A 57671-nucleotide genomic window follows, 5' to 3' on the forward strand; every position below is an offset into this window, starting at 1 on the left:
GGCGTAAGCGGATTCCAAAGAGACATTAGCAGTGCCGTGACCACAAGTGCCGTGCCGGCATCATATGTCCTGCCTTCTTTTTGCGCGAGCAAAAGTATCACAGACATCACTGCCGCACGCACAGCCGAGGCAGAAAGCCCGGTCATAATGACGAACAAAACAATCATTACCCCGCTTAGGCCGAGGCCGATAGCCGTGGGTATACCGAAATATAAAATGACTGCTCCGATAGCATTCGCAATTATCGTAATGTTGTAACCCGATATGGCGACCACATGCGAGACGCCTGTCTGATTGAATTCGGCAAGTACCTCTTTGCCTATCGTCGTACGCGCACCGATCAAGATGCCGGCGACGAGCGACGACTCCGGCTCCGGCAGAAGTTCTGATATTTTATTTAGGAATGTATGCTTGATTCCGTAAAGAAAAGAAAATGCAGAATTGCCTGCACCGCTCTTTATTTTCGATACGCTCGCATATTTAAACTCATACTGAATACCGCGGAGTTTTAAGTATTCCTTCCAATAATCCGTCACGTTGGTCGCCTCAACTGCAGTTAAATTACCTTTTATGGAGATCAGATCACCGTAAGTAAATTCCTGCGGGCCGTTTAATGTCACCACGGCCTCTTTATTTTTAAACATAGAGTCGTCAGTAAACTTAAGCGTTAGCCGCATACCGGTGTCTTGCTCTACCGGTTCGTCATTAACTACTGCCTGTATATTCACACTTTGCGCCGGTAGAAGTGCGGGTTGATTCACCTGCCAGAATTCATAACGAAAGATACCGAGACTTGTGGCGATTAGAAATACTGCGGTAATAAGCACTGCTCGTTCGCGCGATACGAACGGTAATATGAGCGCAAGCAGAAGCAAGAAAATCCCCACAGACCAGCCGAGCGCGAGAAAATAGGCAACAAAAATACCTGCGACGAATCCGACGCAGGCAGTGTAAACGTAAACACGCATAGCCTACGCCTTATGATTATCAATAGCCTCGTTCGAGAGCCGGTCGGCTTCTTTATTCTTTTCGCGCGGGACGTGGGTAAAGGTAATGTGCGGAAAGTGGCTGGCAATCGTCATCACGCGGTCGAACTGTTCACGCAAGACCGGATGCTTCACGCGATAGAGCCCATTCAACTGCCGCACAGCGAGCTCGGAGTCCATCCGCACATCCAGGTGCGTATCCTTCGCCGCAGCGCCTACGATCTTCTTAGCTTCAGTCAGCCCCAGAATAATAGCCTGATATTCGGCAAAATTATTCGTCTGGTTACCAAGATATTCTGTGCATTCTTTAAGTACCTTCCCGTCAGCATCAGTAATATAAGCCCCCGCCCCGGCAACGGCTTTATCTTTCACTTGATTATTCCGCGAAGCCCCGTCGGTATAGATAATTAACTTTTGCACGACCATCAAACTTATTGTATCCTCGAAGAATCGTAGGCCGTGCGTACCTCAGTGCGGAGCCATGTTTTAGCATCTGTGTAACTAGCGAAAACCGCCTCCTTTTGTGCGGTGCGCAACAGTTCACCGACTGGGCCATCAGGAAGTTCACCCTTAAAATCAACCACACAGTTATAGCCAGAAGTATGATCGGCACCCTTAACAATACGATATTCAACGTTTACTCCTTTAAGGATTGGATGAATTTCTGCGGCAGCATCATCAACGAACTCAGGCGCCACTCCGCCTTCCTTCGCCTTTTGTCGAGTAAGTTCTGCAAATCGCTCCGAAGAACCCGTGGGCAGTCTGTTTGCCTGCAAGGAATCCTGAATCTCAATGTCTTGCGCTTTTTCCTCTTCGTGGGTACCTGGTACTGATTCGCTCATTTTATTGTTGTTTACTAAATAATGTTGTCATTATATCCTTCACGCGACATTTTGCAATCCACGCCCCTTATTCCACAAGACCGCCTTGTGCATAGGCCCAATCTACAATTCTAAGCCGTAACTCGTGCGGGTATTTGAAGGTGGATTTTTCTAGCGTTACTTGTAGATCAAGCTTCGTATCTAGTTTGATATTTTTGAACTCGTCATAGGTGAAGAACTTAATAGCGCCTATACTACTGCGTGACTTTTTGAGAATTAATTCTGTATGTATCCCTTCTTTGCCGAAGAATCTTACTTCGCTCACCTCGACATTCTTTAAACTGAATACCGGCTTCTCGTTACCAACACCGAACGGCGCGAATTGATCTACCTCTCTGTACATTTCCCAGGTTATGTCATTAACGTCAATCTCTATATATTCTGATTTTTCTATTTGAGCCTTATTATAGAGAGTTGAACTCTCTAAGTTAAGCTTCTTGTAAGCAGATATCAGTGCCGGTGCAAACAATTCTATTTTATCTTCGTAGATTGAGAAGCCGCCGGCGAGTTCGTGCCCGCCGAAGTCTAAGAATATTTCATTGGAAATTTCTTTCGTTTCTGTCATCAGCTCTACTATATTTACCGAACCGTCGGAACGGCACGAGCCTTTCAGATGTGTTGAAGTGTGTTTGCCCCAGACGAACGCTGGCTTCTCATATTTCTCTGCGAGCATATTGGCGGCGAGGCCTACTATCCCCGGCTTCCAGTCTCTATGGCCTATCACTATAACGGGTAAATCGGTGTGTAAATGCATGAGCGCCTCGGCTTCTTGGATGATAATTTGCACTTCACTCTTCCTGTCTGCATTGTGATCCAGTAATTTTTGCACGAGCTCCGCCGCCTCGCCGCCATCTTCGGTCGTGAGCAATTTGAAGGCATCATAGGGGTCGCCCATCCTACTCGCCGCGTTTATGTGCGGGCCGATGGTGAAGCCGACGTCATCTTCTGTTAGATTTTCCGGCCTAACATTTTTCTTTTTTAACAATTGCAAAATACCGACCCTAGGAGTTTTACGTAATACTTTGAGCCCGTAATAAGCCAAGACTCTATTCTCGCCGGTCAGAGAAACCATATCGGCAATAGTTGCAAGACCGGCCAGATCAAGCAACCATTTCTCCCAGCCTTTCGGTAGCTCGAACTTCCCCTCTTTCATCAAAGCCTGCACTAACTTAAACGCCGTGCCCGCACCGCAAATATTTTTATTTTTATACTTGTCACCTTTCTTTTGTGCGTTTATTATTGCGTAAGCTTTCGGTAGTTTATCCTGAACAATATGGTGATCTGTAATTATTACATCAATGCCAAATTTACTCGCCTCGTCAACCGCTTCTGTATCTGTGATACCGCAATCTACCGTGATAATTAATGAAGCGTGTTGTTTCTGGAGTTTGCGCACCGCTTCTACTGTCATGCCGTACCCCTCTGTATATCTATGCGGAATATAGGCGCTGATTTTCTTGTACCCGATTTTTTTGAAAAATTCGTAAAGTAATGCCGTGCCCGGAATGCCATCGCAATCATAGTCGCCGAAGATGACTATCTGTTCTTGATTCGAAATTGCATGGAGAATTATTGCGACCGCTTTCTTCATCCCCGAAAACAGGAATGGATCGTGCAAGTCGCGCACATAGTCCGGATGCAAGAATATTTCTGCCGCCTTTTTTGTTGTTATGCCGCGTGCTTTGAGCAGCTGTTGCGTAAGGCTGGCCATATGAGCTATGATTGTAGCATATGGATTGTATCTTCTGTAAAATCATCCGGGGCGAGATACCGTGCGAGAAAGTCTATGAAGATGAGTTCGTTTTATCGTTCTTGGATATCAACCCGGTAATGCCTGGACATACGTTGGTAATTACCAAAGAACATCATGCCAATATTTTGGAAGTAGCCGAAGGCACGCTCGAGCGCCTCGCAACCCGCGTGCAGAAAGTGGCGCGCGGAGTTAAAGACGGCACATTAGCGGACGGCATCTTCGTCTCAACCTTATCCGGCGAAGCCGCCGGCCAAAGCGTCTTCCACATCCACTTCCACATAATCCCCCGTTATGAAAATGACGGCCTGGTAAACTGGCCGTACAAACCGTACGCCCCGGGCGAGAGAGAAGAAGTTGCCAAGAAAATTAAGACTGCTTTGAGTTCTTAAGGGCTTCGATGGCCGGCAGGGTGCCTTTGGCCAAGAAGTCTATCATGGCGCCGCCGCCTATTGAGACGAAGGTGAATTTGTCTAAGAGGCCGAGCTTTTTTATCGAGGCAATGGTGTCGCCACCGCCGACTATCGTTCCCGCCTTTGACTCCGCCAAGATTTTCGCCATGCTTTCCGTGCCTTCTTTATAGCCTTTTTCATAGACCCCTAACGGCCCGTTCCATAGCACAAACCTCGCTTTCGCGATTTCTTTACCGAGCATTTGTATCGTGTCTAGTCCGACATCGAGCATATTCTCGTTCGTTTGTACCAAATCCGGATTTTTGGTTAAAGACTGTCCATCGCGATCTACAACAACATCTGCCGGCAACAAAACATTTTTATATCCCAAAATTTTCTTGGCTTCTTTAAGATCGCCGTCGACCAATGAAAGCCCTGTTTCATAGCCTTTTACTCTAAATAAAGTGTTGGCAAGCGAACCGCCGACGAACACCGTGTCGGCCTTACCGGCGAACTGGTGCACTAAAGGAATTTTCGTATCTGCCTTGGCCCCGCCGAAGATGCAGAGGAATGGATGCGTCGGTTCGAAGGCGCCGGAGAGCTGGACGACCTCTTCGGCAAATTCAAGCCCGGCATAACTTGGTAAATATTCCGTAACGCCGACAACGGAGGCGTATGAACGATGAGCGTCCGGAAATGATTCGTTAACAAAAAAATCTGCGCAAGATGCAAGTTCTTTTGCAAAGATAGGATCGTTCTGCTCCTCGCGCGGATCGGTACGGATATTCTTGAGCACAACCCCTTCTCCGGGCAGAAGTGCGTCAACTTTTTCGTTAACAATCTTCGGATCAAGTGAGTCAACATATAAGAATCCGAAATATCGCGCGATAGGTTCTGTACTCTCTTCCCCGTCGTGCCCGATGTGGCCGACCAGAATTATCTTCACCTTGTTCTCTTTAAGATATTCGATGGTCGGCTTAATGCGGTTGAGCCGAAAGTCTTCTGTTACTTCTCCATCGGTTATGGGCACGTCCATGCCGGCGACAACCAAGGCTCTTTTGCCCTCCAGGCTCGGTATGCTCCCAATTTGTGGCAGATTGTTATGCATGTGCGGCGTTACTTGCTATACGAATAATTTCAGAAAAGTTCTTGGGGTTCAAACTCTCTCGGCCGACAAGCAGACCGTCTACATGAGAAATAGAGAGTAGTGCGGTGGCGCCTTTCATATCGACAGATCCGCCGTAGAGCGTGCGCACTTTATTACCCGTCTTACTCAAGACGCTCGCCAGCACTTTGCGGATATAAAGCATCATCTGTTCAATCTCCTCCGGCTCGGCGGCGCGGGCCGCGTCTTTGCCTATCGCCCAGACCGGCTCGTAGGCTATGACGATGCGGCCGGAATCTTTCTTCTGTACACCCTTAAGCCCAGCCGTTAGCTGGTCTTGAACGGCAGAGAGATAAAAGCCATGTTCATCACGCTGTTTCTCACCGACGCAAAGAATAATAGTGAAGCCCAAAGCAAGAGCCATTTTAACTTTCTTATTAATCATTTCGTCGGTATCACCCGCCGCGCGCCGTTCCGAATGGCCAATAATGAGATATGAAGCGCCGGCACCACGTAACATAAGCGGAGAAATTTGACCCGTATAGGCGCCGACCTTCTCGAAGTAGGCGTCCTGCGCACCAAGCTTGAGCTTGTCCGAGCGAAACATTCTATTAATTTCAGAAAGATATATGTCCGGCGGACAGAGAACGGTCATAACATTTTTAGCAGTCAGAGCCTCTTTCTTTATGCTATTCACTATCCCCTTAGCCACCTTAAGCGACTCGGGATTCATCTTCCAATTCCCTATTATTAATTTTTTATATTCCATGTCGTAATACTACTGTATTTCGCGCCACTTTAACAGTGCGTAGTTGGAGGAGACCAGCGGGAAAGATGGAGGCGGACTATAAAACAAGTTCTGATCATAGACATAAGTGCGCGTTTGGTAGCCGGTACCGTCGGCGTAGGCAAAGCCGGGACGGTCGAATGAAGTCATTGAACCGTAGAGATATAGGGACGCACGCGTATCATAGGGCGAGCACTTATCATCATCCCCTTCTTTTTTATCAAATTTGAAACGTTGGACTGACCCGTCCTTCGCAATAAGCGCCGCATCGATGCGCAAGTTATCATCGCTCTGCCAACCGATATTGATGTTATTCTGGCCGAAAATTCCGATAACATCGGTACCGTCATAGTTGGTATATCGGATGCCGTGATTTATCGTTATATTTTTCTCTTGCCCGCTGAAACTTCCGGCAGCGAGCGTTACTCGCGTGTTGTTAACCTGTCCATCAATCCACAAGTCATCTTCAACGAAGATTATGCCGTTGGCGGGATAATTGTTGGTACTCAATTTAGTTTCCGTATCTATTGCGCCCAATTCCCAGCCACTCTGCCCGCCGTTCGACGGACAGCTACCTCTGGGGACAAGTTTGTCTACGTTATACACGTCGAAAGTACCGTTGATCTTAAGCACAATATGGTAACCGGCAGAATTCCCACCAGCTTTTGATAAGTGGAAGCCGCTTGAGGTTAATGACTTTGTTTTCAAATCAAGCATAGTTGCCGTCAAGCTGGCGAAGCTTACCGCCGGAACAGTATAAAATGGCGGGAACTGTCGGCCGGCCAGGAAGACATCCGGCCGTGACGGAATAGACTGCACCGGCGGAACAGGGTCCACGGGAGAAACGTTGGTATTTACTCCTATCCTCTCCGTGTGTCCGTCGTCATCATAGGTATCAATTGCGGCACTGACGATATTGTGGGCGACACCGTTGAATTGGATGCCGTGATTGCTGTGGACGAGACCATATGACTGTGCTCCGGTGCCCATCACCATGCTCGAGTCGGTAAGAATTGCATACTTTGCGAACGAAGCCAGAGCGAGCGTTGCTTGAACCTTGCGCGTAATGCTCGAATCTTCTGCAACAGAACCGATAGAAGTTATCACGACAGTCGTGGCACCTAGAGGCGGCGGCGTGATGGTTAAGGAATAACTTCCGATAGTATTCCCCAGTTTATCTTGATAAGTGTGCACATAAGGCCCGACATGACCGGTGCCATCTTGATAATCGTTCTGGAAATGGGCAAGGTGCCAGCGATAGTATTCAATACCCGCCTCGGCAATATGGAATGCTTGTTCGCGTAAAACAGCCTTGCGAGTTGCATTCAGTGACGCTACTCCCCACAAAGCCAAGGCGCCAAGAAGAACGCTGCCTACGGTAGCAAAGACAAGGACTTGGACGAGGAGAGCACCTCCGGAAGTTTTTAGTTTGTAGTTTTTAGTTTTTAGTAAAAACAAGATCATAGATTATCTTTCAAATTACGAATCGTCACTTGAGTACCGTCGACTATCGGAGCCGGTGAACGGTTCGGGTCAGGATCGACGCTCACGTTAACTTTTACCAAGCGCACTTGATCTATCGGTACAGGCTGGGTAAACGGCGCGCTATTACCGGTATAGGTGTCCGGATAATATGAAAATATTGCACTGCCGTTTGTGACGGTGTGCACCAGCTCTATAATTTTCTCGTTCGCAAGATTATATGTCGGCGGAGAGCCCAGTGTCGGCGAGATTATCCCCCTCTTTAATATATTGCCGCTCATATAATATCTGACCTTCTCGTGCGTACCATCGCCGTTTACATCGGAGAAAAAAGTAATGGCCGAACTTGATGCGACTATAAACAAGTAATCGCCGGCATCGGAGGGTTCGGCGGTTCGCAACTCTGCCGTGAATTGCTTGAGTCCGCGACGCAATTCGTCTGATGCGATAAGCCGTTCTTGGTTGTAGGCGTTCAACGAGAAAACATCCCTGCTGAATGAGCTTACGGCAATAGCCAAGATTGCAAGAATAGCGATTGAAACCAGAAGCTCGGTCAACACAAATCCTTTATTATCATGTAGCCTCTCCATAAATTATTGATGCGTAATATAAACCAGGCGCTGCTGCCAGTCATCACTTACTAATATGTCATTTGCTATGGCCGTTGTATAGCCCGGAGCACTAATGGTGGCGGTGTAATAATTAGGAGAGCTATATTTGGTCAGACCTTGGAACAACACTTCCCCCGACGGCGTGCAGGCAGTGGTGTACTGAAATTGCACGTCTGTTACGGACGGCGTCAAAGTAGACGACGCGGTTTGTAAGAGTACTTTATACCTGAAGTAGCGATTGTTCGCGAGCTCACTGCCGATGGAATTTTGTGCCAGCGTGTAATACGTGCTTGCAGTACCGTCCGGGCCGATATAGTTCCAGGTGGTATTGTCGGTGTTGGCGGCAATTTGCATGCGCACCGCATTCGCCCCGACACCTGCCGGCACATCGACGGGGTTCCATTTTACATTATAGAGCGACGCGACTATGCCAAGGTCGAAGCTAGATGATGTTAACCAACCGGACGGTGCGTAGGTCGAAAAAGTTTTGAGCAGACTGATTTGCCCAGCTGGCGTGATAGATATGTTGCCGTCAGAGTCATAAAATTTAGTTTGGTCGGTATAGTTCGCCTGCCCTGCTCCGCCGGACCAGTCTGTCTGTTCCAATACTCCAACGCCAGTCGACTTAGAAAGATTAACACTGTTCCCCGTCAGCGTGACGGTCGCGCCGGAAACAGGAAGTTTAGTGGCCGTGTCTTTTATATCCAAGAGCAACGCCGCCGCTTGTCTGGTATAAACTGTGAGGTTTATCGTCGCCGTCGAGGCAGGGGCGATAGCTATCGGCATTATCGGCAAAGCGCCGCCCAAATCATATGTTGTGCTGGATGATGTTATCGTGTAGTTGTCCCATTCGAGATTCGGGACAGTAATACTCCCTGTCGCACCGGTATTCTGTCGAACAAAGTATTTATAAACCGGCAAACCACTCTTGGTGCCTATTGTTTTATTGCCTCGGAGCATGAATGGGAAGTTCGGTTGTGGAACGCAAGATGTATTAACACTCTGGAATACTGGCGAGGCGGTCCGGTCTATATAAAACGAGAGACCGGTAGTCTGCCCTGCCGAGACTGTCGCATCGCGCACGGTTGGTGTCGGATTATCGCTTGTCACTTTATACGTTTTATCTGTGGAATAATTATCTTTAGTCGTGCTTAGCGCGTACGAAAGACTTGACGGTTTGACGTCATAAATAGTAAGCACCCCCTGCGCGTTAGTAACATCGAAGAAATTCAGATTGGGTGATACTGCGGTGTTGACGATCGTTACTTGCGCGCCTTGCACCGGCTGGGCAGAAGCATCGCGGACAGTAATCTTTAACGCACCGTTGTTGGTGGTGGTCTCAAGATTCTTCGGTGCTATCGTGGTTGTGAGCGCGATTGGCGTAAATTTTTTACACATACTGCAATCGACTGATATCTGCGCGAGCTTGTAATCTGCCTCGGCAGGGTCCGTCGGAAAGATACCATCCGACGGGTCATCGACATTACGGATGGTCGTCGTCACCCGAAAGGTGTTGCCATCGCGAACGGTAGTAGTCGACTCCGTAACGACACCAGCCGGGATGCCGCCGATAATGCCGACGCTCTGATAAGGCAGATTGTGCAAAATTTCTATCTGCTCGTTCGCAAGCTCGATAGCATCAAGCTTGTCCCCCGCTCCGCGAGTAACGATCATCACGCTCGCGTAAGACTGATACATGGCGATAGAGACGATAGCAAGCAATGCCGCCCCAACGACAATCTCAACCAGTGAAAATCCGCGCTTCATAGCTAGCTTATCGAGTTACCAATAGAATAGATGGGTTGAATGATAGAAATGGCGAAAAATCCGACGGCACCTCCGATAAGGAGCATCATGAGAGGCTCGATGATCGTCGACATATCTTTGGTCGCTGAGTCTACCTCCTCTTCATAAAAAACTGCGGTCTTCATCAGCATTCCGGCCAAGTCTCCTGTCTCCTCTCCCACTTCTATCATCTCACCCACAAGTATCGGGTAGAGCTTCTCGTTGGCTTGGAAGACGGCAGAAAGCGGCTTGCCTTTTTGAACAGCGCTGACAGCTTCATCCAAAACTTGCTTATATAAGTCGTTCTGCATTACGCCCTTGGTTGTCTCCAAGGCTTGCACCATATCCACACCGGAGGAGATAAGCGACGAGAGCGTGCGTGCGGTCTGTGCGGCGTTGGATTGTTTTATTATATTACCAATAACCGGCGCATGCAGGGATATAAAGGTAACTGCACGCTTACCAAACACCGTCTTAAAGAACCAAGTAAGCAGTGCGACAGTGGCGATAAGCACGAATAGCGCGATAAAATAATGATTGACCAGAAAAGAGCTCGTCCCGATAATGAGCTGGGTCTGCCACGGCAGGGCCACATGCATCGAGGTGAACGTCTTGGTCAATGTCGGCACGACGAATATCATCATCAGGACACTGATAATAATCATTATACCGATAATGACTGCGGGGTATATCATCGCCCCCTTGACCTTGCGCTGGATGGTGTAAGTCTTCGTCATCTGTTCGGCGAGCATCTTAAGAGAGCTTGGGAGATTACCCGACTGCTCCCCCGCTTTAACCATCGCCGAGAAAACCGGCGGGAATATCTTGCTCTCCTTCGCCAACGCATCACTCAAGCTCCCGCCGGCGTCTATCTCGGCAGTAATCTCTTTGGCCACTTTCTTTAATTTTTGATTGCTTGTCTGACGATCCAGAATTTTAAGCGCGCGCGAAAGCGATAAGCCGGCCGTGAGCATCGAGCTTAAGTTGTTGGCGAAGGTGATCTTGTGCTTAAGAGGCACCGAGACAACCATCTCGTTCAAGCCTTTGAAATAGTCGGCAAAAGCCTTGGTCTCGGCAGTCGCCGAGACGATAGAAAGTCCCTCCTTACGCAACTCGTGCGCCAGCTCGAACTTATCCCGCGCCTCGCGGACGCCAGTCGCACTCGCGCCACTAGCATTTTTCGCAGTGTACTTGAACTTCATATGTTTATAGTATAGCGCACCTTAGCCAGAGATAAAATCAGAAAAGTTTTCTTTATTCACAGTTATATAGCTACCTTGGTATGTCTCGATAAAGTTCTTTGGTGGACGGGCGTGCTTCTCTCCCCATTTGAATTCATAACCATGGATTGCTCCATCATACTCTTCAACATAATCAACTTCCCCACTACGGCGGTCTCTCCAAAAGAAATGATTTCGATACATCATGGAGTTTCCCAGGGACTTCATTCTTTCAACGATGCAAAAGTTCTCCCAAAGTGCCCCAATATCATCTCTTACCGGAAGCTGATTGAAACGACTAATAATAGCGTTACGCATTCCAAGATCGTAGAAGTATATCTTGTTTTTTTTGCCGATTTCATTTCTTGGATTCCGTGATAGAGGATAGAGCGTGAAAATAACAAAAGACTTCTCGAGCAAATCAAGATATCGAGAAATAGTGACTCTGCCTGTTTCAAGTTTCGTCGCTAATTCATTCAATGAAACTTCGTTCCCCACTTGCAGCGCTAATAATTGCAATAGATTTGTGAGTAGCTTTGGTTTTTTTACTTGTTCAAATTCGAGTACATCTCGGAAAAGGTAGTTGGAGGATATATTTTGCAGAAATAGTTCTGCGTCATGCCACCCGCGCTGAGTGAGCTCGGGATAACTTCCATAACGCAACATTGAGTCCAAGACGTTTGCCATCTCCCATGGCTCCTTCATTGCCGCAATTTCCCCATACGAAAATGGATAGAGATGGAATTCAACCGATCTGCCTGTTAGCGGTTCGCTAATCTTATTTGCCAAATCAAATGATGACGACCCTGTAGCCAGTAGTTGTAGTTCAGGAAATGTATCTTTGAGCAACTTCAGTGCTAAACCAATGTTTTCTACTCTTTGAGCTTCATCGAGAACAAAAAATGTGCCCTCCCCAAGGTATGCCCGCAATTGCGCAGCATTCTGTGATTCAAGCGCTTGACGCGTTTCCAGATTCTCGCAATTAATATACTTCCCCTTGCGGTCTTTCAGAATCTCTTTTGCCAGCGTGGTTTTGCCAACCTGACGAGGGCCATAAAGTATCGCTATTTTACCCTGCTCTAGCCAATGTTCAATTTGGGCCTTAATAGTACGTTTTATGAACATAATGTATGTATATATTACAATATAATCAGTTAATATGTAACTTACATGTACATTATATACACACAGAGATGAATGTCAAGTGTGTGCTTTCGCGCCACTAGCATTTTTCGCAGTGTAATGAAACTTCATTATACTAATCTTTCATACAGGTATAAAGAGTACCCGCAGAACCTGAACCACCACTTCCGAATGGAAACCCGACGCGCGTGTAGCCAGCAGGACAACCACTATTATAAATATTTACGACAGTCTTGCATGCCCGCGAACCTCCAGACAACGGAGCTCCAGTACTACTTATCAATGCCGAGCCACACCAAGATCCAACTGGGGCAGCATTACTGTCGACATAATCCTTGGTTGTGACTGTGGAGCCGGTGTCACCAGAAACCGTGCTTCGAGATGAAATCTTCCCCGCGGTGCCAATGTCAGTATTAGCAACAATACCGCCCAAAACAGTCACGCTACCGTTAAGATAAGATGCTCCGCTTACTCTCATTATTCCGTTAACTTCAAGCTTGTAAGACGGTGTTGTGTTCCCGATACCGACATTCCCCTGATACGTCGTAATCGTTTCTGTGTTATTAGAATAGAGATGCAATTTACTGCCAGCTCCTGAATTATAACCGATGTACATGTCTTTATCGATAGCGCTGTTCGTATTTTGCAGTACGCGCATGTTGGCATATTGATCGGCCGAGGAAAGATCGATTCCTTGCGCCGCACCAGTACCGCTTATAACAAGCTTAGCTGTAGTTGGTGAGTTTGTACCAATGCCTACATTCCCCGTACTTGTCACGAGAGCTGGTCCTTGGTCGGAGGAGAAATACCCTCCGTAACCACCTACCCCAGTCGCTTTGGCGTAAATTCCATATGTAGCTCCATTACTGATAACACCGTAGGAACCGGTATTTAGAACTCGAATTCCAACGGTGCCACTGCTGGATACTTCTAGCTTGGCATTAGAAAGTGTTTGTGTGCCAATACCGACATTGCCACCAAAATATGATTGACCATTGCCGTAGAAATCGTACCCGCCGCTACCCCCACCTTGCCCCATAACACCGTTGCCCGTACCGATACCTACTCCAAATACCCCGCTTACATTACTCATCGCATACACACCGTAGCTGTTACCACCCCTTACATCAAGCTTCGCAACTGGTCCGGGTGTCCCAATTCCAATATTTGTACCATCGTCATAGATGTTAGAATTAGCAATAGCGCTGGCAGAGCTGAATTTGGAAATGTATCCAGCAGAACCGCTTCCTGTTACAGTTCCTCCTCCACCGCCACCTGCCGGCGTCTGCCATGTGGCAAGACCCGCCGCATCGGAAGTCAAAACTTTGCCCGCGCCCGGGGTGCCACCAGTAATCTTGACTTGTCCTGCAACCTCAAGCTTCGCACCAGGTGTAATTGTGCCTATACCGACATTTCCGGTCGAGCCTTGCATTGTCGCAAAACTTTTACCTGCACCAGAAGCGTTAGCCGAACGGAAAATGATGTTGCCGGTTGCGCTCGGTGCGTTCACATAAGTGTTTGTCCCATCTGTAAGCATCGAATAGTCTACACCGCTTCTCCACCATGCAGAGTAGGAGCTCGGATATGATGGATGCGTACCCATAAAAGTGTTGCCGGCTGCACTAACATTACCCGTAGCCGTAATGTTACTACTTGAATTGATTGCACCGGAGACATCGAGTTTTGCGCCCGGTGAAGCGGTGCCGATACCGACATTTCCTCCCGTATCTGCTATCACCGTAGTGCCGCGCAGATAATTAATACCGTTGCCGAGATAATTGAAAGATGTTAAACCTGCCGTGGAATCTTTACCAGCCGGTAGTCTGACCTCGCCATAAGCAACTTCAAACTTTGCGTTTGGTGTCTGTGTGCCTATACCAACACCGCTTCCGTTGTCAAATATTATAGAATTGGTGAGTGCGCTTGTGCCCCATTTCGACAAGAAGTTGGTCGTGAGAGATCCGACTTTCGGATCAGTTTCTGACACGACACTGGCCCATGATGTCCTACAATCAGCATTTATACATAAACCGGTGCCGTTTATCGAACCGCCAACATTAAGTTTATGGGTTGAGAAGGGTGCGGATACTGCCGCATTGCCAGTGTTCGTATCTAACCTAAATCCATAATTCCCGCTTGTGTCGGTCAACCCTACTTGTGTAGTACCGAGCATACCTATATATGCTTGATCTGTAGTGTTGTTATTGAAGTAAAGCCCGGCCGCAGTACTGGCTCCTTTGCGTATACGCGACCAACCATAAACATCAAGCTTCGCCGTAGAGGGAGTTGTGCCGATGCCAATATTGTCGAGATAATAAGCTCCGCCGCTAATTGATACGAATGGTGATGAACCAGCAGGCCCTGTTGGGCCTGTCGCACCAGTCGGCCCGGTTGACCCTGCAGGACCGGTGGCACCTTGGGGACCGGTCGGCCCGGATGCCCATGTACCGTCTCCGCGAAGGAAGGTCGCCGCCGTAGCACCTGCGGGAAGTTTGGCGACAGTTACGGCGTTTGGAGCGATCTTAGCAGTAGTCACGCCACTATCTGCGAGAGAGAGCGCTGTCGCCACAGAAGACCCGTTTCCTGTGATTGGTGAGTTAGCAAACACAGTCGCAACTGGTGCTGACCAGCTACCGTCATAACCGAGAAATGTTCCTGCATTCTTTACGCCGGCCAGCTTTGCGATAGTAACGCTACCGTCTGCTATTTGCGCAGTTCCCACTCCGCTGTTTGCGATTCCGATTGTACCGGTTGTTGTAATAGTTCCGCCCGATAATCCTGTGCCGGCGGTTATACTTGTCACTCCGCTTGAAGCCGGCGTCTGCCAAGTCGCAAGTCCTGCGCCGTTGGATGTAAGCACCTTATTATTCCCCGGAGTACCGCCGTCAATTTTAATCTGTCCGGCAATTTCAACAATTCCGCTATTGTTATTCGTGATATTATTCCCCGATGTCGTCCATTGAGTTGTTGGAGTTGCCCAAGTACTATCACCTCGGAGAAAAGTTGTGTTGTTTGCTGTGCCACTGCCTAGGCGGGCAGTGGCCATAGTACCTGTTGTAATCTTGCTGGCGGGCAGTGCACCGACATAATATGGGACGAGAACACCGTTTCCGACTATTGTAGTTCCGTCGACAGCGACACTTGCGTATGGCCAAGCAGTGCGACAGTCGGTACCGAGGCACATTCTCGATGTAGATGCCGTACCTTTAACTTCGAAGCTGCCGGTCGTTGTGGCATTACCGGCTAGCATTGTATTGCCCGTAAACCACGAGTCACCGGAGACCAGGAACTTTTTACCGCCGTTATTACTGGTGCCGATACTCACATTGCCGGTAGTATTGTCAGAGTACAAGCCGGCAACAGGTCCGAGCATGACCACTGACCCATCTTCACTCACCGCACTGTCTGTCAGGCTTGTGCTTAGTGCGTCCCATTTGGCTAATTTATTCTGCGTCCCAGACCCGCCGACCGAGCCGGCGCCAACGGTTGAGAAACACGTACTGGCAGAACCCAAACAGATCTTGTTTGCGAGAATATCTCCGAAGACATCAAGCTTGAGATTCTGATTTATCTGTAGATCGGCAGCCGCATCGCGGGGTGCGTATACACTCGGCAGGCCTATAGTAGAAAGTCCGTTGTCAACCGACAAGCCGACAGGAACACCGGAGTCTGTTCCCACGCGGAGTCCGCCCTGCTTGGTCTGATCTGACGCGCCGCTAGAAATAGGTGCGTCTTTATCCGCGCCCGGCGGAGTTTGAGTAGGGCCAGTCCAAGCGAGCGCGGACGGAATTAGAGAATTAAAGAATATAAGAATTATTGGGAAAATTTTTAGGGCTTTAGTCATGAATTTATATATTATTGTAATTACTCTATTATATTCCTAAATTCTAAAATTCTTTAATTCTGTCTGTGTATTACTCATTCGCTACACGCAAGACTTCCTCTATGCTCGTTACGCCTTGTGCGGCTTTAAATATGCCATCTTCGAACATCGTAAGCATGCCGGCCGCACGGGCAGTGCGCTCCAAGTCGGCATCGCTCGCGTTCTTGATGATTAATTCTTTAATCGCCGGTGTCATCTTCATAATCTCGTGAATACCGACACGACTCTTATAGCCATCCGGGCAGTCTGGCGATGGCTTGGGGCGACAGAATTGGATTTTTGAAAAGTCATCGGTCGGGCCGACTATTTTCTCTTCTCGTAATTTTTGCAGTACGACATCGAGATTAATATGCTTCTTTAGTGACTCTATCTCGCCCGCCGTCAGCGTGTATTTCTCGTTGACGTGGTGCAAACGCCGCACCAAGCGCTGAGCGATGACCACGTTAAGGGTTGAGACGAGCAAGAACGGCTCCACCCCCATATCAATAAGCCTCGGCACCGCACCGGCAGCCGAGTTGGTGTGCAAAGTAGAAAGCACAAGATGGCCGGTCAACGCCGCATTGATGGCAAGAGATGCTGTCTCTTTGTCGCGAATCTCCCCCACCATTATAATATTCGGATCTTGGCGCATCAGGGCACGCAAACCGGCACCGAAGGTCAGGCCGATGTCGGGCTTAACCTGCGTCTGATTAACACGACCCATCTGATATTCGATCGGATCCTCTATTGTAGAAATATTTACGTCCGGTGTATTTAGCGTGTCTATCATCGTATAGAGCGTCGTCGTCTTGCCCGAGCCGGTCGGGCCGGTGGCCAGGATTATCCCCGTCGTTTGTCTCATTGCGTCGTGAATAGCTTCGAGCCCGGCGCCATGGAAGCCGAGCACCTCGAGAGTGAATCCCTTTGCTGTATCGGGAAGCAAGCGCATCACCACCTTCTCGCCGAAGTATGTCGGCAAGAGCGAAACGCGGAATGACACCTTCTGCCCAGTCTCGGCATTGTCGATTTTAAATCGTCCGTCTTGAGGCAAGCGCTTTTCATCTAGGCGCAGGTGCGAAAGCACTTTGATGCGCGCCACGATGCCGGAAGCGGCGGCGATTGGCAATATCATTGCGTCATGCAAGATACCGTCGATGCGATAGCGGATTACGAGCTGGCCCTCGAAAGGTTCGATATGAATATCCGACGCCTGCTGGAGAATGGCGTGCTCGAGCAAAGCGTCCACAATGCGCACCACCGGCACATCTTCTGCCAGCTTAGCCAGATCAGGATCAACTTCAGGGCCAGAGGTGAGTCCTCTGACATTTTCAGCGGCCGAGGTGAGTCCTCCGGTTTCAGCGGAGGTCTCTCCTCGGCCACCTATCTTCCTCGCCTCTGAACTTATAATACTGCCAAACTCGTCGCGCAAGCTTTTCTGATATTGGATAAGACCTCCTTTTATAGATTCTGTGTCTGTGAGCCGCGGTAAAATGCGCACACCCGTGCGCTTGGCGATGAACTCGATAGCCTCCACGTCTTGCGGATCAAGCATCGCTACCTCGATATTGTTGTCTTTATCTCTCGCGTAAGCGAGCACATTGTGTTTGCGCGCAATCGGTTCCGGGATTATTGCAAGCAGTTTCGGGTCTATCTTCTGACCCTTTAAAGATATGAATGGAATGCCGAAGAGGTACGCCTGCACACGGCGGAATTCGTCTTCGGTAATCTTACCTTCAGAAACTAAAACGTCGCCGACCGTTCTATCCTTCTCCTTTGCAAGTTTATCTGCCGCGTCGAAGTCGGCACCAGAGATCAAGCCGGCATCGAGCACGAATTGCTTGAGCTGTTTGGTGTCGAGTTGCATGAGATCGACACCGAGGTTCAACCTTTTTGATGCCTAAGGTTGAACCTCGGTGGCATTATTTGATAAGTACGATACGTTTCGCGCTAAATGAAGTGCTCGTGATATCCGCTCCGGCCTCCGCCGACACATTCATCCCCGCCTTCAAGTCAGCCAGTTTGATATTCTTCTCTAGAAACGGATTGAACTGCTCCCCCGCCTTCGGCACCGCTTGCAGATTTAGCTCTCTGCTTATCAGAACAGTTGCGCCGGAGACCTCAACTGTATAGGCCGTCGAAGCTACCTTCCCCGCCGTCGGGTCATAAGGAGGCTGTACGTCGAGCGTTAGTGAGTTGCCGGAAACCGCTATTATTTTACCCGAGACACTGGTAATACGAGTCGGTGCTGGCGGGATGACCCCAGATTGCTGTAAGTTCGCGCGCACCTCTTGCCGGGCATTGCCAGCCCCGTTTTCGTAGCCCATGGTATATCCCGCGACTCCGCCGAGTATCAACCCGACAATAACTCCTATTATTATTTCTTTTGTTGTATTCATGATTATTATTTATCGCTTGATGCAAGAAAATGCATAAGTTCTGGCCTCGTTGGCAAGCTGGGCATTATCTTTAATATTAAAGCTGATGGCTCCGGTAGTAACAATCTTCCAACCTGCTTCACACCCCTTCCCCGACATCGGTGCGATAAACGATGTCATGAAATCCCCGCTCGCAACCTTGGCCGCAATAACTGAATCAGGAATTTCACATGAAGTGGGTGTGCAGTATGTCTGCGGTTGTATAAATGCTGAAACCCCATACCCTGCAATCGAACCGGCAGGAAGTGAGTTGTAGTTAGCTATTGTTGCACCGGTGCCTGCAGGACCTTGCGGTCCGGCAGGACCAGCCGGGCCCATTGGCCCAACTGTACCGCCAGTTCCTCCTCCAGTGATCCCTAAATCGGTTAGCGACTTCCAGCTCGCCGTACCATCACCAAATGAAGCAAGGATTTTTGATGTTTGTCCGGTACTCAAACCTTCCGTACCATCAGCAATACGCACCTTGCCGCCGACTTCGAGCATGAGTTGAGGGGCGGTTTGCGCTTGTGCGGTTCCGATAAGAGAACTTACGGAAGCTGTTTGTTTTTGTGATTGCTGTTCATCTCCTCCAAATAGCGACGAGAACCATGAGCCGACCGAAGCCAACAATCCCTTCTTCTCGACATTGGCAATTGTTTTGCTTGCCGAAGCATTGATTGAGAATATATTACTCTCGCTAGCCGGAACAAGAGGATAACACACCCCCTTATACAGAAGGGTATCTAGACTGGTAGACACTCCCGGCACAAAACTAAAGATTGTGCCTGCGTCCAGTTGACCGCGACCCAATCCCATTGACCCCGGATTGTTGGTATATCCGGCAAAACATTTTGCATGGAGACCTGCAACCGCCGCATACCCATAGACTGAAGTGTTTGGCGCGACGACAGCGGGACCTTCTTGTGTAACAGGCGTATTGGTGTATGAGTGAACCGATGTGTACCAATCTTCAAACTTAGTATCATTTGGGGCGTGACAAATAGCGAGGGCTTTATGAGGTATTAAATCCCCGCCCGTATCTCGCATTTGGTCGAGAGTGGTCCAACCGGATGGACACGTTGCCCGCTCTTCTTGAACTCCACTGGCCCCTTTAACAACAACCATGCCCACGCCTCCGGGGACGTCCGCCCAAGTTGTAAGTCGGTGATTATTCGGTTCACAAATAGCATGCAGGTTACTGATATGCGCAGTGAAACTATCGAGTTTAGTCATTCCGGATGGGCACGCACTGGTAGAACTCATAAAGCCGAGGCCGGATGGAAGTGTCATCGTCTTTGGAGTCGGTGGTGCGTCAGTTGCCGTCATAGGTGGTAACACTGCCGGCGGGACCCCAGCCACTCCTGGCGACTTGCCGGTGGCAGATATAAGAACCTTGGCCCTAGCAATCACAGCCGTTCCATCTTTATCGCTTGCGGAGAAGTCTCCCCCGACACCACCAGGGCCACCACCTCTTCCAACGACACCAGCACCGCCAAGATTGTTATAACCCATGACACCGTAAGTATTGCCATGTCCCACTATGCCATAGTTTCCAGTACTTTCACCGCGTATAGCAGCGCCCTTATCCGCAGACACCTCCAAGCGTGCGTCCTTCGGCTTTCTGACACCAACACCGATCCTTCCGTCTACATAGAGGTTGGCTGGGTCGGTCGGCGCGTCTGCCACTTCCGCTCCATAAGCGCCATGGGCTTTCCTTACGGCTTCGGCTTTTGTTATGCCGATACTTATATAGACACACATGGCATAATCGTCTTGCGTTATGCGATTGTCACCGTCTACATCAAGCTCTGCGAATTCCACAGTAGTTGGAGTATACGTGCCAAGCAGGTAGTTAGTTACTTTTTGCTGACTTGTCGCCGCTCCTCCTCTGCAATTCCCCCCACCGCCACCTCCTCCGCCAAGTTCACTTAAGCTCTTCCAACTAGCATTCCCCGTCGCGTCAGATGCGAGTACTTTTTTATCGCCTTCGTTAATACCTGTAAATTTGAGCGGACCGCTTGTTACAAGAGCCATGGAACCGGGATATCCAGTGAAAGAACCAGCGGTTGAACCATTCCCACTGCTTACGCCTGAAATTGCGATGGAACCCTGTCCTGTTACCGTCGCATCAACGCCTCTGGCGTCCACACCGTTCGTTTCTGTAATAATTCCGGTAGCACTGCGAACATTACCGGTGTGTCTGATAGAAATACCAAGCGGTGATTTTACTCTGACTGAAGTGCCGATTTCTATCGCCCCCGGGTTTCCGGGAAAACTGTCGTATTGTCTCACCATCGAATCTCCAAGGACGCTACCGCCAACCCACTTAGGAAGATACCCTGGTGTACCACCGCCCGTAACGCCTGGTGGTGGCGGGGGGCAGTTGGTGCCTACACACTGTATTTTCGGTACGCAGATAGGCCTCCTTGTCGTCTGGTCGAAACCTTGAATCACTTTATCGACACCGCAATCGCCTATCGCAGTTAAGATGGTCGGTGTGTCCGCACTGATAGTGCCACTTGTTGTAATTTTGTTAGGATCGGCGCCGTTGCCAGTGAAGACGATACCGTTGCCTTTATTAAGTTCGCTGATGCCCGTATCGATAAAATCTCGCGTAACAAGATCAGACCATTTATTGATACAGTGCTGGTCGTCCGGCAAGCAGAGGCCAAGTGTCTTTATATTGCCTGCGACGTTGAAGAGCTGGGTGAAGAAGTTATTGTTATTATTGCCGACACCAGGATGGACAACTCCGTTATTGTCAGTAAATTCATAAAATAACGAATCACCGAGGTTTGTAGCACCGAACCATCTGGCAAGCCTGCCTGGTGTGCCTTGGCCGGTTAGGCCACTACCCCCTGGCGTAATGATAATACAGTCAGCTGTCTGACCTGTTGCGATTTGCTCGGGGGTACAGATATTGGTGTTCGTAATATGATTGCTAATCTGCGTCCAGTCATATTGAGTAAAGCTATTCGTGATGTTAGTTCCACCGCCACCGCCAGAAGGCCAATTGGGACCCGTAACACAATTTCCGATATGGTCCGCTCTGGTAACATCAAAAAAACAAAATTGACCACCAACCACTTTACTTGGCGTCAAAACACCGAATGGGTCGGTATTCATGTTCCCCACAATAACTCGCCCTTGTTTAACTTGTCCGGCAGGGCTAACATTAAGGGGTGCATCACAGCCCGAGTCGCCAGAAAGACAGCCCGGTGGCGTACGTAGTGGGCCAGTCCATGCCAAGACGACAATTGGGGCGACTAGTAGTATAAATAGAGCGAAAGTTTTTTTCATAAAAAAATTATTTATTATTTTTTAAAAGATTTTGTACTTGTTTAAGACTTAGGACGGGGTGGCTACTGGTATCGATATTAGAAGTTAATAGTTTTTTGCTCTCGGTTTCGCTTAAAATCGGCCCTTGTGTTTTGTTTTTAATATTGGTTCCTGCTTCCGGTGCGAAAGTAAGCTCATTATCTACCGCTTTTGGCGGGTTAAGGTATACATAAAGCCCGGTACTGCCGAGAAGCAGTAAGACGGTGATGCTTAATGCGACAAGCGGCCATCTTTTGTGAGTTGGCACCGACGGTTCATAAAGTTGTTCGAGTTCTTGACGCATTTTATTTACGATTTCGAGAATTAAACATCGCATCCATATTGTTGCGATATTTGGCGATAGTCTGCTCAAGCTGGGCCGCAGAGGCAGGGCTCCCCGGCTGATATGTCATCGTATTAGACGCGGGCACAGTATTCGCAGGCGCCGATTGTTTTAAAAGAACCATGGCGAAGATGCCAATTGTGCCAAGCACAAGTAAAACCAACGCACACACGATAAAAATAATTTTCGCTCGCGTACTCACGCTATTCATTATACTAGAGGTGCGCTGTTTAAAACAGGTATTTGACTGTTGATAACTTTGTATGGTAGTATATTATGTCTGTCCGTCGGTATCCGAACGGACATTTCTTTTATAAAATAATGAATACCGAGGTTCAACCTTGAGCATCTTAAAGGTTGAACCTCGGTACCCACAAATTATGTTCGACATGAAAGCAATGACGGGTGCGCTAACACAGCTCGAAGAAGAGCGCGGCATCCCTAAGGAGAAGATTATAGAGGCTATCGAGCTGGCCCTAGCCGCCGCGTACAAGAAAGATTACGGCAAGAAGAACCAGATAATCCGCGCGCACTTCGATATCACGACCGGCGCCCTGCAATTCGAGCAGGTCAAGAAAGTGGTGGATGAGTCGGTGCTAAAAGGCGAAGATGAAGAAGACGAGGAAGAGACGGAGGGTGATTCGCCAGCCGGCGAAAAGAAAGTCCGCTTCAATGAAGACCATCACATCATGCTCGCCGATGCGAAAATTATGAAGAAAGACGCCCAAGTTGGCGATGAATTGGTCTTCCCCTTGGACGACAAAGAAGACTTCGGCCGTATTGCCGCCCAGACAGCCAAGCAAGTCATCATTCAGCGTATTCGTGAAGCAGAGAGAGTCTCTATATTAGGAGAGTATGCCACCAAGGCCGGCGACATAGTCCAAGGCAAGGTCCAACAGATGGAGCGTGGCAACGTCTTCGTCGACCTCGGCCGAGCCGTCGGCATCCTCCCCTATGACGAGCAGATACCGGGCGAGCATTATCGCCAAGGCGAAAGAATAAAAGCATATCTTGTTCGCGTCGAGGAAGGCCCGCGCGGTGTTACCCTTCGCCTTTCTCGCTCGCATCCGCAATTTATTACTAAACTTTTCGAAATGGAGGCGCCAGAGATCGCAAGCGGTACCGTGCTTATTACAAACGTCGCCCGTGAAGCCGGTTCCCGCTCCAAGATTGCCGTTAAGGCGACAGACCCGCACATTGACCCTGTCGGCTCGTGCGTCGGCCAGCGCGGCGTCCGCGTCTCAACGGTCATCAGCGAACTCGGTGGCGAGAAGCTAGACATTATAGAGTGGTCGCCGATACCGGAGCAGTTCATCAGCAACGCCCTCTCCCCCGCAACTGCATCGAGCATTCAATTATTCCCAGAGACTAATGAGGCGAAAGTAGAAGTCGCCGCCGACCAGTTCTCCCTTGCTATCGGCCGCGGAGGCCAGAACGTGCGCCTCGCCGCCAAGCTTACCGGCTGGAAGATAGACATCAGCTCGCCGGATATGCCGAAGCCGGAAGCCGTCGAAGCGCCTGCAGTTGCAGAATAAAAAAACGGAATTTAAGAATTTTGGAATTAAAGAATATTCTGAAATTCTCAAATTCCTTAATTCTAAAATTCTGTCAAAAGCCATGAATCAAAAAACTCCCGTTGGTCCAATAATTGGTTCCGGCATAGTTGTATTGGTGCTCGTCTTCGGCGCGGCGAGTCTCATAAGCAAAGTCTTCGCCGAGCGTGCGCACCCGACCGTTTTGCCCACCATCACAGAATACCAGCGCATAGATGAGACAGCCTCCACCTCACCGGCGAGACGGTAGCAATTCTGGAACAGGGTGACGATTTGTGGTAAGATCGGGACATGAAAGCGCCGGATGAAACCTTACAAAAATTAAGAGAATATTTTGAAAAGCGTGATGACGTTGTTTTAGCTTACCTCTTCGGTTCGCAGGCAAAGGGGACAGCGACACCTCATCGGTCGGACTATGACATCGCCGTTTATTTCGCGACCCCGTCCGGGACATTCGAATATGAAGCTGAAACTGGTGAATACCAGACCGAGAGTGCGATCTGGAGCGACTTGGAATCAATTACACATGAAGATATTGATCTTGTGGTTCTTAATCGGGCGCCTGCCTCTGTGGTCTTTTCCGCTATAAACGGGACCGAGGTTCTTGCAGAAAAAGATCGCGACCTTTTTATGAAGTTACTTCTCAAGAGCAGTGCCGATGCTGAAGACTACGCCGAGATGGTGCGCGATTACGCCGAGATAGCCGCAAGGTCCAGATCGCTAAGCCCGCAAGACATTCTCCGTTTAGAAAAAATCATGACATTCATGGGCAACGAAATGATCTTGCTCGAACAATATGGCGCAATCAGCCAGATCGAATTTCAACAGGATCCGCGGGCTAGGCGAGTGCTTGAACGCTCCGTCGAAATGCTCGTCAACGCAGGGCTTGATATTGCCAAAATATTGCTCGCTTCCGGCCGAAGAAACATTCCGGACAAGTATGCCGAAGTAATGAAGAATCTTGGATATCTGGATAATTTTGACAATGACACCGCCTTGTGGCTGTCACGTTCCGCAACGCTCCGCAACATTGTCGCGCATGAATATCTCGATCTTGAATATACAAAGATAACCACCTTCCTGACGGGGAAAGAAAAGTATTTTACTTACTTAATGCAATACGCGAAAGAGGCGGTCCGAAAACAGAGAGAAGAAAAGTAGCGCGTAGCCATTTGCAAATTTGGCGGGGGGGGGTAGAATGGATGTATTAATGCGTAATAAATTTTCTATGAAAAAATATTTGGCGGGTCTGTTAATGACAGGCCTTGTTTTTGTTGCCGGTGCCGGTCTGGCGCAAGCCTCGACGTTAACTGACATGCAGGCACAAGTATCTAACATTTTGACTCAAGTCCAACAGTTACCGAGCGACACGATTGCCCAACTTCAGCTCAAAGTTTCGCTTCTCACTGGCGCGCTTGGACTCCAGCGACAGGTGAACACGTTGATCCAACATGAATCTTCCACGATCAGCGCACAGACAGCGCAACAATCCGTTGATTGGAGATCACAGAATGCTTCACAAAATATCCCCATACTTTCATCTTTATCACCTACTTCAGGGGTAGTTGGAACAAGTGTCGCCATACAAGGGGAAAATATTGCCGTGTATGATCGTATTATTCTTCTTGGCGGACAAGCCGGATTGTCTTATGGAGTAGCGAGATACCGAGGTGAAGCGACTATATACAGGGGTGTTGCGGGCGGAATGGGTCAAGGTGCAAGTGGATCATTTTTTTACTTCATTATACCGACACAAGGTACTATCGGGGGTTGTACCGGCTGTGCACCCGCACCGATAGTTACTCTTCCGGCTGGTGTATATGATGTGAGGGTTGAAAAGTCGGGATATACCGGCTCCGGGCCAACAAGCAATTCTATGCAATTTCAGCTAATTGATACCGTAGCACCGACACCAAATGTGGTTATCTCGCCAGCCAATCCTTCAATTTCTATTTCATCCCCTGTCGCCGGCCAGACTTATTACAACGGTGAGAAAGATGTTATCTCAAACATTCAGTGGTCAACGTCGAACTTCGGTGGCATGAGTGTTTCTATTGTGTTAGATGGACCGGCAATTCATAAAGTTCTCGCCGACACTATTCCAAACACGGGAAACTATACTTGGCATTCAGACACAACACTACCTAGTGGAAATTACACGATTCGCATCATAGGCGTTGTGCCGGGGTCAGAAAAGGGTCCGTTCGGTGAGGCCACAACTGCATTCTACTTAAACACCTATGTGCCCGCACCAACAATTTCTGTTATTTCGCCAACAACTGGAAATGTATTAAGTAATGGTGAAAAAGCTGTCATTACGCATGTCCAATGGACGACATCTAATTTCAATGGGTTAAACGTCAGTATTGTTTTGGAAGGAAGTGGTAACGGAATCTATAAAACCATCGCGAACACTGTTCCAAACACTGGCACTTACGCGTGGGCAACAGACTCGACAGTTCCCAGTGGCATTTATAGACTACGCCTCATGGGTGTAGTTCCCAACTCGGAGAAAGGCCCATTCGGCGAGGCCTACAGCGGATATTTTACAATCACCACACAAACAGCGAGTATCCAGCCAACCCCGCTAGTTAACTATGATTTCAATGTTTCTATGGATGGTACTCCTAACTATGGCGGAATAATAGAAGTCGAAGCAGGAAAAAGTATTCATAAACAAGTTCGGTTTACAGTCGCCGGCAATCGTTCGCAGATAGTTGTTCCGACAGACAGCATACACACTACCTATATAAACGAAACAATGCCTAGGATTTCGTGGGACAGGAGCGAGTACAGCACGACTGAAGGAGGTGATATCGGAACGCTTACAATATCGACCGCGGGGGTCATTCCGGGACTTTCAGTAAGTGTTACGCATTCATTTAACGGGCGAGTATCAGGATCTAAGCAGATTTGGTATACACTTCGAGTGAAGAGTCCGTCTGCCACGATCCAATAGGGCGGTTTGCTACCCTATTAATGGTTGTGGTAAATCTGGTCAACATCGGATGTTGACCAGATTTCAGTCCCCTCTCCTTCGGAGAGGGTTAGGGTGAGGTGGTATTGGATGTCAGCGCGAAGTTATTTTTCGCGTAATTGTACAAATTGCGAATGTCTGTGCCTACGTCCGGTGAACCTAACGCTATTATTGCTATTGGATGAGAGACACCGTTGTTTTGCAGATTAAACAATGCCACCATCGTCTCCTCCGCTGCGATAGTTTTACCGATTTTGCCACCAATGAAGGCCGGGTCGCCGGCGAAGATGTTGAAGTTCTGCAGATCACCGAAGTCTGGCGCATCATAGGCGGTCGTCTTAAGTGTACCAGCCGATAATTTCAAAACAAAGCTTCTATTCGTATACAAGAATTTAGAAAGCTGGAAGAGATCTTCTGCGCTCGAAGTGTTGCCAGAGTCTCCACCGAACGGGTCGGTGAAGTGAGTGTGCGTCATGCCAATAGCCAATGCCTTTCTGTTCATATTATTCACGAAGCTATTACCTGGCATTAGGTGTGCGAGCGCGACTGCCGCCTCATTCGATGACTCTTGCAAGAGCGGATAGAGAAGCTCGTAAGTGGTGTACTCCCTGCCGGCTTCAAGACGCGGGATAGAAGTCGTCGCCAGCATCTCTTTTGTGATTTCTACTTTTTTATCAAGATTTATATATTCTGCGGCGGTAAGCGCGGTTACAAGCTTTACTACAGAGGCTATCGGCACGACTTCTGTTTTCCCTTTCTCGGTAAAGACGAAGTTGTTGGTCAGATCGGCGACGAGGTACTGTCGCGCCTTCACCTGCGGCGGGCGGAAAGCGTAGCTTGAGTTATCGCCAGAGAACGACGCTTCATACACCAAAACCGGCATATTCACTTTTACCAAGTCATAAACTTTCTTGGCGTCATCAGTGTTGAGACGGATACAACCGCCGGAATAGGTCGAGGCGACCGGCGTGCCGTCCTCATGATACGGCCAGCCGTGGATGAAGAAGTTGCCTTGGAAGACCATGCTCCATGGCTGATAAACACTGCCGAATGTCGAGAAATGATTCTTCTCTTTCGTTTCTATTTTATAAATCCCTGCCGGCGTCTCCCACCAAGAACCGGGCTTGCCTTTGGTCAAAATTGGCACTTCCAGAACAGCTACGCCGTCTTGATAGACGTCGAGCTTCATTGTCGTTAAATTCGCCTCAATAAAGCTGGTCTTGGCGTCTACGAAAGCTTTACGCGCATCGTCGAAATATTTGGCATTGCCAAGCGCAGAATATGAGCCGTACTGGAAGTCGTTATTCTCGCCGGTCAGTTTATTCACAAATTCCGGCAGTCGCACAGAATAGTTCGCGCTCAATATCCCCTCGCGCACAAGTCCGCGCGAAAGCGCAATGACGCCAATAGCCATGAGTCCCAGTATGATGAGCGAGGGCCCAGCCGGCACCTCGCGGTAATACCATTTGTTGAGCCAATCTGACATGATTACCCTATTCGTATCCCCGTCTTTTTAATTTCGTAGGCCAACTCGTTATTGGGATCGGCAAAACTTTCTTCATCAAAGCCGACGGGTTCTATGCTATTTTTCACATCCTCGGTTCTACGCCCGTGCCACAGGAATGACAGTGCGTCGGTTGTACGAAAGAGCGGCGAAACCACACACACATCTACGTCGCTCCATTTGTTTGTATTCCCTTTTACATATGATCCGAACAAGTACGCGGCCGAAATCGGAACTCTGTTTCCTTCAAGATAACGCACGTACGCCGATGCCCGACGTCGAGCACCAAGTTGCTTGATTTTATTTTTTATCTGATTGATGACAACCATATGAACATTTGTTTAGACTTCTCGAAGTATTCTGTAAAATACTCTTTGGTAACCTTTTTATAAAATGCCTGTTTATACTCGGGATACCTACCGGCAATATTAAAAGTGTTGATCTCTTGCAAATCCGAAAGCTGGCTTGGAGTAAGCTTCAACTCGGCGATAAGCGCCAACTTCTCGAGGTCATGCGTATATGGCTGGTGGTCATTGATTTTCAAAATAACACATCGTTTAAGTACACACTCGATAGCCAAATGACAATAAAAAAGTGCGTCGGAATAGTGCCCGAGCGTTTGCAATCCCTCCGCCACTTTCCATTTTTCACCCGCATACTCAAGCCAAACCGCGGCAACTTTTTCTTTATCGAACTCCATGAAGCAATAATACCATAAAGTGATCGAAACATAAAACGCCCTTTATGGTCTGACCTTTTCCCCACCATCCCCTTGCAAATTTACAGGGGGGGGTAGAGTGGGACGCATATAAGATAATTTTTCATAAACTATGACAAGCGAAAATTATACGCTTCCCGACGAGGAGGTACAAAAAGCGGAAGAAAGTTTAACCCCGGACCAGGCAAGTGCCTCTCGAATACGCGAAGAATCTTTTAGAGAATTAGAGAGCATTTTTCACAAACAGGGTATCTCTTTGGAAAATCTACGCGATATTGATCTCACTGTTGAACAGGCAGTTCAGTTTGGTCTCACCAATCTCAAAGGAAGCATTAATGGCCATAAAATATTAGTGGCCTGTACCGGCTCTGGTGCGGATCTTGCCTTTTTCGAAGGTAAAGTCGATGGGCTAACACTGAACTACGAAACCGGTTGTGAATTTGTAAGGAAATACGCACCAGTAGTGGAATATTTGGCAAAATACAACAAGAGTTTGGACTTTTACCGCTCTGTAATAAAACGAGAACAAGAGTCATTTAACGATCAACAAAAAATAGAGGTCATTCTGAAAGATATTCTCTAGGTATTTGGTACCCAAGCCGACGAGGTTGAACCTCGTCGGCTTTTGATTTTGTTTCAAAATTGGTGTACAATAGCTTGTTTATAAAATAACAAAAAGGTTCAACCTTTTAGGTGCTTAAGGTTGAACCTTAGAAAACGAATGAAAACAGAAATTAAGACTATCGGGGCTTCGCTTATCGAGATCACGGGCGAGGTGCCGAGTGAGACACTCGAGACTTATCGCAAAAAGGCGGTGGCTCATTTGGCCGGTGAGGTGAAGATTGATGGCTTCCGCGATGGCAAAGTGCCGGAATCGGTACTTAAACAGAAGGTTGGCGAGTCTGTAATACTCGAAGAAATGGCAGAAATGGCTATTCAGGAGGCTTATCCGAAGATTATTGAGGAGAATAAACTCGATACTATCGGCCGACCGAAGGTCAAGATCACCAAGCTCACCCCGGGCAACCCGATGGCCTTTACCATCGAGACTGCCGTGATGCCGGAGATTAAATTGCCGGATTACAAGAAAATAATTCACGATACGAAAGAGGAGTTCGCGAAGAAAGATGTCGTAGTGACCGACACAGAGGTAGAGACGGCGATACAGGATATCTTGAAACGAAGGGCGGAGTTCGAAGCTCGGAGCTCAAAGGAAACTGCCGATTCGAGTTCCCCAACTCCTAACTCCAAACTCCTAACTCCTCCCGTTTTGACGGATGAAATTGCAAAAACGCTCGGCAAATTCGAGAATGTCGCTGAATTCAAAGCCAAGCTCAAAGAGAATATGGCAGAAGAGAAGAAGACCGACCACGAAGTGTCAATGCAGAGTGCCTTCGTCGAAAATGTGGCCGATAAATCGAAGCTCGAACTGCCGGAACTCTTAGTAGAATACGAATTGAACCGCATGTGGAGGCAATTTAGCGGCCGTATTGAGGAGGCGGGATTAAAAGTCAGTGATTATCTGGCGCAGACCAAGAAATCGGAGGAGGATATCAAGAAAGATTGGCGAGGCGAGGCCGAGAAAAGAGCAAAGGCCGAGCTCGTGTTGCGCGAGATTGCTAAGACCGAAAAAATCGAGATTAAACACGAAGAGATAGAGGCCGACGTCAAGAAAATCATGGAGATGTACAAAGACGCTGATCTGCAAGCGACGCAGAATTACGTGGCAGAAAATCTGCAGAATAAAAAGCTCTTCGAACTTTTTGCGAGTTTCTAAAAACTACCTGCCCGCCAAAAGCCCGAGCTTAAGGCGATGGCAGGCGGGAAAACTACTAACTAAAAACTATTTATGTTAATCCCAACCGTTATCGAGAAGTCCCCATTCGGCGAGCGCGCGTATGATATTTATTCGCGTTTACTCAAGGACCGCATTATCTTCGTCGCCGATGTCGTTGACGATCATCTTGCAAATATTGTGACCGCACAGCTTCTATTTCTAGAATCCGAGGATGCCAAGAAAGACATCACGATGTACATCAACTCCCCCGGCGGCTCCGTCACGGCCGGCCTCGCCATCTACGACGTGATGCAACACGTGAAGCCCGACGTCTCTACCATCTGCGCCGGCATCGCGGCATCCATGGGCGCCTTCCTCTTATCCTCGGGCAAGAAAGGCAAACGCTTCGCCCTCCCCAACTCCGAAGTGATGATCCACCAAGTGATGGGCGGCACCGAAGGCCAAGCCTCCGACGTGGAGATTCACGCCAAGCATATCTTGAAAACCAAAGCACGACTGAACAGCATTTTAGCCAAGAACACCGGCCAGTCCATCGCCCAGATTGAGAAAGACTCCGACAGAGACAACTTTATGTCCGCCGAAGAGGCCAAGAAGTACGGCCTGGTGGATGAAGTCCTGAAGCAGAAGTAAACTTCCTATAATAAAAATCAACACCGAGTGTTGATAAATAAGGGCATTACGGCTAGCGGAGGTTGAACCTCCGCTAGTTTCGTTTAGTGACAGGGGCGGCTATTTCAGTGAGGCATATCGAGCAGACTTGTCGGAAAGTAGGGTAAAACGTCCTCATCTCTTAACAAGATCGTTTCATCGGAAGCCTTGGTTAAACCGAATGACTGCCCCTTTGACACGCCGACATATACAACCTTCTTATGTAAAGAACGCACCTCTTCAACCGCGGGAACCAAATCAGTATCCGAACTTAACAGATATGCAACATCATAGCTGTCATTAATCGCAAAGCGAATCATCTCAACTGCAACGCGAACGTCAACACCTTTCTCATGAAAGCTCTTGTCTGGATGTTGTATAAGGTTTCCGAGCACGACCGCAATATTTTGTTGTTGTAATTTAGCAAGTAATTTTTGTTGACTTGCATACAGTTTTTCAGATTTCTCTCTATTTTGTCCGTTTTGCCTCTTCACCGCACCGATATAATATCTCATGTCGACGAGTACCTGATTCTTGATTAGATGTTCTGCAAATTTTTGATATTCAAAATCAAGCAAACTTACCAGCCCAATTTTACCAAAGGTAATATCCTTGAGTTTGTAGTAAAAATTATTACCATCTATGAATATCAAGGCACGATTTTTGAGTGTATCTTTCATATAACTAAAACTGCCGTCCTGGTTTTCACCAAGAAGGCAGTGGGATTAACGTGACGCAAGTATAGCCTACGTAAACCCAAAAGTCAACTTGTCTGTTGATAACCCAGAACAGACTTATTCTATCATGAAAATTTATTCCTTTCTAGAAATATGTTCCCGATCACAATTTTACAATCCGCGCGAACTCTGGTATATTGAGTGTGTTCGATATTATAATTTATTTTCGCTTTATCGCTTCTCGCAGTTGCAAACAGACATGTGTACAAAAACTCTTATTTCTAGGCTTATTTTAGGAATACTGTCGAAACGACCAATACTGGTCGCATAGCTTGCAAAGGCTCGTGGCGTGAGGCGCACGCACTATGTCAACCAAATTACTGTTACTCTTGCTCGGAGGGGGCGGAGCTGTTGGTATTCTCATCGGTTATCTCATTCGCTGGGCGGTTTCGCTCACCCAGAAGGCGTCTACGGAGCTCGCGGTTAAGCAAGCTTTGCTCGACGCGCAGAAGGACGCGCAGAAGATCATTGCTGACGCGCAAAAAATAACGATTGAGGCAGAAAAGAAAGCAGAAGTAATCACGAACGACGCCAAGAAAATCGAGGCGGAGGCGAAGCGTGCCGAAGCCGATGTAAAACGAGCAGAGGCAGAAAGTAAGAATGAATTAAAGAAGCTCGAGGAGCGCTTGGTAAAGAAAGATGAGACCTTGGACAAACGCCAGTCTGATATCGATAAAGAAGCCGAAGCGATTAAAGAAAAAATTGTCGAGGTCAAGAATATCAAAGAGAACGTTAAGAAGCTTGAAGAAGACAAATTAAAAGAACTCGAGAAGGTAGCCAAACTTTCGCAAGAAGAGGCCAAAACGGTCATAATGCACGACATCGAGGCCAAGTATGAAGGCGACTTCCTCTCTCGAATGCAAAAATTGGAGCGTGACGGCAATGAACGCTTGGACCATAAGGCCAAGGACTTGCTCGCGAATATCATCCAGCGTGTGGCATCTTCGACAGCATCAGACGTCATGACGACGACGGTGCAGATACCGTCTGATGACCTGAAGGGTAAGATAATTGGTAAAGAAGGACGCAATATCCGCGCCTTCGAACGTGCCGCAGGCGTTGACTTAATCATAGACGACACGCCGGGTACAATAGTTATCTCTAGCTTCGACCCTATTCGCCGAGCGATTGCAAAATATGCGCTTGAGGCTCTTATATTGGACGGCAGAATTCAACCGGCAAAGATTGAGGAGCAAATCGAGAAATCGAAAGCGGAAGTTAATAAAATAATCAAAGAAAGCGGCGAGAAGGCAGCGTATGAAGCGGGTGTAATCAATCTCGACCAAAGGATCTTGCTTATCCTCGGCCGTTTGCACTTCCGCACAAGCTACGGTCAGAATGTTTTGACCCATTCGGTAGAAATGGCGCACATTGCGGCAATGTTGGCCGAAGAACTCGGAGGCGATGTAGCTATCGCCCGCGCCGGAGCCCTGCTCCACGACATCGGTAAGGCAGTTGATCATGAAGTGGTCGGCACGCACGTGGAGATTGGCCGCAGAATCTTGCAAAAGTTCGGCGCCGATGAGCGCATCATTAAGGCGATGCAGTCGCATCATGAAGAATACCCTTACGAGACAATAGAATCTATCATTGTGCAGACGGCTGACGCTATCTCTGCCGGCCGCCCGGGTGCTCGCCGCGACAGCGTAGAGAACTACCTTAAGCGTTTGCACGACCTAGAAGACCTTGCAACGTCATTCAAGGGCGTAGAAAAGGCCTATGCCATCCAAGCTGGCCGCGAGGTACGCATCTTCGTCACCCCGGACCAAGTGAGCGATATTGAGGCTAAGACTATGGCCCGCGAGATCGCGACAAGAGTGGAACAAGAGCTCAAATACCCAGGAGAAATCAAGGTCAACGTTATCCGAGAGCTCCGCGCCGTCGAATACGCAAGATAATTCAGAACAGAATTGAAGAATTTAGGAATCTGGGAATTTTAGGTCTTTAATTCCTTAATTCTCTAATTCCTAAATTCTGTCCAAGCTGTTCACAGCTTCCTTGCGCTAAAATATGGCTTAATATATACTGGCCTTAGCAATCTAAAGGTCGAAGACTCTATAAGTTAATTTATTTCTATGAACAAAGTAGATTTAGTCGGTGTTGTTCACGAGAAATTGGGCGGGACGAAAGTCGCAGCAGAAGAAGCGGTCAATGCCCTCTTCGATGCGGTCGTTCACTCACTCAAGAAAGGTGATGAAGTTTCTATCGCCGGACTTGGTATCTTCTCGGTCAAACAGCGTGCAGCTCGTTCTGCCCGCAACCCTCGCACAGGCGCGATAGTTCAGGTGCCTGCGATGAAGATTCCTAAATTCCGCGCCGCAAAGGCTCTTAAAGAAGCCGTGCGATAGCCGGAATCTGTTTTCGAAAATTGTTTTCCACTTACAAAAGTCCGCCGATGAGGCGGGTTTTTGTTTTTATGCTAAAATAAGTTTATGTTTAGAACCGTATTTATTTCTTTACTCGTTGGTATTACCGGCGTTGCGGCCGCGTTCACGATACAACCCGCTTCTTCCGCACCACAACAGCTTGAGGCCCAAAAATCTGAATCTGTTACTGCTTCACCACATACGACACAGAATGCATTGTCGCAATTTCAGAGTGTGGCATGGAATACGCCTAACCGGCAAAATCAAAACGAACAGAATGTTTTTGATGCATTCTCGCCATTTATTCAAACCTTCTCAAAATCTATTTCTTTATCTGATAAGTCGACCTCCACACTACAGCCAACTTCATTACCCAAAAATGTTCTAGCGATTGAACCGCTGGGCTCGCTCGCGCGTTATATGAACTCGCTCGCACCCGCGGGAAACGCGCCTTTTGCAAGCGCCTTGTCCGAAACACAGGTACGAAATACGTTGAACAGTGGCGGTATTTCTATCAATGCACAACCGCCACAAACAATCGTGGCGGGGCTTGGACAGCAGGCAGTTGACGGACTGTTGTATTTTCACAATCAAGCCGGATCCTTTACCGTTACCGGCGGGACCGAGGGCGGCCACCAGACTCACGGTACACAAAATACCTATACCGAAAACAACGTCGATATTGGAAAAGGGACGGGCCTCGATACGTTTATTGAAAACAACAAGATAAGCACACGGCCTGGAACAAACGGCACAATATACAAACTAAAAGACGCAAATGGCCAAAATATCGAGTGTATGGACGAGGGCAATCACTGGCACTGTATGTTCAACCCCGACGCTCGCGGGATAAATCAATCGACAGACCAGCCCGACGGCGACTCCGGAGACGGCGATGGAAGTGGTGAAAGCGGTTCTGGTGGCGGAACCAGTAGCGCCTATTGTGGTGATGATTACTGGTCAGATGAAGACATTTGTTGTTACAAGCATACTGGTCCTGCCGGCCCGCCCGGGCAATATGATGGCGTGACGACGTGCAATGCTGGTTTTAAAATGGCTGGCGACCCACCTATCCCTACTCCGGTACCAAATTGCGGTCGTGACGGCAAACTCTGCGATCTGGAACTCACCTTGGCACAACCCGGAGGCAAACTTTTGTCCTGTTTATTCGCTGCCTGCCCGCCCAAGCGTAATGCTATCTGGGACCCGCAAACTAAACGCTGTGGCTGTGACGACGGAGGCAGTGGAATCGGGGTGGCCAGTGGCGGAGGTAGTGGAGATAACGGCACCGAGGCACCATCAACTTCTGCGACTGGAGATCAACAAGGGAACACGGACAAATTGGCCGCACGGGGCGTAACATTGCAAAACGGCGTCCAAGTTGGCGGTCTAACCGACAACACCATGAATGGTATCGATAAATTTGCCGCAGACTATAAGGCGAATACCGGTAACACTCTGGAGATGAGCGCTGGCACCAACGGCACGCACGACGCGAATACACCAAGTGGCTTCACTCATGCAAACGGCGGTAAGACCGACTTCAGTACCGGCGGGGATAACACCAACAGCGATCTTGCGCGTTATATTAAGAACCCCGATAACGGTTTCACCTTTGACCACAACGCTTCTGACGGTCCGGTCTATCATGACGGAAACGGCAACATCTTTTATCTAGAAAATTCTGGCACTGCACCACACTTGGATGTCGCCTGGGCTGGGAACAATACAAGGTAGCACTTAATTATACACTCGCTTGATGAGCGGGTTGATGCGCGTTATTATTTCGTAATTTATCGTGCCGGCTTTTTCGGCTAGTTCGTCAGCGGTAATCGTCTGGCCAATTAATTCTACTTCGTCTCCTATTTTAATATTAGGAATATTGGTAACGTCTATCGATATTATATCCATCGAGACTCGGCCAATTACTTTCGCTCGTTTGCCGTTAATCGCCACAAATGCTTTTGATGACAGCGCTCGCGGATAGCCGTGCCAATAACCTATCGGGCAAACGGCAAGTTTGGTACCGGGCGGGACTGTCTCTGTATGGTCATAGCCTACACTGCCACCGTCTTTAAGCGTTTTAATTTCTGAAATAATCGTGTGCCACGAAAGCGCCGGCTTGAGTGTGATATTCGTGCCGATTGCATCCCGCACCGTCGGATCAGACCAGAGGCCGTACATGCTTATCCCGCTGCGGATCATATCGAGATGTGCATCGGAAAAAGTTAGAGTCGGCCCGGATGCCGACGCGTGTGTTATGGGCGTAAATCCGGCATTTTTAAATTGCGAAATAATTTCTGCAAAGATTTTCAGTGCCAAATCTACTTGTTCTGTCGTGCCATTGTGCCTGCCGAACGGGAAGTGCGTATAAACTCCCTCGACAATAACATTGGGTACTTCGTTTTTTAAATAGGCAATAACTTGCGGAATTTCTTCCGGCAAGAATCCCTGCCGGTGCATCCCCGTATCTATTTTAAGGTGAGTTTTTAGTTTGTAGTTTTTAGTTTTTAGAATTTCTAAATGCTCAAGATGCGAAACGGTGATACTGACATCATTCTCGATTGCTTCAGTAATACGTGACGGCAATGTGTAGCCGAGAATTAAGATCGGTAGCGTAATACCTTCTTCGCGCAAGCGCACCGCCTCGGTGATAGAGTCTACGCCTATCCAATCCGCGCCAAGGTCTTGCATTAATTTAGAATATTCCCAAAGCCCGTGTCCGTAGGCGTTAGATTTAGCGACAGCCATAAGCTTAATTTTGCCAACAAGGTCTCTCCTCGAGGAGGAGCTCTGCGACGGGAGAGGTGAGTCCTTGTTGTCGATAAGCTTACGAAACGTATCGTAGTTATGCCGAATGGCAGACGTATCCACCTCGACCCAGGTGCGCACGTCGGTTGGTTTGTTTGAGTTCATACCAATAGTATAAGCATTTTTGCCATGAAACGCGAAATTTGATACTATGCAGTCTTGATTGATATTGCGCGGGCATAGTTTAGCGGTAAAATGTCAGTTTTCCAAACTGAGGTTCCGGGTTCGACTCCCGGTGCCCGCATCAGGACTTCACCACTTCAATATCGGCGCCGATGGCGTTTAGTCTTGTCGCTATTTCTTCATAGCCTCTGTTTATGGAATAGACGTTTCTTAATATAGAAGTACCTTCGGCGGCCAGCATGGCGATGAGAATAATGACGGCGGGGCGCAGAGCCGGCGGGCAGACCACTTGGCCGGCTTTTAATTTTGTTGGGCCGGTCACGAAGACGCGATGCGGGTCGGCAAGAGTGACCGACGCGCCAAGCTTGTTCAGCTCGGTAAAATAGATAGCGCGGTTCTCCCACATCCAGTCATGAATTAATGTCTGGCCAGTGGCTTGCGTCGCGATAGGTACGAAGAACGGCAGGTTGTCGGAGTTGATGCCCGGATACGGCAAGGCGTGGAGCTTGTCGGCCGGTGCCTTTAATTTCGAAGGTAATATCGTGATATCGACGAGTTCGGTACGGCCGTTATAGGACTTATACTTTTTCGAAACTTTATATTTCAGTCCCATCTTCTCGAGTTTCAAGAGTTCTAGGGTAAGGAAATCTATTGGCGCTCGCGTGACAGTGAGCTTGGAGCCCGTCGTAATAGCCGCCGAGATGAACATCATTGCTTCTATCGGGTCCTCGCTGTTGTGATACTCGAGCGGTGCGTCGAATCCAGTAATGCCGTGCACGCGAAGCGTGGTGGCACCGATACCTTCAATCTTCACACCCATCTTCTCCAAGAAGAAGCAGATCTCCTGCACCTGATAATTCGGCGGGGCAAAGCGGATAGTCGTCACACCTTTGGCAAATGCGGCGGCCAAAAGCACATTTATGGCGCCGGTGTCGGACGCCTCGTACATCACCACCTCGCCGGCCTTAAGCCTCTTGGTCGTAACGGCGTAATGGTCGGCCTTGGTAACAATCTTCACGCCCAGGTTCTCAAGGCCATAACGATGCGCCGCGATTGTTCTGTTCCCCATTTTGCAACCGCCGGCGTGCGGGAGTTTGAAGAACTTCTCGCTATGCGCCAGCGCACCGATAAGCATGAGGCCCGAGCGCACACGCGCGGCAGCGGCGGCATCCAGCCCGTCCATCTTTAACACCGCCAGCGGGACAATCTCGAGCACGTTCTGCGCCTTCCACGTCGCTTTGACGTCAATGCTCTCAAGTATCTCGATTAATCGCTGGACCTCTTCTATGCGCGAAATACCGCTAAGCGTCGTCTTATTTTTATTTAAAAGTGCGGCGCAAATCAATGCGACCGAGCCGTTTTTGGAAAAGTTGGTGGCAATCGAGCCCGAGAGTTTCTTGCCTCCTTTTATCTTAAAATCCAATGATTCGGGAAAAGCCGTCATAGGTTATGTATGATATACTAGTGAGATATGTTTCGCAACCGCGCTTTAATCATATTATTCATACTGTTTTCGACTTTCATCTTTATCTCTTCGCCGAGTAATTCCAACGCCTCAAATAATGTTCTGATACAGAAACAGATAAAGATCTTGCTTTTAAAAATCCAAATACTTAGATCAGAACTGGCGAAACTTAAGCTCGCTGAGGCAAAGGTGGCTCCGCTTGCGCAACTGGATATCGAGACGCTTAATACTTCGGTGCGCAAGGCTGTAGTGAATATTCTCTGTGAGAATCAGAGCAATAGTCCTTTCAAATCGATAAGCGGGAGCGGTGTTATCATCGATTCGCGCGGGGTTATCTTGACCAACGCCCATATCGGGCAATATTTTTTGGTAAAAGATTATCCCACACAAAATTCGATGTCCTGCGTTATCCGCACCGGCAGTCCGGCCTTGCCCGCCTATTACGCCCAGCTTATGTATTTGCCACCGATGTGGATACAGAATAATCCGACGACGATGAAAACTTCCGGTGCCACCGGTACGGGCGAGAATGATTACGCTTTGCTCGCGATAACCGACTCCGCCAATACCACTCCGCTCCCCGCCTCATTCTCTTCTATCTCTATCGACGACACGTTCACTTCCCTCGCCGATAATTATCCAGCTTTGCTCGTGAGTTACCCGGGCGAACTTGTGGGCTCGTTTATAATAAAGAATTCTTTATCAATGAGTTCGGCCGTGTCCAATATTAAACAGGGTTATTACTTCGACGGCGATACTGACCATAACCTCGACCTCTTGGATGTTTCCGGCACGGTCATCTCTCAAGCGGGGTCATCGGGCGGCGCGGCAGTCTCTTTGCTCACAGGCAAACTCATCGGCCTAATCACGACAGCAACAGAAGCAAAAACCACGGACATCCGCGAGCTACGTGCTATTACTCTCGCTCACATAAACCGCAGTATTACTAAATACACCAGCCAGTCGCTCGATGCTTTCTTAACGCAAAGTCCAATAAGCGCCGCCGTAAACTTCGAGACGAGTACGGCCTCAACCGAGCGCGCAATACTTATTCAATAGAAGGCTTCTCGAGCAAAGTTTGTTCTACGCCCACGGCTTCGCCCGTGATACGCAAGACATCTTTGTCTATTTTGCCGAATTCTTTTGTGGCAGAGTTATAGTGATTCACAGTGGTCGAGAGCGATGCGCCGAGCTTGTTATGGAACTCTCCGAAGGCCTGCAGATGCTTGCCGAGGTTCTGGACATTCTTGCCAATCTCTTTCGTCGCCTCTTCTATCTTGAATGCTCTGTAGCCAAGCAATACTGTCTGTAGATACGCGAGTAGTGTCGTCGGTGAGACTATTATCACTTTCTTCTCATTCGTCGCGTAATCTATCAGGCTCCGCGTATTCACTTTCAGCGCACCGACTTCATTCACTATCAGGTCATAATAAATCCCTTCGGCCGGGATGAACATAAAGGCGAACGGGAGCGTGCCTTCATCTGTGCGAATATATTTCGCCGTCTCATCTATCCTTTTCTTCAAATCATCTTTAAATACTTTGGCGAACTCTTCTTGTCTTATCGGGTCGCGCTCTTCGACGAGTCTCTGATAATTATCCAATGAGAATTTAGCATCTATGGGTATCACTCCGTCTTTAGTAATTATCACGGCATCCACCGCTTCACCGTTCGGGAATGAATATTGGAGCTTGAAGACGCCCGGCGGCAACACGTTTTCCAGAATAAGCTCGAGGGAACGTTCACCCAGACTCCCGCGCTGTTTCTGGTGCGTCAGCACGCGCTCAAGCTTTTGTAATGCTTCTGTAATAGTCAAAACTTTTTTGCTCTGCTCTGTTGATTCCGTTACACCCTTCTGTACATCGAGTAGCTGTCGCGTAACTTGGCTGGTAATATTCTGCATCAGCTTTTGCGATTCTGACATTTGGAACTGCAGGGAGTCGTTCATCCATTTCGACGACTCGCCCAGCTTCGCGTCCATAACTTTTGCAAGCTCCGCCACCTGTTGTTGGAGCATCAGCATGCTGTTCATATCCTGCTGTGGCTCGGTCCGTTTCTTCATAACGAAATACGCCCCGGCAAACCCGAGGAGGAGAAAGACTATCCCGATCAATATGTACAATGCCATATATAGACTATTCTAGCACAAGTCGCTATACTATCCAGCATGAAGAAACAAAATTTAGAGACGCACCAAATACTTATCATAAAGTTATTTTTTATACTTTCGGTCATTGTCATTTTTGCCTTTACCGGCTGGGCGTATTGGCTCATGGTAAATGCGAACCGTGTTTCGCCCGTACCCGTTGTAACAGAAACCGTCACGCCAACACAACCGGATACAAAAGTAGAAATTCCCTCCTCGAGCGAGGTTACACTTTGCGGAATTGCCATTACTTTGCCGGAATTTTCAATCGGCTCGCTAGGAAAAGACTTGGATGGTTGCTTGTATCGTGATGACAAGTTAAGCATACAAGTAATAGACAAGGGCACTTCGACGCAAGACGCCTTCACTGCCTTCGACAGATATCTGAACACGCAACTTGCCAAAGAAATAATCTCTATCGCTCGAACAGATTCCGAATCTGATAATTTCATTCTCCGCACTTTCTATAATCAGTTAGAAAAGAATTCCGTAGCCTACACCGCCGAGCTTGGCCAAGATAAGCTTGGTGCTGGCGTTTACCAGACTGCAACTTATTTGGACGGACGTTATATTGTCTATCTCACATATCACCTCTTCGACCAATACGACAACGGTCAGCCATTCAGAACTTATACTAAAGAATACGTTTCCCGACCGGAAGTTCAATCGGTAATAAAAGAACTGAACGCGAGTACCAGAACGATACGCGTAGCGCAATAAACATGAACGAGCTATCTCCAGAATCGGCACACGACCAAGAGAGCGTCGAGAAAAATGTGAAACAGATAGAGAGCCTTATCAGTATGATTATCGGCGTCGATATGAAGGAGCTGCAGGCGCTGGAAATAAATACCCTTGGCCACGAACTTTCCGAAACCGAAAAACAATATAAAACAGACATTGTCGCTCATATAAAAGAGACTCGGTCGCTCGAGTTAACTTGTCGTAAACTTGTAGAAGACTTCCTGATAACCTTCCCCGTAGACCTAGGCTTCATTAATACAGTCAGACATATCATTTCACTCTCGGGCAAAGGTGATCCGACAGAGGATTTGGCAACGTATGTAAAAGATAAACAAAAAGTCTGGAACAACAAACTTGATTTCGAACTTTCAGGTAAACAAACAATTACGGTTGATCTCGATGATAATAAAAAATTATTGGTAGAGAACAACGGCAAATCGATCTTCTTTTCATGCGCTTTCGAACCGGCAATCTATAAACTTAATACCAAAGTCGGACCGAAGGAACCGATTAAAATAATGACTCGTAATTTGACAGACGCAGACTACGCGAAGATAGTCGAAACGATGAGGGGGCTCGAGGGATATATAGGTGGACTATTCAGAAATTATTGGGACTTATGTAAAAAAACTGGTTCTGCCGACGCAGAAAAAGAAAAGAACGATATCGGTAAAGAAATATTACTGAAGACATGGAACACTCACGAGGCAGAGATAATCATAGCGAGCATGGAACTTTTGAGCCAGCACTTGTCAGAGCAGAGCCTGCATTAGAACTTCGTTTGTGGACCTGGGGGGAATCGGACCCCCGCCTCAGCAATGCGAATGCTGCGTAATACCACTTTACTACAGGCCCTAGCGTCCGTGTACTATACCGTGAAACTGGGCTGTATTCAAGCACACAGGGCAGTCTTCTGGGGCTCGCAGAAAACTGCCCTGTGTGCTATGGCAGGAATTTCTTTTTTCGCAAAAGTTTGTGGTAGGCAATGGCGAAACGATGTGACTCGCTGTTGGCGAGGAGAATTGCATCGGACTTGCCTAGTATATTTTTCTTCTCACCCAATATTTCTCGCGGCTTATGGCGTTCATCTTTTACTACGCTGACAACCGGAATAGTAAAACCTTTTTGTTCTAAAACTTCTTCAGCTGTATTTTTTTGCGGATAACCACCGTCGGTGACTATCAAATCCGGTAGTGGCCATTCGTCATGACCGAGCCTGCGCGTGAGCACCTCCTTCAAATTCGCAATGTCGTTCCCGCCCGACATTGCCTGCAGCTTCAGTCGCTGGCGGGCGGGCACACTGCCTTCGGCTAACTTTTTTATTTTGAATTTTCTGTAGCCAGACTTTTTTGCTATTCCGTTTTCAATGACGACCATGACGCCCACACTGTTTTTACCCGATAAGTGTGCAACGTCATACGCTTCTATTCTAAAATCAGAAGTATCGATATCTGTCTTAATCAAAGAAATATCGTGGATGTGTTGTAACGAAAAAATCTGTCGTTTTTTCTCTCCCGCCTTTTCAAAATCCTGCGCTTTTGAAAATTCAGCCATTTCTCGTTCGAGCAATTTAATAACTTTCTGTTTCTTACCTTCAAAAAAAAGTTTGATATTTCTGACGGTTTTCATGTATTCCGTGCGCGTAACTTTACCAATACAAGTACCAGGACATACGCCCAATTCATAATCAAAACATGGACGCAATACTCCCCTCTCCTTCGGGGAGGGGTCGGGGGTGGGGTTGTGCGTATTAAAAGGAAATAATTTGCGAATTAATTCATACGCCGCGCGCAAACTTTGCGCACCGGGGAATGGCCCGTAGGTGCCCGCACCGCGCGTGAGTAAAATTCTTGGGAACGGATCTCTTGTAATCGTCACATAAAGAAAGCTTTTATCATCTTTATCTTTTGTATTGTAAGGTGGCTGTAATTTCTTTATCATCTGCGCCTCGAGTATGAGCGCCTCAAGTACCGAATCTGTCTTCACATATCCGATAGTCGTCGCCTCGCCCACCATATTCACGATATGCGCACCCCGCGTGTAACCAAGGTCGGATGAGAAATAACTCCGCACTCGTGAGCGCAGAGATGTCGCCTTGCCTACGTACAAAACCGTGGCACCTCGTTTGAATAGGTACACCCCCGGCTCTCCGGGCAACTTAATATCCTTGAATTCTTGTATAGTCATCGTTGTTACAGTATCATATCTTTAGTTCCGATCAACAGGCCGAATGAAAGGAGGTGAAATCCGTGGAGGATGTCATTATTGGCAAGGCCAAGCATCTCTGGAAGGATATCGGGAGCACCCGTCTCTCGAATCCGGAACTATCGGAGAAGGCCAGAGAGCTTCATGTTCGCCTGGCCGAAGACGGACATGTCGTTTCATTCCCGTTTGTCATGTCCGTTCTCTGCCTAGAATACTGGACAGAAACGGGGTGACGGAATACCTGTTGAGCACGTCCCGACCCCAAAAAGGTCGGGCGCGCTTGTTATTACTTCTTCAAATGTTTCTTTAAATATTTTCCGGTTTCGGATTTCGAATCGTTCGCAATGTCTTCTGGCGTGCCTTTGGCAATAACATGCCCGCCTTTGATACCGCCTTCTGGGCCAAGGTCGATGACCCAGTCTGCAGTCTTTATCACATCCAGGTTGTGTTCTATTACTACCACGGTGTTACCCCTGTCTACCAATCTGTTCAAGACTTTAAGCAAATTTTCGATATCGGCAAAGTGTAAACCGGTTGTCGGCTCATCAAGTAAGTATAAAGTCTTGGTCGTATCGCGCTTACCAAGTTCGGCCGAGAGCTTCACCCTTTGCGCTTCCCCACCGGACAAGGTCGTAGCCGGCTGGCCGAGCTCGAGGTAGCCGAGGCCAACATCGTTCAAGATTTTTAATTTATCGTGCAACCATGGGATATCATCGAAGAACTTTTCCGCTTCTTCTATTGTCATCTTGAGTATCTGATAAATATTTTTCTTTTTATATTCTACTTCCAATGTTTCGCGATCGAAGCGCTTGCCTCGGCAAACGTCACATTCTACATACACCGTAGGCAAGAAGTGCATCTCGATGGCGATAAGCCCGTGACCTTCACAGTTTTCGCAGCGTCCGCCGGGCACATTAAATGAGAACCGGCCCGGCTTGTACCCACGCACGCGAGCGTCCTCTGTTGAGGCAAACATATCGCGAATGAATGTCCAAGCACCCACATAGGTGGCCGGGTTAGAACGTGGTGTCCTGCCTATCGCCGCTTGGTCGATAGTGATAACACGGTCGACGTATTCTGCACCAAGGAGCTCATGACATGGCTGTACTCCGACGCTTCGGTCGGAGCTGCTCGCGACGCTCGCGTGATATGGATCTTTCGAACGCATCATTTTATACAGCACATCGTATACAAGCGATGACTTGCCCGAGCCGGAGACGCCAGTCACTGCCGTGATACGTCTTAACGGTATGTCTACATTTAAATTCTTTAAATTATTCGCCTTGGCTCCTCTAATTTTTAAATATGCGTGACCTTGTTTGATATCACGGCGCTTGGGCACTTCTATCTTCATCTCTCCGCGCAAATATTTAAGTGTGGGCGAAGTTTGCTTTTTATCATCTATCAAGTCTGGCATCGGGCCTTCGGCAATTATCCTCCCACCGTGGATGCCGGCCGCTGGGCCAAAGTCGACTAAATGGTCAGACGACCAAATTGTATCTTCGTCATGCTCGACAACAATAATAGTGTTGCCAAGATCGCGCAGGTCGTGCAATGTTTTAATAAGCTTCGCATTATCGCGCTGGTGCAAACCTATGGTCGGCTCATCAAGCACGTATAAAGTGCCGGTTAATCGCGAGCCGACTTGTGAAGCAAGTCTTATTCTCTGCGCTTCCCCACCGGATAAACTGCCGGATTTTCTATCGAGCGTCAAATATTCCAACCCGACGTCTATCATAAATTTAAGTCTATTCTTGATTTCTTTTATCGGGACTTCTGTAATCTGCGTACCCTTCATGCCAGAGAAAAAAGTAAAAGCCGTATTAATAGACATTTCAGAAATGCTCACAATATTTTTTTCTTTTATCAAAACATTCAGTGCCTCTTCGCGCAGGCGCTTGCCGTGACACTTGGGGCACACCTCATCGCTCCAAACATCTTTGGTCCCCAAACCGTGGCAGACATCACAAGCGCCGTATGGACTATTGAAAGAAAAGAGGCGTGGCTCAATCTCGGGAAAAGTAAAATTATCTTCCGGGCAGGTGAACTTTGACGACAAAAGTAACTCGGTCTTTCCCGTTACTATGTTTACCAGTTCATTTCCATATTTCAAAGCAGACTCAACCGCCTCAGATAATCTAAGTCTGTTTTCTTTATTACTAAAATCACTCATGGTCGGGATTTCGTCTACCACAAGCTCTATCGTGTGCGCTTTGTAACGAGACAAATTAATCCGTTCTTTAAGCGAATACCACTCGCCATCAACGCGCACCTCACGAAAGCCAGCATTTAGGAAATCGTAGAGCATCTGATAGTACTCCCCCTTGCGCCCGCGCACCGCCGGAGCCATAATCTTTATCGAATCGTAAGAATTTTTTACGAGTTGCTTGAGCGTTTTTGAGTTGTCCGAGGTCTCGCCTCGGACATGAGAAAATTCGATAATCGCATCCACGATTTGCTCGTTTGTAAGCTTTTTAATCTCCCGACCACAGGTTGGGCAGAATGGCGTACCCGCACGTGCGAACAAGACGCGCAGATAGTCGTAAATTTCTGTTGTCGTCGCCACTGTGGAACGTGGATTGTGCGAATGGCTCTTCTGATCAATAGAAATAGACGGCGAGAGTCCATCTATCTCATCAACGTCCGGCTTATCTAATTTCCCCAAGAATTGCCGCGCATAAGCAGAAAGAGACTCGATATATCGGCGCTGGCCCTCGGCAAATATGGTGTCGAAGGCGAGAGAAGACTTACCCGAGCCCGAAAGGCCGGTAAAAACGGTCATCTTCCCACGCGGTATCTCTAAATTCACATTCTTGAGATTATGCTCCCGCGCGCCTTTAATTATGATTTTGTCTTGCATATACTTTTAACTTTAAAACTTTCTACTTTTTAACTAAAAACAGCCCCTGTTTTAGATCCCTAGGGGTATATTCACGCCAGACAGTATACCACACAATAACCGTTGACTAAAGCGTCCTTGGCTTGTACTATCAACTAATTACAGATCTATTCATTCACGTTTTTCGACCAAAAAGGACGGTTCTGATGAGGGCAACTCTAACCGGAGTTTGTGCGCTGACGGCCATCACCCTCGGCGGCACACTGGCAATCGTGGCATACGCACTTGCCGCGACAGCGATACCGCTGCTTCAGGGCGACCATCTGGCGAGAGCCTACGACGAGTTGTCTCAATTTTTCCGGATAAGCGACAGCCTCATTGGTGTCGCACTCTGGATTCCGATTTGGTTCATTTTCGAGCAACTCAACCCCCGGCGCGAATGAATTGAAAATAGCCCCCTGTCCGATTACAGCCTGAACTAGAGAGCCAGGTATGTCGTCGGCAGGGGGCTACGCGTTTCTTGCTATTCTGGAGTAAGACCCCAAAGAATGTCGAAGATAACCTTAAAGGCAGTGACTATTTCCGGAATAGCAATAATAATAGCTACAGGATTTGTATGGCTCAAAACCAGCACTTTATCATCATGGATGTCCAAACTATCTTGGAATTGATATCCTTCCGGCAGGTAGCGTGATTCGCGCAATAGTTGCGGGTCGGCAGGGTCACCGCTACGTGAGTCGGCAGTCAGTAACAATTTCGTACTGATTCCCCGCGCACTGCGCTCATAACGAAACTTAAGAAAAAAATCTGGGTCGATTGATTCCCATGTCATCGAGGAAATAATCCGATACCAGCGATCTTTTTTCGATTTTGTCTCATATTCATCCAAAAGTGATTCGTAGAAAGCTGTAATCTCCTTCTTCCCTTCCAGGTATCTGATTCCCAGCTTCTCGGTTTTAATTTTTTCCTGAGTCGGCAAGGTTGGAATAAGAGTCTCGAATAGATTCAGCTTCCTGGAAAAAGCACGCGCCAACCACTCCGGCCGTTGGGCGGCATAATTTCGCTTCCCATTCTTAAAATAGACATTAACCACACCTTTTTCTGCTAATCCCTGCAAGATAGGGTAGATTGTCGTGCGCCTTAGGCCGATCTCTTTGGCCACCGCCGACGCCTGCGAGGCACCGAGTTTAAGAAGGGCCAAATAGGCCTGTGCCTCTTGCTCGCCCAACCCTAGATTCTTCAATGCCCTGGTTTGTTCGTGATAAGTCATGGTTTAATAGTGTCAAAATATTACTACACTTTTAATATTACCGATAATAGCTATATTTTACAAGTATATATTCAAGCATCATTGTTTACAGCTATTTACATAATATACATAATATATAATACTAGCGGTATGAATAAAGAAACTAAACAGTGTCAGAATTGCAAAAATAATTTTGCCATCGAACCCGAAGACTTTGCATTTTATGAAAAAATGCAGGTCCCGGCACCGACTTTCTGCCCTGAGTGCAGGATAATACGGCGATTCAGTTGGAGGAACGAGCGGTCATTGACGCGCAGACCTTGCGGTATTTGCAAGAAGCCGGTAGTTGCGATTTACTCGGAAACAAATCCTTTTCCCGTATATTGCCGAGATTGCTGGTGGTCGGACAAGTGGGATAGCAGTGACTATGGTCGGGATTATGATTTTTCAAAACCATTTTTTTCTCAGTTCATGGAACTTTACAATCAAGTTCCGAAGGTGAACCTTTTCGGACAAAACAACGTGAACTCGGACTATTCCACCAATGTTTGGAATTGCAAAAATTGTTACCTGTGCACCTCAACGCTGAACTGTGAAGACATATTCTATTCTCGAGGGATGGATGCAAGCTTCTGGTGTGGCGATTGCCTGCATGTCTCAAAAGGTAATCATGCGTATGAATGCGTAGACTCCTCGAATGTTAATTCGAATTCGTTTCTCTCTGATTCATCCGATTGCGTTAATTCTCACTTTCTCTTTGACTCGCGCAATTGTTCGGACTGTTTCATGTCGGGTAACCTGCGTAACCGCCGCTTCGTGTTCCGTAATGAACAATGTTCCGAGGCAGACTACCGGGAGAAAATGGCGCAGATACAGATGAATAGCTACACGATGCTGCTGTCGCTCATTGAGGAATTTGAAAAGGTGAAACGGTCATCCATACACAGGTTTGCCAAGATACTAAAGAGTAACGACTGTACCGGCAATTCTATTTCTAATTCCCATAATGTAAAGGACAGTTTTTACATCGCCTCCGACGGCGAGCACGTGAAGTATTGCTACCGTGGCCATCATATCACCGACGCGTATGACTCATCATTTGTCATCGAGGCCGAAATGGTGTATGAAAATTTGAACATCGGCTACGGTGCTACTCGTTCCAAGTTCTGCACCAATATTACGTACAGCATACACGATGTGTCCTATTCCGATGCTTGCTATACCTCATCCGACCTATTCGGATGCGCAGGGCTGCGCGACAAGAAATACTGTATTCTCAATAAGCAGTATTCGAAAGAAGACTACGAGGCGCTCGTACCGAAAATTATTGAGCATATGAAGAGCACAGGTGAATATGGCGAATTTTTCCCCACCGCTCTTTCACCTTTTGCCTACAATGAAACGCTCGCACAAGAATATTACCCACTCTCAAAAGACGAGGTTTTGGCAAGAGGTTACCGGTGGAAAGAATCCGATGCCAAGAAATACGCGATAACCAAAGGTTCGAATGATCTGCCGAACGATATCAAAGATGTTCCGGATACGATAATCAAAGAGGTCATCATGTGTGCGCACAAGGACAAAGACTGCAACGAAATGTGCGCCACAGCATTTAGAATAATTCCGGCAGAATTAGAGTTGTATCGTAAAATGGGGTTACCGCTTCCTCGTCTCTGCCCCAACTGCCGCCATTTTGCCCGATTACAGAAAACCGTCCCGCTCAAACTCTGGAAACGGTCATGCATGAAACCGGGATGTATTAACGAATTTGAAACTTCATATGCACCTGATAAACCCGAGATCGTATATTGCGAATCTTGTTACCAGCAGGAAGTCAGCTAAACTTTTTTATCTTTCTCCGCCTCCTTCCCCAGTTCATGCAGATCTTTCGTGAGCGTCTTTACTTCATCGCGCAGGAGCGCGGCGAGTTCAAAGTCTAGTTGTTTGGCCGCTTCTTTCATCTCTCTTTCTTTTTCTTTAATTAATTTCTCTAACGCTCTGGTTGTTTTTGGTACTGGCTTTAATTCCAGATTCAAAACCTCTTCCGGCAAGATATCTTTTATCTCTTTGATAATAGTCTTGGGCGTGATGCCATGCTCTTTGTTATATGCGAGCTGTAAGGTACGGCGCTTGTTGGTCACGTCGAGCGCCTTCTGCATCGAGCCGGTCATAATGTCGCCGTAGAGAATGACTTGCCCCGACACATTGCGCGCCGCACGGCCGATAGTCTGAATGAGCGATGTTTCGCTTCGCAAGAATCCTTCTTTGTCGGCATCGAGTATCGCGACGAGAGAAACTTCCGGCAGGTCGAGACCCTCGCGAAGTAAGTTTACGCCCACCAGCACGTCATACTTCCCTTTCCGGAATTCTGTAAGTATTTTTATTCTATCAAAAGTTTTTACATCGCTATGCAGATAGGCCGCTTTATATTTCTTCTCTTCCAAGTAGGCGCTCAAGTCCTCCGCCATCTTCTTGGTTAAGGTCGTTATCATTATTCTCTCTTTTTTCAGAATAACCGGATCAAGTCTTTTCTTTAAGTCCTCGATTTGTCCGCGCGCCGGAGACAAAATAATTTCGGGGTCAACCAGCCCAGTCGGTCGAATAATTTGTTCCGCGACCTGCGCGCTTTCCTTCAGCTCTTCTTCGCCCGGCGTAGCCGAGGTATATACCACTTGGCCGATCTTCGCCTCAAATTCTTCATAGCGCAAAGGCCGATTCTCGGCGGCAGAAGGAAGTCTGAAGCCGTACTCAATCAATGTCTTTTTGCGCGCCTGATCGCCAAAGTACATCCCGCGTATCTGGGGCAGTGTGATATGCGACTCGTCGATAATAGTGAGGAAGTCGGGAAACGGAGCGAGGCCATTCCCTCGTGAAGTTGACGAGGAGAGACCTCCTCCTGCCGCCCGATTGGCGGCTTGGGTCGTCGGAGGACTCACCTCATCAACTTGGGGAAAGTACGAGAGTAAGGAGTCAGGTGAGTCGCCTGGTTGCCTACCAGACAGATGCATCGAATAATTCTCGATACCACTGCAATATCCCACTTCACGGATCATCGCGAGGTCAAACTTGGTGCGACGTTCGATACGTTCTGCTTCGAGAAGTTTCCCTTCTTTTTCAAACTTTGCGAGCTGGGTTTTGAGTTCTGCCTGTATAGCTTTAATCGCACGCTCACGGTCAACACCTTCTGTAATGAAATGCTTAGCCGGCGCTATAGCCACAGTATCAACACTCGGTGTTGATTTGGTCACGCCTTCCACGGGGTTAATCGCCAATATTTCAGAAATATAACCGTTCTGGACGCGCAAGTTATAAATAACCTCCTCATTCGCCGGCATTATCTCCCATTGGTCACCACGGAGGCGGAATGTCCCGCGCGTTAGGTCTGCTGTCGTGCGCTTGAATTGGAGATTAATCAGTTTTTTTACTAAACTTGCGCGCTCTATCGCTAACCCAACATTAAAGAATAAAATATTCTCGCGATAGCGCTCCGGCGCACCGAGGCCGTAGATGCATGATACCGACGCCACTATTATCGTATCTTTACGCGTAAGTAACGACATCGTCGCCGCGTGACGCAAACGGTCTATCTCCTCGTTAATCATCGCTTCTTTCTCTATATAAGTGTCAGTGATGGGCATATAAGCCTCGGGCTGGTAGTAGTCGTAATAGGAGACAAAGTAATGCACGGCGTTATTAGGGAATAATTCTCGAAATTCGTTACAGAGCTGAGCGGCGAGAGTCTTATTGTGCGCAATAACCAAGGTCGGCTTCCTCGCCTGTGCGATAACATTAGCCATTGTGAACGTCTTGCCACTACCGGTCACGCCGAGCAAGGTCTGCTTGGCCATACCCGCGTCTAAGCCAGCCACAAGCTTATTTATGGCCTTAGGCTGGTCGCCTGCCGGGGCATGTTTGGACTTAAGGTCGAAAATAGGCATACGTTTGCCTATTATAACACAGTTATTTTAAAGGGTGTTTTTCCTCGAGTTTCCTCTTTATTTCGTCAATTCCCTTCTGTATTAAATCTCCTTCAAGGTCTAGTACCGGCAAATCGATAAATTCGACTTTTTCCATACTGTCTTTCTTTGCAGGAGTGCTTTTTATTATTATGTGATATGAGGCGACGTTATTCACAAGGTAGGAAAGGGCTTTTTTCCTCAATTCTTCATCCGGCAAACTTCTCCCGCCTAGTAAATTTTGCACGACAAAATCAATCGCCTTGTCGCATAATTCCACGATCATAGGCGTTACTTCATCTGCATCGAACGACCCCATCAGCCAATTAACTCGCTTGTTCAGCTTGCTTATTTTTTCATTCCAATCCGACTTATCTATTTCCGGTGATATCGCCTCTTCATTCATAATGTGTTACAGTGTAGCATACTTTTTGCGGGCTGTAGTATACCGGTAGTACGCGTCCATGGGGTGGATGTAGACCGGGTTCGATTCCCGGCAGCCCGAACGAAAACAAAAAACCGCTCATGATTTGAGCGGTTTTTTGTTTTTAATTTATCGTATCTCGTAGCGTAACGTTACGTCCACGACGATGTCCTGCGAACCCGCCTCGATAGTCGGTGACGGAGCAGACGCACCGCCAAAGCCAACTTCCGCCTTGCTCATCATCGGCGCGTAATCATAATACGATCTGCCGCCGCCTTCATCCACGCCAAGCAATCGGCCGAGTGAGAATCCGCCGGCCTTAGCCATGGCCTGCGCTTTGACGCGGGCTTTCTCGATGGCCTCATCACGGGCAACGGTCTTAAGCGCATCGGGGTCCTCTACGGTAAAGGAGAGACCGGAAACATTGTTGGCGCCCAGATTAGCCACGCCTCCGAGTAGGTCGCTGATCTTACTGAAATCGCGCACCTTAACCGATACTGACTGCGATACTGTATAGCCGGTAATTTCAGAAGGTGGGCAGGGCTTGACGGCGCCCGAACTGTCAACAGTGCGGTAACAATTATAGGTCGTGTATCGCGGCGAGATATTATACGAATCGGTCTTGATATCCTTAGCCTCGACATCATTGGTCTTCAAGAACGCGATTATCTTATTGCCTTTATCGGTATTGTCCTTCTGGAGTTTGGCGATATCTTTACCGCCTTCGTTTATTACAGAATATGAGAACTGCGCAATATCGGGTATGGCCACCACTTTACCCTCGCCGCTCACGCTGACGGAATTCATCGCCGGCGCAATATAACGGAATGTCCCGGCGAAGCTGACGAGCCCATAGGCAAGCGCCAGTACCGCGACAATAGCGGAGATACCAAACCAATTTTTGATGTTGTTCGACATAATATTATAGTTAATCTTAATGCCAAGAATATAGCACAAAGCAGTGTTTTATGATAGTATTCTGAAGATATATTACGGGCTGTAGTATACCGGTAGTACGTGCGATTCGGGTTCGTAAAGACCGGGTTCGATTCCCGGCAGCCCGACCAGGATTAATGCCGAAACCCAATCTGCGGTTTTGGGCTCTCCTCTTCTTCCAGAAAACGCTTGAGCGCTTCGAACACAACGCGGAAGTTTTTGTCATATTTGGCCTCCATCGCTTCGATCTTTTCTTTCAGCTCGCGATAGCTCATGAGCATTTCGCGAAGCTGGGTGAACGTGCGAATGATCTGGATGTTAACTTGCACGGCCCTCTTGCTTTTGAGCACCGAGGATAGCATGGCAACTCCTTGCTCGGTGAATGCATAGGGCAGGTATTTTCTGTGCTGGCCTTGCCCTTTCTTTAAGGTCACAATTTGTGATCTTAGACGTTCGTCCTCAAACTTCGATATCTGAAACATAAAATCTGCGGGAAATCTCTCAGAATTTCGTTTAACCGCTTGAGTGAGAGCTCGTATTTCCACTCCATACAATGCCGCTAAGTCACGATCAAGCATTACTTTATGGCCACGAAGTACAAAGATAGTTCTAACAATTCTTTCCGTGGGAATAAGCTTGAGCATGTTATTTTTTCTCCTCTTCCACCTCATCCGGAATAAATCCGCCGGCTTGGAGCTTCCAGAGTTTCTTATACAAGCCTTGGCGTTTGCGAGTGAGTGACTCATGCGTGCCGTCTTCTACTATTTTACCATCGTCCATCACGATTATTCTGTCCATTTTTCGGATGGTGGAGAGGCGGTGAGCTATCACTATCGTCGTGTGGCCCTTCATTAGTTTATCTAGTGCGTCTTGAATGAGCATTTCAGAATGTGAGTCTAGTGATGACGTCGCTTCATCAAGCACGAGTATCGGTGCGTTCTTCAACATCGCTCGGGCGATAGCCACGCGCTGGCGCTCCCCACCAGAGAGCTTGATACCGCGCTCACCCACAAAGGTGTCATAACCGTCTGGTAATGCCGAAATAAATTCGTGGCAATGCGCCATCTTGGCCGCTTCATAAACTTCCTCATCGGTCGCATTCTGCTTGCCGTATCTGATATTCTCCATAAGTGTGCGGTGGAAGAGTATCGGGTCTTGCGGCACGAGGCTCACCGCGTTGCGCAGACTGTCTTGAGTCACTTTCTCGATATTCTGTCCGTCTATCAAAATTTCTCCGCTTGTGACGTTGTAGAATCTAAAGAGTAATTTAACGAGAGTAGACTTCCCCGCTCCTGAAGGCCCGACGAGTGCCACCCTCTCCCCGGGCTTTATGGTGATATTAATATGGTCGAGCACCGATCGATTCTCGTGATAAAAGAAGACGGTGTCATTAAACTCTATTTTACCTTCATGTACTTTGAGACCTTTCGCGTGAGGTGCGTCTTTTATCTCATGCGGTGTGTTGAGTATCCCCACCATTTCTTGAGCATCGGCGATAGAGTGATACGTCGCACGGATAGCTCGGCCGAAATTCCAGGTGTTATTGGTTACGCGCTGGAAATATGTTTGGGCCAGAATAAATGTGCCGATCGTAATAGAGCCGGTCTGCCAATATTTGATGCCATAGTAGAAAAGGAAGAATTCTATAATAAGAATCAGCCCTGATTGTACGGCCTCAATAACAGAGTCGATGTTCCAAGTAAAACGTGAAATATTGCACCAAGACTGATTGATTTTCTTAAACAAACCGAGCTCGAACAACGAACCGGAGAAGCTCTGGATAGTAGTATGGTTGGTGATAGCGTCGGCGAGCGATGCTGTGACCTCCGAATCTTTTGCTGATTTCTCGGTATCGTATTTTATTTTTAAGAATGACGCCGAGAGTTGCATCAGCATTATGGCGAGAACACCTATACCGACCACCGAGGCGAGCACCGTGTTGAAGTACCAGATACCGGTAAGCGTGCCGACTATCTGGATAAAGAGAGACAGGAAATCCCAAACTATGCGGTCGCCTACGTTGTCGTAAGAGTTGGCATAACGGTTAACTCTCTGTACCAACGACCCGGCAAAGTTGTCTGAGAAAAATCCGTAAGAGTGGTGCATTAAATACTCGAAGGCTTCATTACGCAAGTCGCGCATGACCCCGGATTGGAAATATACTTGGAGAAAGGTCGCTGTGCGCCAACCGAGCCAAGAAATAAGGTTTAGCCCCAATATAGTGAACACGATAGCCATGAGCTGTCCGACAAGATTCGGTTCCGATACCGATTTAGTTAGCAAATCAACAAACTCCTTGTAATACAGCACTATTACGAGGTTCACGATGTACGCTATTGTTGAAGCGGTGACTATACCCAGAGCCCACCATTTGCGTCGCATCGTCGCGCGCCAGTATCGGCTCAAAACCTGCCGGACGGTTGCTGTCGGCTTTTTATTTTTATCCGATTTTTCCATCGGAATATTATACTACGAAATTCTATCTCTCGTCACGTTCGTTATCGAAGATGAAAAGTAGTTTTTCTACTTCTGATTGTTCATTACCGGAGAGGGCTGTCGATTTTCGTGTAACATACGCCGCCAGGTCGTCTATGTGCGCGGAGGTAAATACTTCCAGCCCATCTTTGTTATCAATAAGTTCATCTATGAGTCTGTGTTCAAATTTTTGTGCCGCTACTAAAATTTGTGCCAATTCAGGCGCTCTCGTTATCGGCCCGCGCAGGCGCACAATACGGATAATCTCGCAGAATGCCGCCGCCATCTCCCCCGCGCAATAGTATCTATCGTATGATTTGCGCTTCGTCCAGCGCACGATCTCTCTGAATGCTTTTTCTATTTCATCTTTTGTCACCGGTATCCGTTCCTTAGTCTCCAAGGGAGGCAGGTTGGGGAATCTGGTGTGCGCATGGGAGCGCGAGCCGGACTCGGATGCTGCTATTCTTACAACATCCAGATCAGCGGTTAGTGGCTTTTTATATTGCGCTTGAATATTCGCGTATGAAACTAGGGGCGGAGTGATAGCGTTCTCCTCGACTTCCCGCCGACTAGGAGGTCCGCCAGTGAGGCGGGAGCTATCCCAGAGCAGGGCGAGCGCCACCATATGCTTGCACACTTCCCCACCCACATACGGGCAATCACAAAGGTGCATCAGCTTGCCGGCGACGAATTGCAATTTAACTTTATAAGGCTTGGAGCCGAGAGCTAGACCATCAGCCTTGGTATCAGAATATTCACGCAAGCGAACAGACCCCTTCTCAATACACGACTCCCCGCGGAGCCACACCTCTTCATAGGTAATCGGTAACAACATGTGGGCAACTGATTTGGAGCTCATGTGGCTAGTATAGTACACTGTATTTACTTATCAACTTAATAGAAAAATATGATTGAAGGATTCAGTAAGTGGCTAGCGGGGTTAACCGTAGCGGCCAGCGCGCCATTCACAGCACAAGTATCACAGCCTTTAATGCCGCCGCCCACAGACGGTACGCTCCCCCCGCCGATGAATGAGCCCTTGCCTCCTAGGGATTCAACAGATGGTGGCGCCTTTATGCCGAACTCTCCCGACGGCGGGCAAAACTTCCAAATGCAACAGCCATTCCAAGGAACACAACAGTTCCAACCAATGCAACCAGATCAATCTTTTCAACCTTCCCAGCCGAGACAGCCGATGATGCCTCAAGGTGGCTTCGATGACAGGTCCGGGAATCAAGGATTCCCCGGTGAACAATTTAATAATCAAGGCGGGCAAGGAGGACAAGGAGGAAATGAACGACAGATGCAGCCAAATCGACCTAAACCCAATATGGCACAAGCCTTCAAAGGCCCGGAGCAGATGATCAAACAGATGGAGACCAAAATAAAGAGCCTAAAAGCGAAGAATGTCTCCATCCCTGCCAACATCGAGCAGACAATATCGGAAGTTAAAGTTCTTATTGCTTCAGCAAAGGAGAGTTCTTCTAATGAAGATTCGGATCCGAGTGATGCAATGTCTGATGTTCAAGATAAAATGCAGGATCTGCAAGATGTGTTCCCTCAATTACAGATGCTCGGCGAGTGGCCAAGAATAGAGAAGCAAGCGACCAAACAGCTCGCCATGATGAAGAAGGAATTCGAACGCTCCAAGAAACAGGCGCTTAAGTCAAAAATCGACGTGAGCTCGATAGTGGCCAGAGTGGAGACGAGCTTAGCGGAAATAGAAAAGAGTATAGCCGACGCCAAGGCACAGGCCTCTGCGGGGAATATCGAGGATGCCATGGATTCCCTCCGCGATAGCGTCTTCGAAGCTTCCGATGATTTGCGTGACCAGTTCAGAATACTCGAGAGTATGGGTAATGTTGGCAGAATTTATACTCGCATATCTAAGGATATCGCTTCGTTCGAGAAGGAGGTG

The 57671-nt window shown here is 48.0% G+C and carries 51 protein-coding genes and 4 tRNA genes (2 of these 55 only partly in view); 21 read left to right on the forward strand and 34 right to left on the reverse strand.

Features of this window, described 5'->3' with window-relative positions:
- The 4 genes from WC764_01855 to recJ all read right to left on the reverse strand — a co-directional run.
- A protein-coding gene (locus WC764_01855) for a ComEC/Rec2 family competence protein (protein ID MFA6006454.1) crosses the window boundary here: on the reverse strand, window positions 1-968 show its 5' portion. It extends 493 nt beyond the left edge of the window; 968 of the gene's 1461 nt are visible here — the first part of the coding sequence; its start codon is at window positions 966-968; its stop codon lies beyond the left edge, outside the window.
- 3 nt (window positions 969-971) lie between these two features.
- Window positions 972-1412, reverse strand: coding sequence for a ribonuclease HI family protein (locus WC764_01860; GenBank protein MFA6006455.1), 441 nt, complete (start codon window positions 1410-1412; stop codon window positions 972-974).
- A gap of 5 nt (window positions 1413-1417) precedes the next feature.
- Window positions 1418-1828 (reverse strand): hypothetical protein, encoded by a 411-nt coding sequence (locus tag WC764_01865; GenBank protein ID MFA6006456.1) that lies wholly within the window; start codon window positions 1826-1828, stop codon window positions 1418-1420.
- A gap of 67 nt (window positions 1829-1895) precedes the next feature.
- Complete coding sequence (gene recJ / locus WC764_01870; protein ID MFA6006457.1) at window positions 1896-3578, reverse strand: single-stranded-DNA-specific exonuclease RecJ; 1683 nt, start codon at window positions 3576-3578, stop codon at window positions 1896-1898.
- A 20-nt stretch (window positions 3579-3598) separates the two neighbouring features.
- On the opposite strand from recJ, the gene WC764_01875 reads away from it, so the two are divergent.
- Window positions 3599-4009 (forward strand): HIT family protein, encoded by a 411-nt coding sequence (locus tag WC764_01875; protein ID MFA6006458.1) that lies wholly within the window; start codon window positions 3599-3601, stop codon window positions 4007-4009.
- Here WC764_01875 and pgk read toward each other — a convergent pair.
- The 13 genes from pgk to WC764_01940 all read right to left on the reverse strand — a co-directional run bounded on the left by pgk (window position 3987) and on the right by WC764_01940 (window position 22281).
- A complete protein-coding gene (pgk, locus tag WC764_01880) occupies window positions 3987-5117 on the reverse strand; it encodes a phosphoglycerate kinase (GenBank protein MFA6006459.1) in 1131 nt (376 codons plus the stop codon). The genes WC764_01875 and pgk overlap by 23 nt on opposite strands.
- Window positions 5110-5883 (reverse strand): triose-phosphate isomerase, encoded by a 774-nt coding sequence (tpiA, locus tag WC764_01885; GenBank protein ID MFA6006460.1) that lies wholly within the window; start codon window positions 5881-5883, stop codon window positions 5110-5112. Before tpiA ends, pgk begins: the two co-directional genes overlap by 8 nt.
- 9 nt (window positions 5884-5892) lie before the next feature.
- A complete protein-coding gene (locus WC764_01890) occupies window positions 5893-7365 on the reverse strand; it encodes a hypothetical protein (protein MFA6006461.1) in 1473 nt (490 codons plus the stop codon).
- Window positions 7362-7973 (reverse strand): prepilin-type N-terminal cleavage/methylation domain-containing protein, encoded by a 612-nt coding sequence (locus WC764_01895; GenBank protein MFA6006462.1) that lies wholly within the window; start codon window positions 7971-7973, stop codon window positions 7362-7364. Before WC764_01895 ends, WC764_01890 begins: the two co-directional genes overlap by 4 nt.
- 3 nt (window positions 7974-7976) lie before the next feature.
- Window positions 7977-9761, reverse strand: a complete 1785-nt coding sequence (locus tag WC764_01900; GenBank protein MFA6006463.1) for a prepilin-type N-terminal cleavage/methylation domain-containing protein — start codon at window positions 9759-9761, stop codon at window positions 7977-7979.
- Between the two features lie 2 nt (window positions 9762-9763).
- Complete coding sequence (locus WC764_01905) at window positions 9764-10981, reverse strand: type II secretion system F family protein (protein ID MFA6006464.1); 1218 nt, start codon at window positions 10979-10981, stop codon at window positions 9764-9766.
- 21 nt (window positions 10982-11002) lie between these two features.
- Entirely contained in the window at window positions 11003-12124 is a 1122-nt protein-coding gene (locus tag WC764_01910; GenBank protein MFA6006465.1) for an ATP-binding protein, read from the reverse strand.
- Between the two features lie 133 nt (window positions 12125-12257).
- Complete coding sequence (locus WC764_01915; GenBank protein ID MFA6006466.1) at window positions 12258-15986, reverse strand: collagen-like protein; 3729 nt, start codon at window positions 15984-15986, stop codon at window positions 12258-12260.
- 70 nt (window positions 15987-16056) lie between these two features.
- Window positions 16057-17868: a GspE/PulE family protein gene (locus WC764_01920; GenBank protein MFA6006467.1), complete on the reverse strand. Its 1812-nt coding sequence runs from the start codon at window positions 17866-17868 to the stop codon at window positions 16057-16059.
- Window positions 17869-17923: 55 nt separating this feature from the next.
- Window positions 17924-18400, reverse strand: coding sequence for a hypothetical protein (locus tag WC764_01925; GenBank protein ID MFA6006468.1), 477 nt, complete (start codon window positions 18398-18400; stop codon window positions 17924-17926).
- Window positions 18401-18409: 9 nt separating this feature from the next.
- Window positions 18410-21718, reverse strand: a complete 3309-nt coding sequence (locus tag WC764_01930; GenBank protein MFA6006469.1) for a hypothetical protein — start codon at window positions 21716-21718, stop codon at window positions 18410-18412.
- A gap of 7 nt (window positions 21719-21725) precedes the next feature.
- Window positions 21726-22040: a hypothetical protein gene (locus tag WC764_01935; protein MFA6006470.1), complete on the reverse strand. Its 315-nt coding sequence runs from the start codon at window positions 22038-22040 to the stop codon at window positions 21726-21728.
- Window position 22041: 1 nt separating this feature from the next.
- A complete protein-coding gene (locus WC764_01940; protein ID MFA6006471.1) occupies window positions 22042-22281 on the reverse strand; it encodes a hypothetical protein in 240 nt (79 codons plus the stop codon).
- Window positions 22282-22459: 178 nt separating this feature from the next.
- On the opposite strand from WC764_01940, the gene nusA reads away from it, so the two are divergent.
- The 4 genes from nusA to WC764_01960 all read left to right on the forward strand — a co-directional run bounded on the left by nusA (window position 22460) and on the right by WC764_01960 (window position 26591).
- Window positions 22460-23614, forward strand: coding sequence for a transcription termination factor NusA (gene nusA / locus WC764_01945; GenBank protein MFA6006472.1), 1155 nt, complete (start codon window positions 22460-22462; stop codon window positions 23612-23614).
- An 82-nt stretch (window positions 23615-23696) separates the two neighbouring features.
- A complete protein-coding gene (locus WC764_01950) occupies window positions 23697-23882 on the forward strand; it encodes a hypothetical protein (GenBank protein ID MFA6006473.1) in 186 nt (61 codons plus the stop codon).
- Between the two features lie 41 nt (window positions 23883-23923).
- Complete coding sequence (locus tag WC764_01955; protein MFA6006474.1) at window positions 23924-24793, forward strand: HepT-like ribonuclease domain-containing protein; 870 nt, start codon at window positions 23924-23926, stop codon at window positions 24791-24793.
- Between the two features lie 67 nt (window positions 24794-24860).
- On the forward strand, window positions 24861-26591 hold the full coding sequence (locus tag WC764_01960; GenBank protein ID MFA6006475.1) for a hypothetical protein: 1731 nt from the start codon (window positions 24861-24863) through the stop codon (window positions 26589-26591).
- Window positions 26592-26679: 88 nt separating this feature from the next.
- Here the strand turns inward: WC764_01960 and WC764_01965 are convergent, their stop codons facing one another.
- The 3 genes from WC764_01965 to WC764_01975 are packed head-to-tail and all read right to left on the reverse strand — an operon-like array spanning window position 26680 to window position 28813.
- On the reverse strand, window positions 26680-28095 hold the full coding sequence (locus WC764_01965) for a L,D-transpeptidase family protein (protein ID MFA6006476.1): 1416 nt from the start codon (window positions 28093-28095) through the stop codon (window positions 26680-26682).
- Between the two features lie 2 nt (window positions 28096-28097).
- Entirely contained in the window at window positions 28098-28442 is a 345-nt protein-coding gene (locus WC764_01970; protein MFA6006477.1) for a nucleotidyltransferase domain-containing protein, read from the reverse strand.
- The gene (locus tag WC764_01975) at window positions 28421-28813 is read right to left on the reverse strand and encodes a HEPN domain-containing protein (GenBank protein MFA6006478.1); all 393 of its coding nucleotides are present in this window, start codon (window positions 28811-28813) and stop codon (window positions 28421-28423) included. The genes WC764_01970 and WC764_01975 overlap by 22 nt, the downstream gene beginning before the upstream one ends.
- A gap of 130 nt (window positions 28814-28943) precedes the next feature.
- Here WC764_01975 and WC764_01980 point away from each other — a divergent pair, with 130 nt between their 5' ends.
- The 3 genes from WC764_01980 to clpP all read left to right on the forward strand — a co-directional run bounded on the left by WC764_01980 (window position 28944) and on the right by clpP (window position 31259).
- The gene (locus WC764_01980; protein MFA6006479.1) at window positions 28944-29414 is read left to right on the forward strand and encodes a hypothetical protein; all 471 of its coding nucleotides are present in this window, start codon (window positions 28944-28946) and stop codon (window positions 29412-29414) included.
- Between the two features lie 138 nt (window positions 29415-29552).
- Entirely contained in the window at window positions 29553-30608 is a 1056-nt protein-coding gene (locus WC764_01985) for a trigger factor (protein ID MFA6006480.1), read from the forward strand.
- A gap of 72 nt (window positions 30609-30680) precedes the next feature.
- Window positions 30681-31259: an ATP-dependent Clp endopeptidase proteolytic subunit ClpP gene (gene clpP, locus WC764_01990; GenBank protein ID MFA6006481.1), complete on the forward strand. Its 579-nt coding sequence runs from the start codon at window positions 30681-30683 to the stop codon at window positions 31257-31259.
- Between the two features lie 104 nt (window positions 31260-31363).
- On the opposite strand, the gene WC764_01995 is transcribed toward clpP, so the two are convergent.
- Window positions 31364-31957, reverse strand: coding sequence for an NYN domain-containing protein (locus WC764_01995; GenBank protein ID MFA6006482.1), 594 nt, complete (start codon window positions 31955-31957; stop codon window positions 31364-31366).
- A gap of 362 nt (window positions 31958-32319) precedes the next feature.
- On the opposite strand from WC764_01995, the gene rny reads away from it, so the two are divergent.
- From rny to WC764_02010, 3 genes are all read left to right on the forward strand, one after another.
- Window positions 32320-33912 carry a ribonuclease Y gene (rny, locus tag WC764_02000; protein MFA6006483.1) on the forward strand — a complete coding sequence of 531 codons (1593 nt, stop codon included), beginning with the start codon at window positions 32320-32322 and terminating at the stop codon, window positions 33910-33912.
- 177 nt (window positions 33913-34089) lie between these two features.
- On the forward strand, window positions 34090-34362 hold the full coding sequence (locus WC764_02005) for an HU family DNA-binding protein (GenBank protein MFA6006484.1): 273 nt from the start codon (window positions 34090-34092) through the stop codon (window positions 34360-34362).
- Between the two features lie 84 nt (window positions 34363-34446).
- Entirely contained in the window at window positions 34447-36117 is a 1671-nt protein-coding gene (locus tag WC764_02010; protein MFA6006485.1) for a hypothetical protein, read from the forward strand.
- A gap of 3 nt (window positions 36118-36120) precedes the next feature.
- Here WC764_02010 and alr read toward each other — a convergent pair whose 3' ends face one another.
- On the reverse strand, window positions 36121-37296 hold the full coding sequence (gene alr / locus WC764_02015) for an alanine racemase (protein MFA6006486.1): 1176 nt from the start codon (window positions 37294-37296) through the stop codon (window positions 36121-36123).
- 68 nt (window positions 37297-37364) lie between these two features.
- Here alr and WC764_02020 point away from each other — a divergent pair.
- Window positions 37365-37435 (forward strand) — tRNA-Gly (locus WC764_02020).
- Here the strand turns inward: WC764_02020 and WC764_02025 are convergent.
- The gene (locus WC764_02025; GenBank protein MFA6006487.1) at window positions 37436-38758 is read right to left on the reverse strand and encodes a UDP-N-acetylglucosamine 1-carboxyvinyltransferase; all 1323 of its coding nucleotides are present in this window, start codon (window positions 38756-38758) and stop codon (window positions 37436-37438) included.
- Between the two features lie 27 nt (window positions 38759-38785).
- Between WC764_02025 and WC764_02030 the strand changes: the two genes are divergently transcribed.
- Complete coding sequence (locus tag WC764_02030; protein ID MFA6006488.1) at window positions 38786-39838, forward strand: trypsin-like peptidase domain-containing protein; 1053 nt, start codon at window positions 38786-38788, stop codon at window positions 39836-39838.
- On the opposite strand, the gene WC764_02035 is transcribed toward WC764_02030, so the two are convergent.
- The gene (locus WC764_02035) at window positions 39828-40907 is read right to left on the reverse strand and encodes a DNA recombination protein RmuC (protein ID MFA6006489.1); all 1080 of its coding nucleotides are present in this window, start codon (window positions 40905-40907) and stop codon (window positions 39828-39830) included. The two genes, WC764_02030 and WC764_02035, sit on opposite strands and share 11 nt — an antisense overlap.
- A gap of 39 nt (window positions 40908-40946) precedes the next feature.
- Between WC764_02035 and WC764_02040 the strand changes: the two genes are divergently transcribed.
- Together WC764_02040 and WC764_02045 are read left to right on the forward strand one after the other, a co-directional pair.
- Complete coding sequence (locus WC764_02040) at window positions 40947-41645, forward strand: hypothetical protein (protein MFA6006490.1); 699 nt, start codon at window positions 40947-40949, stop codon at window positions 41643-41645.
- Between the two features lie 2 nt (window positions 41646-41647).
- Window positions 41648-42442 carry a hypothetical protein gene (locus WC764_02045; protein ID MFA6006491.1) on the forward strand — a complete coding sequence of 265 codons (795 nt, stop codon included), beginning with the start codon at window positions 41648-41650 and terminating at the stop codon, window positions 42440-42442.
- An 11-nt stretch (window positions 42443-42453) separates the two neighbouring features.
- Here the strand turns inward: WC764_02045 and WC764_02050 are convergent.
- Window positions 42454-42524 (reverse strand) — tRNA-Ala (locus tag WC764_02050).
- A gap of 87 nt (window positions 42525-42611) precedes the next feature.
- Window positions 42612-43856: a UvrB/UvrC motif-containing protein gene (locus tag WC764_02055; GenBank protein ID MFA6006492.1), complete on the reverse strand. Its 1245-nt coding sequence runs from the start codon at window positions 43854-43856 to the stop codon at window positions 42612-42614.
- A 53-nt stretch (window positions 43857-43909) separates the two neighbouring features.
- On the opposite strand from WC764_02055, the gene WC764_02060 reads away from it, so the two are divergent.
- Entirely contained in the window at window positions 43910-44107 is a 198-nt protein-coding gene (locus tag WC764_02060; GenBank protein MFA6006493.1) for a hypothetical protein, read from the forward strand.
- A 53-nt stretch (window positions 44108-44160) separates the two neighbouring features.
- Here the strand turns inward: WC764_02060 and uvrA are convergent, their stop codons facing one another.
- Complete coding sequence (gene uvrA / locus WC764_02065; protein MFA6006494.1) at window positions 44161-46734, reverse strand: excinuclease ABC subunit UvrA; 2574 nt, start codon at window positions 46732-46734, stop codon at window positions 44161-44163.
- 185 nt (window positions 46735-46919) lie between these two features.
- Here uvrA and WC764_02070 point away from each other — a divergent pair, with 185 nt between their 5' ends.
- Entirely contained in the window at window positions 46920-47156 is a 237-nt protein-coding gene (locus WC764_02070; GenBank protein ID MFA6006495.1) for a hypothetical protein, read from the forward strand.
- A gap of 80 nt (window positions 47157-47236) precedes the next feature.
- Here WC764_02070 and WC764_02075 read toward each other — a convergent pair whose 3' ends face one another.
- Window positions 47237-47983 (reverse strand): helix-turn-helix domain-containing protein, encoded by a 747-nt coding sequence (locus WC764_02075; protein MFA6006496.1) that lies wholly within the window; start codon window positions 47981-47983, stop codon window positions 47237-47239.
- Between the two features lie 765 nt (window positions 47984-48748).
- Here WC764_02075 and WC764_02080 point away from each other — a divergent pair.
- Complete coding sequence (locus tag WC764_02080; GenBank protein ID MFA6006497.1) at window positions 48749-49804, forward strand: hypothetical protein; 1056 nt, start codon at window positions 48749-48751, stop codon at window positions 49802-49804.
- Here WC764_02080 and WC764_02085 read toward each other — a convergent pair.
- Both WC764_02085 and WC764_02090 read right to left on the reverse strand, forming a co-directional pair.
- Window positions 49801-51900: an excinuclease ABC subunit UvrB gene (locus WC764_02085; GenBank protein ID MFA6006498.1), complete on the reverse strand. Its 2100-nt coding sequence runs from the start codon at window positions 51898-51900 to the stop codon at window positions 49801-49803. The two genes, WC764_02080 and WC764_02085, sit on opposite strands and share 4 nt — an antisense overlap.
- Window positions 51901-51922: 22 nt before the next feature.
- Complete coding sequence (locus WC764_02090; protein MFA6006499.1) at window positions 51923-52324, reverse strand: hypothetical protein; 402 nt, start codon at window positions 52322-52324, stop codon at window positions 51923-51925.
- Window positions 52325-52352: 28 nt separating this feature from the next.
- On the opposite strand from WC764_02090, the gene WC764_02095 reads away from it, so the two are divergent.
- Window positions 52353-52423 (forward strand) — tRNA-Pro (locus tag WC764_02095).
- Window positions 52424-52471: 48 nt separating this feature from the next.
- Here WC764_02095 and WC764_02100 read toward each other — a convergent pair.
- Entirely contained in the window at window positions 52472-53260 is a 789-nt protein-coding gene (locus WC764_02100; protein MFA6006500.1) for an SIMPL domain-containing protein, read from the reverse strand.
- 75 nt (window positions 53261-53335) lie between these two features.
- On the opposite strand from WC764_02100, the gene WC764_02105 reads away from it, so the two are divergent.
- Window positions 53336-53409 (forward strand) — tRNA-Pro (locus WC764_02105).
- 3 nt (window positions 53410-53412) lie between these two features.
- Here the strand turns inward: WC764_02105 and WC764_02110 are convergent.
- Genes WC764_02110 through WC764_02120 form a run of 3 tightly spaced genes read right to left on the reverse strand, consistent with a single transcriptional unit; the run spans window position 53413 to window position 56612 of the window.
- Window positions 53413-54024 carry an ORF6N domain-containing protein gene (locus WC764_02110; GenBank protein MFA6006501.1) on the reverse strand — a complete coding sequence of 204 codons (612 nt, stop codon included), beginning with the start codon at window positions 54022-54024 and terminating at the stop codon, window positions 53413-53415.
- Window positions 53924-55735, reverse strand: coding sequence for an ABC transporter ATP-binding protein (locus WC764_02115; protein ID MFA6006502.1), 1812 nt, complete (start codon window positions 55733-55735; stop codon window positions 53924-53926). Before WC764_02115 ends, WC764_02110 begins: the two co-directional genes overlap by 101 nt.
- 22 nt (window positions 55736-55757) lie before the next feature.
- Window positions 55758-56612 (reverse strand): hypothetical protein, encoded by an 855-nt coding sequence (locus tag WC764_02120; protein ID MFA6006503.1) that lies wholly within the window; start codon window positions 56610-56612, stop codon window positions 55758-55760.
- A gap of 48 nt (window positions 56613-56660) precedes the next feature.
- On the opposite strand from WC764_02120, the gene WC764_02125 reads away from it, so the two are divergent.
- Window positions 56661-57671: the 5' portion of a hypothetical protein gene (locus WC764_02125; protein ID MFA6006504.1), read on the forward strand. 270 nt of this gene lie beyond the right edge of the window; 1011 of the gene's 1281 nt are visible here — the first part of the coding sequence; the start codon lies at window positions 56661-56663; its stop codon lies beyond the right edge, outside the window.

This window comes from Candidatus Paceibacterota bacterium (assembly GCA_041660505.1).
Classification (GTDB): domain Bacteria; phylum Patescibacteriota; class Minisyncoccia; order Phycocordibacterales; family JACRKE01; genus JBAZWG01.

What these genes read in the sequence shown, in the direction of transcription:
- WC764_01860 (MFA6006455.1), bottom strand. Translation starts at nt 1,412, where the DNA reads ATGGTCGTGCAAAAGTTAATTATCTATACCGACGGGGCTTCGCGGAAT.
- WC764_01865 (MFA6006456.1), bottom strand. Translation starts at nt 1,828, where the DNA reads ATGAGCGAATCAGTACCAGGTACCCACGAAGAGGAAAAAGCGCAAGAC.
- recJ (MFA6006457.1), bottom strand. Translation starts at nt 3,578, where the DNA reads ATGGCCAGCCTTACGCAACAGCTGCTCAAAGCACGCGGCATAACAACA.
- WC764_01875 (MFA6006458.1), top strand. Translation starts at nt 3,599, where the DNA reads ATGGATTGTATCTTCTGTAAAATCATCCGGGGCGAGATACCGTGCGAG.
- pgk (MFA6006459.1), bottom strand. Translation starts at nt 5,117, where the DNA reads ATGCATAACAATCTGCCACAAATTGGGAGCATACCGAGCCTGGAGGGC.
- tpiA (MFA6006460.1), bottom strand. Translation starts at nt 5,883, where the DNA reads ATGGAATATAAAAAATTAATAATAGGGAATTGGAAGATGAATCCCGAG.
- WC764_01890 (MFA6006461.1), bottom strand. Translation starts at nt 7,365, where the DNA reads ATGATCTTGTTTTTACTAAAAACTAAAAACTACAAACTAAAAACTTCC.
- WC764_01895 (MFA6006462.1), bottom strand. Translation starts at nt 7,973, where the DNA reads ATGGAGAGGCTACATGATAATAAAGGATTTGTGTTGACCGAGCTTCTG.
- WC764_01900 (MFA6006463.1), bottom strand. Translation starts at nt 9,761, where the DNA reads ATGAAGCGCGGATTTTCACTGGTTGAGATTGTCGTTGGGGCGGCATTG.
- WC764_01905 (MFA6006464.1), bottom strand. Translation starts at nt 10,981, where the DNA reads ATGAAGTTCAAGTACACTGCGAAAAATGCTAGTGGCGCGAGTGCGACT.
- WC764_01910 (MFA6006465.1), bottom strand. Translation starts at nt 12,124, where the DNA reads ATGTTCATAAAACGTACTATTAAGGCCCAAATTGAACATTGGCTAGAG.
- WC764_01915 (MFA6006466.1), bottom strand. Translation starts at nt 15,986, where the DNA reads ATGACTAAAGCCCTAAAAATTTTCCCAATAATTCTTATATTCTTTAAT.
- WC764_01920 (MFA6006467.1), bottom strand. Translation starts at nt 17,868, where the DNA reads ATGCAACTCGACACCAAACAGCTCAAGCAATTCGTGCTCGATGCCGGC.
- WC764_01925 (MFA6006468.1), bottom strand. Translation starts at nt 18,400, where the DNA reads ATGAATACAACAAAAGAAATAATAATAGGAGTTATTGTCGGGTTGATA.
- WC764_01930 (MFA6006469.1), bottom strand. Translation starts at nt 21,718, where the DNA reads ATGAAAAAAACTTTCGCTCTATTTATACTACTAGTCGCCCCAATTGTC.
- WC764_01935 (MFA6006470.1), bottom strand. Translation starts at nt 22,040, where the DNA reads ATGCGTCAAGAACTCGAACAACTTTATGAACCGTCGGTGCCAACTCAC.
- nusA (MFA6006472.1), top strand. Translation starts at nt 22,460, where the DNA reads ATGTTCGACATGAAAGCAATGACGGGTGCGCTAACACAGCTCGAAGAA.
- WC764_01950 (MFA6006473.1), top strand. Translation starts at nt 23,697, where the DNA reads ATGAATCAAAAAACTCCCGTTGGTCCAATAATTGGTTCCGGCATAGTT.
- WC764_01955 (MFA6006474.1), top strand. Translation starts at nt 23,924, where the DNA reads ATGAAAGCGCCGGATGAAACCTTACAAAAATTAAGAGAATATTTTGAA.
- WC764_01960 (MFA6006475.1), top strand. Translation starts at nt 24,861, where the DNA reads ATGAAAAAATATTTGGCGGGTCTGTTAATGACAGGCCTTGTTTTTGTT.
- WC764_01965 (MFA6006476.1), bottom strand. Translation starts at nt 28,095, where the DNA reads ATGTCAGATTGGCTCAACAAATGGTATTACCGCGAGGTGCCGGCTGGG.
- WC764_01970 (MFA6006477.1), bottom strand. Translation starts at nt 28,442, where the DNA reads ATGGTTGTCATCAATCAGATAAAAAATAAAATCAAGCAACTTGGTGCT.
- WC764_01975 (MFA6006478.1), bottom strand. Translation starts at nt 28,813, where the DNA reads ATGGAGTTCGATAAAGAAAAAGTTGCCGCGGTTTGGCTTGAGTATGCG.
- WC764_01980 (MFA6006479.1), top strand. Translation starts at nt 28,944, where the DNA reads ATGACAAGCGAAAATTATACGCTTCCCGACGAGGAGGTACAAAAAGCG.
- WC764_01985 (MFA6006480.1), top strand. Translation starts at nt 29,553, where the DNA reads ATGAAAACAGAAATTAAGACTATCGGGGCTTCGCTTATCGAGATCACG.
- clpP (MFA6006481.1), top strand. Translation starts at nt 30,681, where the DNA reads ATGTTAATCCCAACCGTTATCGAGAAGTCCCCATTCGGCGAGCGCGCG.
- WC764_01995 (MFA6006482.1), bottom strand. Translation starts at nt 31,957, where the DNA reads ATGAAAGATACACTCAAAAATCGTGCCTTGATATTCATAGATGGTAAT.
- rny (MFA6006483.1), top strand. Translation starts at nt 32,320, where the DNA reads ATGTCAACCAAATTACTGTTACTCTTGCTCGGAGGGGGCGGAGCTGTT.
- WC764_02005 (MFA6006484.1), top strand. Translation starts at nt 34,090, where the DNA reads ATGAACAAAGTAGATTTAGTCGGTGTTGTTCACGAGAAATTGGGCGGG.
- WC764_02010 (MFA6006485.1), top strand. Translation starts at nt 34,447, where the DNA reads ATGTTTAGAACCGTATTTATTTCTTTACTCGTTGGTATTACCGGCGTT.
- alr (MFA6006486.1), bottom strand. Translation starts at nt 37,296, where the DNA reads ATGAACTCAAACAAACCAACCGACGTGCGCACCTGGGTCGAGGTGGAT.
- WC764_02025 (MFA6006487.1), bottom strand. Translation starts at nt 38,758, where the DNA reads ATGACGGCTTTTCCCGAATCATTGGATTTTAAGATAAAAGGAGGCAAG.
- WC764_02030 (MFA6006488.1), top strand. Translation starts at nt 38,786, where the DNA reads ATGTTTCGCAACCGCGCTTTAATCATATTATTCATACTGTTTTCGACT.
- WC764_02035 (MFA6006489.1), bottom strand. Translation starts at nt 40,907, where the DNA reads ATGGCATTGTACATATTGATCGGGATAGTCTTTCTCCTCCTCGGGTTT.
- WC764_02040 (MFA6006490.1), top strand. Translation starts at nt 40,947, where the DNA reads ATGAAGAAACAAAATTTAGAGACGCACCAAATACTTATCATAAAGTTA.
- WC764_02045 (MFA6006491.1), top strand. Translation starts at nt 41,648, where the DNA reads ATGAACGAGCTATCTCCAGAATCGGCACACGACCAAGAGAGCGTCGAG.
- WC764_02055 (MFA6006492.1), bottom strand. Translation starts at nt 43,856, where the DNA reads ATGACTATACAAGAATTCAAGGATATTAAGTTGCCCGGAGAGCCGGGG.
- uvrA (MFA6006494.1), bottom strand. Translation starts at nt 46,734, where the DNA reads ATGCAAGACAAAATCATAATTAAAGGCGCGCGGGAGCATAATCTCAAG.
- WC764_02070 (MFA6006495.1), top strand. Translation starts at nt 46,920, where the DNA reads ATGAGGGCAACTCTAACCGGAGTTTGTGCGCTGACGGCCATCACCCTC.
- WC764_02075 (MFA6006496.1), bottom strand. Translation starts at nt 47,983, where the DNA reads ATGACTTATCACGAACAAACCAGGGCATTGAAGAATCTAGGGTTGGGC.
- WC764_02080 (MFA6006497.1), top strand. Translation starts at nt 48,749, where the DNA reads ATGTCGGGTAACCTGCGTAACCGCCGCTTCGTGTTCCGTAATGAACAA.
- WC764_02085 (MFA6006498.1), bottom strand. Translation starts at nt 51,900, where the DNA reads ATGCCTATTTTCGACCTTAAGTCCAAACATGCCCCGGCAGGCGACCAG.
- WC764_02090 (MFA6006499.1), bottom strand. Translation starts at nt 52,324, where the DNA reads ATGAATGAAGAGGCGATATCACCGGAAATAGATAAGTCGGATTGGAAT.
- WC764_02100 (MFA6006500.1), bottom strand. Translation starts at nt 53,260, where the DNA reads ATGTCGAACAACATCAAAAATTGGTTTGGTATCTCCGCTATTGTCGCG.
- WC764_02110 (MFA6006501.1), bottom strand. Translation starts at nt 54,024, where the DNA reads ATGAGTCACTCACTCGCAAACGCCAAGGCTTGTATAAGAAACTCTGGA.
- WC764_02115 (MFA6006502.1), bottom strand. Translation starts at nt 55,735, where the DNA reads ATGGAAAAATCGGATAAAAATAAAAAGCCGACAGCAACCGTCCGGCAG.
- WC764_02120 (MFA6006503.1), bottom strand. Translation starts at nt 56,612, where the DNA reads ATGAGCTCCAAATCAGTTGCCCACATGTTGTTACCGATTACCTATGAA.